The organism is Streptomyces sp. NPDC041200, from assembly GCF_055591805.1.
In genome coordinates, this window is the sequence record NZ_JBVIZF010000037.1 from 1 (window position 1) to 55,884 (window position 55,884).

Annotated in this window: 49 protein-coding genes (1 of these 49 only partly in view); 24 read left to right on the forward strand and 25 right to left on the reverse strand. The window is 73.5% G+C overall.

All coding sequences use genetic code 11. The features are described 5' to 3' along the window. Positions 1–192: 192 nt before the first annotated feature. Positions 193–564 carry an L-rhamnose mutarotase gene (locus tag ACZ6CL_RS37280; protein ID WP_468944557.1) on the reverse strand — a complete coding sequence of 124 codons (372 nt, stop codon included), beginning with the start codon at positions 562–564 and terminating at the stop codon, positions 193–195. A gap of 214 nt (positions 565–778) precedes the next feature. On the opposite strand from ACZ6CL_RS37280, the gene aroQ reads away from it, so the two are divergent. Further along, positions 779–1,252 (forward strand): type II 3-dehydroquinate dehydratase, encoded by a 474-nt coding sequence (gene aroQ, locus ACZ6CL_RS37285; RefSeq protein WP_468944559.1) that lies wholly within the window; start codon positions 779–781, stop codon positions 1,250–1,252. 52 nt (positions 1,253–1,304) lie between these two features. Here the strand turns inward: aroQ and ACZ6CL_RS37290 are convergent, their stop codons facing one another. Beyond that, entirely contained in the window at positions 1,305–2,093 is a 789-nt protein-coding gene (locus ACZ6CL_RS37290) for a DeoR/GlpR family DNA-binding transcription regulator (RefSeq protein ID WP_468944562.1), read from the reverse strand. 149 nt (positions 2,094–2,242) lie between these two features. Between ACZ6CL_RS37290 and ACZ6CL_RS37295 the strand changes: the two genes are divergently transcribed. The 3 genes from ACZ6CL_RS37295 (at position 2,243) to ACZ6CL_RS37305 (ending at position 4,840) form a co-directional block, all read left to right on the forward strand. Further along, positions 2,243–3,136 carry an SIS domain-containing protein gene (locus ACZ6CL_RS37295; protein WP_468944565.1) on the forward strand — a complete coding sequence of 298 codons (894 nt, stop codon included), beginning with the start codon at positions 2,243–2,245 and terminating at the stop codon, positions 3,134–3,136. 30 nt (positions 3,137–3,166) lie between these two features. Beyond that, complete coding sequence (locus ACZ6CL_RS37300; RefSeq protein ID WP_468944567.1) at positions 3,167–4,009, forward strand: class II fructose-bisphosphate aldolase; 843 nt, start codon at positions 3,167–3,169, stop codon at positions 4,007–4,009. Between the two features lie 111 nt (positions 4,010–4,120). Then, positions 4,121–4,840: a glycoside hydrolase family 75 protein gene (locus tag ACZ6CL_RS37305; RefSeq protein WP_468944569.1), complete on the forward strand. Its 720-nt coding sequence runs from the start codon at positions 4,121–4,123 to the stop codon at positions 4,838–4,840. 68 nt (positions 4,841–4,908) lie between these two features. Here the strand turns inward: ACZ6CL_RS37305 and ACZ6CL_RS37310 are convergent, their stop codons facing one another. Next, positions 4,909–5,367, reverse strand: coding sequence for a GNAT family N-acetyltransferase (locus tag ACZ6CL_RS37310; protein WP_468944571.1), 459 nt, complete (start codon positions 5,365–5,367; stop codon positions 4,909–4,911). Positions 5,368–5,493: 126 nt separating this feature from the next. Here ACZ6CL_RS37310 and ACZ6CL_RS37315 point away from each other — a divergent pair, with 126 nt between their 5' ends. Continuing rightward, on the forward strand, positions 5,494–5,901 hold the full coding sequence (locus ACZ6CL_RS37315) for an STAS domain-containing protein (RefSeq protein ID WP_468944573.1): 408 nt from the start codon (positions 5,494–5,496) through the stop codon (positions 5,899–5,901). Here ACZ6CL_RS37315 and ACZ6CL_RS37320 read toward each other — a convergent pair. The 4 genes from ACZ6CL_RS37320 to ACZ6CL_RS37335 form a co-directional block, all read right to left on the reverse strand. Continuing rightward, positions 5,815–6,801 carry a sigma-70 family RNA polymerase sigma factor gene (locus tag ACZ6CL_RS37320; RefSeq protein WP_468944575.1) on the reverse strand — a complete coding sequence of 329 codons (987 nt, stop codon included), beginning with the start codon at positions 6,799–6,801 and terminating at the stop codon, positions 5,815–5,817. The two genes, ACZ6CL_RS37315 and ACZ6CL_RS37320, sit on opposite strands and share 87 nt — an antisense overlap. A 98-nt stretch (positions 6,802–6,899) precedes the next feature. Continuing rightward, entirely contained in the window at positions 6,900–7,139 is a 240-nt protein-coding gene (locus ACZ6CL_RS37325; RefSeq protein ID WP_468944577.1) for a DUF6296 family protein, read from the reverse strand. An 85-nt stretch (positions 7,140–7,224) separates the two neighbouring features. Next, positions 7,225–11,667: a cation-translocating P-type ATPase gene (locus ACZ6CL_RS37330; protein ID WP_468944579.1), complete on the reverse strand. Its 4,443-nt coding sequence runs from the start codon at positions 11,665–11,667 to the stop codon at positions 7,225–7,227. Between the two features lie 103 nt (positions 11,668–11,770). After that, positions 11,771–12,049, reverse strand: coding sequence for a hypothetical protein (locus ACZ6CL_RS37335; protein ID WP_468944582.1), 279 nt, complete (start codon positions 12,047–12,049; stop codon positions 11,771–11,773). Positions 12,050–12,068: 19 nt separating this feature from the next. On the opposite strand from ACZ6CL_RS37335, the gene ACZ6CL_RS37340 reads away from it, so the two are divergent. Then, positions 12,069–12,362: a hypothetical protein gene (locus tag ACZ6CL_RS37340; RefSeq protein ID WP_468944584.1), complete on the forward strand. Its 294-nt coding sequence runs from the start codon at positions 12,069–12,071 to the stop codon at positions 12,360–12,362. Positions 12,363–12,880: 518 nt separating this feature from the next. Beyond that, positions 12,881–13,480 carry a helix-turn-helix transcriptional regulator gene (locus ACZ6CL_RS37345; protein ID WP_450874764.1) on the forward strand — a complete coding sequence of 200 codons (600 nt, stop codon included), beginning with the start codon at positions 12,881–12,883 and terminating at the stop codon, positions 13,478–13,480. 86 nt (positions 13,481–13,566) lie between these two features. Here ACZ6CL_RS37345 and ACZ6CL_RS37350 read toward each other — a convergent pair whose 3' ends face one another. After that, the gene (locus ACZ6CL_RS37350; RefSeq protein WP_468944587.1) at positions 13,567–14,355 is read right to left on the reverse strand and encodes an Fpg/Nei family DNA glycosylase; all 789 of its coding nucleotides are present in this window, start codon (positions 14,353–14,355) and stop codon (positions 13,567–13,569) included. A 106-nt stretch (positions 14,356–14,461) separates the two neighbouring features. Between ACZ6CL_RS37350 and ACZ6CL_RS37355 the strand changes: the two genes are divergently transcribed. Beyond that, positions 14,462–15,616 carry a PP2C family protein-serine/threonine phosphatase gene (locus ACZ6CL_RS37355; protein ID WP_468944590.1) on the forward strand — a complete coding sequence of 385 codons (1,155 nt, stop codon included), beginning with the start codon at positions 14,462–14,464 and terminating at the stop codon, positions 15,614–15,616. Between the two features lie 27 nt (positions 15,617–15,643). Here the strand turns inward: ACZ6CL_RS37355 and ACZ6CL_RS37360 are convergent, their stop codons facing one another. After that, on the reverse strand, positions 15,644–16,378 hold the full coding sequence (locus ACZ6CL_RS37360) for a Mut7-C RNAse domain-containing protein (RefSeq protein WP_468944592.1): 735 nt from the start codon (positions 16,376–16,378) through the stop codon (positions 15,644–15,646). A 104-nt stretch (positions 16,379–16,482) separates the two neighbouring features. Then, complete coding sequence (locus ACZ6CL_RS37365) at positions 16,483–17,331, reverse strand: ribonuclease BN (RefSeq protein WP_468944595.1); 849 nt, start codon at positions 17,329–17,331, stop codon at positions 16,483–16,485. A 186-nt stretch (positions 17,332–17,517) separates the two neighbouring features. Here ACZ6CL_RS37365 and ACZ6CL_RS37370 point away from each other — a divergent pair, with 186 nt between their 5' ends. Continuing rightward, complete coding sequence (locus ACZ6CL_RS37370) at positions 17,518–17,640, forward strand: hypothetical protein (RefSeq protein WP_468944597.1); 123 nt, start codon at positions 17,518–17,520, stop codon at positions 17,638–17,640. 21 nt (positions 17,641–17,661) lie between these two features. After that, positions 17,662–20,988 carry a SpoIIE family protein phosphatase gene (locus ACZ6CL_RS37375; RefSeq protein ID WP_468944599.1) on the forward strand — a complete coding sequence of 1,109 codons (3,327 nt, stop codon included), beginning with the start codon at positions 17,662–17,664 and terminating at the stop codon, positions 20,986–20,988. On the opposite strand, the gene ACZ6CL_RS37380 is transcribed toward ACZ6CL_RS37375, so the two are convergent. The 6 genes from ACZ6CL_RS37380 to ACZ6CL_RS37405 form a co-directional block, all read right to left on the reverse strand. Continuing rightward, the gene (locus tag ACZ6CL_RS37380) at positions 20,977–21,825 is read right to left on the reverse strand and encodes a MauE/DoxX family redox-associated membrane protein (RefSeq protein ID WP_468944602.1); all 849 of its coding nucleotides are present in this window, start codon (positions 21,823–21,825) and stop codon (positions 20,977–20,979) included. The two genes, ACZ6CL_RS37375 and ACZ6CL_RS37380, sit on opposite strands and share 12 nt — an antisense overlap. Then, positions 21,822–22,475, reverse strand: coding sequence for a cell wall protein (locus ACZ6CL_RS37385; protein WP_468944604.1), 654 nt, complete (start codon positions 22,473–22,475; stop codon positions 21,822–21,824). The genes ACZ6CL_RS37380 and ACZ6CL_RS37385 overlap by 4 nt, the downstream gene beginning before the upstream one ends. 10 nt (positions 22,476–22,485) lie before the next feature. Beyond that, positions 22,486–22,908 carry a septal ring lytic transglycosylase RlpA family protein gene (locus ACZ6CL_RS37390; RefSeq protein WP_468944607.1) on the reverse strand — a complete coding sequence of 141 codons (423 nt, stop codon included), beginning with the start codon at positions 22,906–22,908 and terminating at the stop codon, positions 22,486–22,488. A 122-nt stretch (positions 22,909–23,030) separates the two neighbouring features. Then, a complete protein-coding gene (locus tag ACZ6CL_RS37395) occupies positions 23,031–24,188 on the reverse strand; it encodes an acetyl-CoA C-acetyltransferase (RefSeq protein ID WP_468944609.1) in 1,158 nt (385 codons plus the stop codon). A 27-nt stretch (positions 24,189–24,215) separates the two neighbouring features. Beyond that, positions 24,216–24,842, reverse strand: coding sequence for a TetR/AcrR family transcriptional regulator (locus ACZ6CL_RS37400; RefSeq protein WP_468944612.1), 627 nt, complete (start codon positions 24,840–24,842; stop codon positions 24,216–24,218). Positions 24,843–24,887: 45 nt separating this feature from the next. Further along, positions 24,888–25,673 (reverse strand): SDR family oxidoreductase, encoded by a 786-nt coding sequence (locus ACZ6CL_RS37405; protein WP_468944666.1) that lies wholly within the window; start codon positions 25,671–25,673, stop codon positions 24,888–24,890. 54 nt (positions 25,674–25,727) lie between these two features. Here ACZ6CL_RS37405 and ACZ6CL_RS37410 point away from each other — a divergent pair, with 54 nt between their 5' ends. The 3 genes from ACZ6CL_RS37410 to ACZ6CL_RS37420 all read left to right on the forward strand — a co-directional run bounded on the left by ACZ6CL_RS37410 (position 25,728) and on the right by ACZ6CL_RS37420 (position 29,067). Next, a complete protein-coding gene (locus tag ACZ6CL_RS37410) occupies positions 25,728–26,888 on the forward strand; it encodes an acyl-CoA dehydrogenase family protein (RefSeq protein ID WP_468944613.1) in 1,161 nt (386 codons plus the stop codon). A gap of 79 nt (positions 26,889–26,967) precedes the next feature. Next, complete coding sequence (locus ACZ6CL_RS37415) at positions 26,968–27,948, forward strand: acyl-CoA dehydrogenase family protein (RefSeq protein WP_468944615.1); 981 nt, start codon at positions 26,968–26,970, stop codon at positions 27,946–27,948. 114 nt (positions 27,949–28,062) lie between these two features. Continuing rightward, positions 28,063–29,067, forward strand: coding sequence for a LacI family DNA-binding transcriptional regulator (locus ACZ6CL_RS37420; RefSeq protein ID WP_468944618.1), 1,005 nt, complete (start codon positions 28,063–28,065; stop codon positions 29,065–29,067). A gap of 9 nt (positions 29,068–29,076) precedes the next feature. Here the strand turns inward: ACZ6CL_RS37420 and ACZ6CL_RS37425 are convergent, their stop codons facing one another. Further along, on the reverse strand, positions 29,077–29,817 hold the full coding sequence (locus ACZ6CL_RS37425) for a PaaX family transcriptional regulator C-terminal domain-containing protein (RefSeq protein ID WP_468944620.1): 741 nt from the start codon (positions 29,815–29,817) through the stop codon (positions 29,077–29,079). Positions 29,818–29,963: 146 nt separating this feature from the next. Between ACZ6CL_RS37425 and ACZ6CL_RS37430 the strand changes: the two genes are divergently transcribed. Both ACZ6CL_RS37430 and ACZ6CL_RS37435 read left to right on the forward strand, forming a co-directional pair. After that, entirely contained in the window at positions 29,964–31,619 is a 1,656-nt protein-coding gene (locus ACZ6CL_RS37430) for an acyl-CoA dehydrogenase family protein (protein WP_468944621.1), read from the forward strand. 952 nt (positions 31,620–32,571) lie between these two features. After that, positions 32,572–33,342 (forward strand): bestrophin-like domain, encoded by a 771-nt coding sequence (locus tag ACZ6CL_RS37435; protein ID WP_468944623.1) that lies wholly within the window; start codon positions 32,572–32,574, stop codon positions 33,340–33,342. Between the two features lie 14 nt (positions 33,343–33,356). Here the strand turns inward: ACZ6CL_RS37435 and ACZ6CL_RS37440 are convergent, their stop codons facing one another. After that, positions 33,357–34,208, reverse strand: a complete 852-nt coding sequence (locus ACZ6CL_RS37440; protein ID WP_468944626.1) for a metallophosphoesterase family protein — start codon at positions 34,206–34,208, stop codon at positions 33,357–33,359. Between the two features lie 107 nt (positions 34,209–34,315). Here ACZ6CL_RS37440 and ACZ6CL_RS37445 point away from each other — a divergent pair, with 107 nt between their 5' ends. Both ACZ6CL_RS37445 and ACZ6CL_RS37450 read left to right on the forward strand, forming a co-directional pair. Beyond that, positions 34,316–34,777 (forward strand): universal stress protein, encoded by a 462-nt coding sequence (locus tag ACZ6CL_RS37445; RefSeq protein WP_468944628.1) that lies wholly within the window; start codon positions 34,316–34,318, stop codon positions 34,775–34,777. A gap of 111 nt (positions 34,778–34,888) precedes the next feature. Beyond that, positions 34,889–35,125, forward strand: a complete 237-nt coding sequence (locus ACZ6CL_RS37450) for a dodecin (protein ID WP_385441288.1) — start codon at positions 34,889–34,891, stop codon at positions 35,123–35,125. 7 nt (positions 35,126–35,132) lie between these two features. Here ACZ6CL_RS37450 and ACZ6CL_RS37455 read toward each other — a convergent pair whose 3' ends face one another. The 5 genes from ACZ6CL_RS37455 to ACZ6CL_RS37475 all read right to left on the reverse strand — a co-directional run bounded on the left by ACZ6CL_RS37455 (position 35,133) and on the right by ACZ6CL_RS37475 (position 41,775). Beyond that, positions 35,133–36,200 (reverse strand): phosphatidylinositol-specific phospholipase C domain-containing protein, encoded by a 1,068-nt coding sequence (locus ACZ6CL_RS37455; RefSeq protein ID WP_468944631.1) that lies wholly within the window; start codon positions 36,198–36,200, stop codon positions 35,133–35,135. 112 nt (positions 36,201–36,312) lie between these two features. Continuing rightward, the gene (locus ACZ6CL_RS37460; RefSeq protein WP_468944633.1) at positions 36,313–38,145 is read right to left on the reverse strand and encodes a transketolase; all 1,833 of its coding nucleotides are present in this window, start codon (positions 38,143–38,145) and stop codon (positions 36,313–36,315) included. Positions 38,146–38,204: 59 nt separating this feature from the next. Continuing rightward, complete coding sequence (locus tag ACZ6CL_RS37465) at positions 38,205–39,518, reverse strand: NAD(P)/FAD-dependent oxidoreductase (protein ID WP_468944636.1); 1,314 nt, start codon at positions 39,516–39,518, stop codon at positions 38,205–38,207. A gap of 114 nt (positions 39,519–39,632) precedes the next feature. Then, complete coding sequence (locus ACZ6CL_RS37470; RefSeq protein WP_468944638.1) at positions 39,633–40,829, reverse strand: FAD-dependent monooxygenase; 1,197 nt, start codon at positions 40,827–40,829, stop codon at positions 39,633–39,635. Positions 40,830–40,908: 79 nt separating this feature from the next. Continuing rightward, the gene (locus tag ACZ6CL_RS37475) at positions 40,909–41,775 is read right to left on the reverse strand and encodes an Fpg/Nei family DNA glycosylase (protein WP_468944640.1); all 867 of its coding nucleotides are present in this window, start codon (positions 41,773–41,775) and stop codon (positions 40,909–40,911) included. 148 nt (positions 41,776–41,923) lie between these two features. On the opposite strand from ACZ6CL_RS37475, the gene ACZ6CL_RS37480 reads away from it, so the two are divergent. From ACZ6CL_RS37480 to gntA, 6 genes are all read left to right on the forward strand, one after another. Then, positions 41,924–43,207, forward strand: coding sequence for a catalase family protein (locus ACZ6CL_RS37480; protein WP_468944642.1), 1,284 nt, complete (start codon positions 41,924–41,926; stop codon positions 43,205–43,207). 85 nt (positions 43,208–43,292) lie between these two features. Then, entirely contained in the window at positions 43,293–44,372 is a 1,080-nt protein-coding gene (locus ACZ6CL_RS37485) for a LacI family DNA-binding transcriptional regulator (RefSeq protein ID WP_468944643.1), read from the forward strand. 158 nt (positions 44,373–44,530) lie between these two features. Beyond that, on the forward strand, positions 44,531–45,976 hold the full coding sequence (locus tag ACZ6CL_RS37490; RefSeq protein WP_468944645.1) for a lipase maturation factor family protein: 1,446 nt from the start codon (positions 44,531–44,533) through the stop codon (positions 45,974–45,976). Between the two features lie 164 nt (positions 45,977–46,140). Further along, positions 46,141–50,790 (forward strand): HAD-IC family P-type ATPase, encoded by a 4,650-nt coding sequence (locus tag ACZ6CL_RS37495; protein ID WP_468944648.1) that lies wholly within the window; start codon positions 46,141–46,143, stop codon positions 50,788–50,790. Between the two features lie 170 nt (positions 50,791–50,960). After that, positions 50,961–51,089: a hypothetical protein gene (locus tag ACZ6CL_RS37500; RefSeq protein WP_385441270.1), complete on the forward strand. Its 129-nt coding sequence runs from the start codon at positions 50,961–50,963 to the stop codon at positions 51,087–51,089. A gap of 221 nt (positions 51,090–51,310) precedes the next feature. Beyond that, positions 51,311–52,054: a guanitoxin biosynthesis heme-dependent pre-guanitoxin N-hydroxylase GntA gene (gene gntA / locus ACZ6CL_RS37505; RefSeq protein WP_468944651.1), complete on the forward strand. Its 744-nt coding sequence runs from the start codon at positions 51,311–51,313 to the stop codon at positions 52,052–52,054. Positions 52,055–52,147: 93 nt separating this feature from the next. Here the strand turns inward: gntA and ACZ6CL_RS37510 are convergent, their stop codons facing one another. Then, positions 52,148–53,176: a cation diffusion facilitator family transporter gene (locus ACZ6CL_RS37510; protein ID WP_468944654.1), complete on the reverse strand. Its 1,029-nt coding sequence runs from the start codon at positions 53,174–53,176 to the stop codon at positions 52,148–52,150. 306 nt (positions 53,177–53,482) lie between these two features. On the opposite strand from ACZ6CL_RS37510, the gene ACZ6CL_RS37515 reads away from it, so the two are divergent. Next, a complete protein-coding gene (locus ACZ6CL_RS37515; protein WP_385441263.1) occupies positions 53,483–53,725 on the forward strand; it encodes a hypothetical protein in 243 nt (80 codons plus the stop codon). 69 nt (positions 53,726–53,794) lie between these two features. Here the strand turns inward: ACZ6CL_RS37515 and cobN are convergent, their stop codons facing one another. Then, positions 53,795–55,884, reverse strand: partial view of a cobaltochelatase subunit CobN gene (gene cobN / locus ACZ6CL_RS37520; RefSeq protein ID WP_468944657.1) — the 3' portion only. 1,540 nt of this gene lie beyond the right edge of the window; the window shows 2,090 of its 3,630 coding nt (coding positions 1,541–3,630); its start codon lies beyond the right edge, outside the window; its stop codon occupies positions 53,795–53,797.

The following is a 55,884-nucleotide window of genomic DNA, read 5'->3' on the forward strand; positions in this document are numbered from 1 at the left end:
TGTGGGCCCAACCCTTCCCCCCGGGGGGGGGGCGGGGGGTGTGGGTGGATTTCTTTTTCCCTTTCCCACACCCCCCGCGCAGGGCCACCACCGAGTACGGAAGGCGTTTACTCCGTTCTCACCATGACTCACAGTGTGATGAATGGCTGCGCCGAACGATCCGGAGCGATAGGGTCCGCCGTTTCCGCGCCCTCAGCCCTCGTCACCCCCGGCAGCCTGAGCCGACTGAGCCGCCTGGGCACGCAGCTCCCACACCTCGCCCAGGGCCATCTGCGCCGACCCCTCGACCGGGGAACCCGCCGTGGTCTCGAAGTGATCGACGTACGCGCCGATGAACTCCTGCCAGCGGTGGTTGACCGGGTCCTCGTCCAGCGCCGCCATCGCGGCGGCGAAGTCCTCGCAGTCCACGAGGTGGAAGAGATGGCGTCCGCTGCGCCAGATCCGCCAGTTGGTGATCCCGGCCCGCCCCAGCGACTCCAGCAGATCCGCCGGAACCGTGGCGTGCTCCCGCTCGTAGCCCGGTTCCTGGCCCTCCTTGAGGACCGAGTGCAGCGCCACGCGCATCGGCGTCTCCCTTCATCCACAGTGGTCATGGTCCATGGGCATGTGCCCGGAGCCACTCTGCCCCCTCCGGCCCCGGCCGCCAACGGTCCGGCGGTCGCCTCGTGGCCCGCCGGGAGCCGTCAGCGGTGGTGGCGATCTACGATGCCTCGCGGAGCGGCGCGACCGTCGGACTCCCCGTATCCGCTGATGACGACCACGGAAGGACCCCAACGCCATGGCCAACACCCCCGTGCGCGACCGTTCCACGATCATGGTTCTCAATGGGCCGAACCTGAACCTGCTCGGCCGCCGCCAGCCGGAGATCTACGGCACCGACAGCCTGGCCGACATCGAGAAACTGGTCGCGGAGACGGCCGCCCCGCACGGGCTCACCACCGACTGCCGCCAGAGCAACCACGAGGGGCAGCTGATCGACTGGATCCACGAGGCCCGGGAGCGGCACGCGGCCGTCGTCATCAACCCGGCCGGTTACTCCCACACCTCCGTGGCCCTGCGCGACGCGCTGGCGACCTGCGACGACATGCCGATCCTGGAGGTGCACATCTCCAACATCCACCAGCGCGAGGCGTTCCGGCACCACTCCTATGTCTCCGCGCTCGCCAGCGGTGTGATCGCCGGATGCGGCATCCAGGGCTATGCCTTCGCGGTGGAGCGGGTGGCCACGCTGCTCGCGGCCATGAAGAAGTAGCCCCGGACCCGTCGGACCCTGTCGGACCCGTCGGTGAGACCCGTCAGACCCCTCAGGCCCTGATGACGCGGACACCGGCCTCGGTGTACGGGGCGATCGCCTCCTCGGTGGCGCCGGTGTCCGTGACCAGCACCCCGATCTCGTCGAGCGCGCAGATCCGGGCGAACGCCCGGCGGCCCAGCTTGGAGCTGTCGGCCGCGACGACCACCCGGGCTGCGCGCTGGGCCATGAGGTGGTTGATGCTGGCCTCGCCCTCGTGGTGGGCGGCCGCGCCGCCCTCGGGGTCCAGCGCGTCCACGCCGAGGATGGCCAGATCGAGGGAGACCGCGGCCAGCACCCCGGTGGCCAGCGGTCCCATCAGCTCGAACGACTGGGGGCGGGCCACCCCGCCGGTGAGCACGATCTTGATGTGCGGGCGCACCGCCAGCTCATGGGCGATGTTCAGGGCATTCGTCACGACGGTGACGGCCGGACCGCCGCCCTCGGAGCCGGACAGTTCGCCACGGGTGGCGATGGCGCGGGCGACTTCGGTGGTGGTGGTCCCGCCGTTGAGGCCGACGATCGCGCCGGGCTCGACCATGCGGGCCACGGCGGCGGCGATCCGCTGCTTCTCCGAGGCGCGCCGGGCGGTCTTGTAGCGCAGCGGAAGGTCGTACGACATGTTGTGCGCGACCGCGCCGCCGCGGGTGCGGGTGAGCATCTGCTGCTGCGCGAGTTCGTCCAGATCCCGCCGGATGGTGGCGGCGGACACCGCCAGCTCGGCTGCGGCCTCGTCGACCTCGACCTTGCCGTCCCTGGCCAGCAGTTCCAGCAGGGCGTTCCACCGCTCGGGCCGTTTCACGCCGTCTCCTCGACCCCCGTCGTACCGTCGCGGTTCACCCTACCCGGTTGTCCGCACTCTGGACTTCTCTGCAATATCATGCGCATTATCGGGCCGTAGGAAGCATCTTCGAGCATCGCCATCCACCGGAAGCCGAGCTGGGGAGCCCCATGAGCCACACCGAGACCGAGATCGCGAGCCAGCCCGGCTGCTGGCGCCGCGCCATCGAACTGGCCCGGGATCCGGACGGCCCGGTGCGCGAGGCGCTGCCCCGGGCCGGTGAGCGGGTGGCCGTCGTCGGCTGCGGCACCTCGTGGTTCATCGCCCAGGCGTACGCGGCGCTGCGCGAGGCCAGGGGGGAGGGCGAGACGGACGCGTTCCCGGCGTCGGAGATGCCGACCGGGCGCGCCTACGACCGGGTGCTCGCGCTGTCCCGGTCGGGCACCACGACCGAGGTGCTGTCTCTGCTCGGCCGGCTACGGGGCGGGGTGCGCACCAGCGTCATCACCGCGGTCCCCGGCTCCCCGGTCACCGGCCTGGCGGACGCGGCGGTCGTGCTGGACTTCGCGGATGAGCGGTCGGTGGTGCAGACCCGCTGGGCGACCAGTGAACTAGCCCTGCTCCGCGCTCACTTGGGGCATCATCTGGACGGTCTCGTCGAGGACGGCGAGGCGGCGCTCGCCGCTCCGCTGCCCGACGGGCTCGCGGAGGCGGGCCAGTTCACGTTCCTCGGGCGCGGCTGGACGTACGGCGTCGCGCAGGAGGCCGCGCTCAAGATGCGCGAGGCCGCGGGCGCGTGGACCGAGGCGTATCCGGTGATGGAGTACCGGCACGGGCCGATCAGTGTCACCGGGCCGCGCAGCGTGGTGTGGTGGCTCGGCGAGGGACCGTCCGGACTGGCGGATAAGGAGGTCACCGGGGTCGGTGGCCGTCTCGTCGGATACGGCCGCGATCCGCTGGCCGAACTGGTGCTGGCGCAGCGGCTCGCGGTGGCGATCGCGGCGGCGCGCGGCCTCGACCCCGACCGGCCCCGGAACCTCACCCGCTCGGTGATCCTCGGTTGAGCGGGCGGGGCGAGGAAGGGGAGGCGGGCCATGCCGCTGGTGGCCACCGCTGAGATCGTCGGGCCCGCCGTGCGGGACGGGCTCGGCGCGGGGGCGTTCAATGTGATCCAGATCGAGCACGCCCAGGCGATCGTGGCCGGGGCGGAGGCGGCCGGGGCTCCGGTCATCCTGCAGATCAGCGAGAACGCGGTGCGGTATCACGGCGCCCTGGCCGCGATCGGCCGGGCCACGGTCGAGGTCGCCCGCGCCGCGCGGGTTCCGGTCGCGGTGCATCTGGACCATGCCACCGAACCCGGACTGGTGCGGGAGGCGCTCGGGCTGGGCTTCGGCTCGGTGATGTTCGACGCCTCGGCGCGCGACTACGACGGCAATGTGGCCGCCACCGCGGCGGTGGCCGCCGACTGCCATGCGGCCGGGGTGTGGGTCGAGGCGGAGCTGGGCGAGGTGGGCGGCAAGGACGGGGTGCACGCGCCCGGGGCCAGGACCGATCCGGCCGAGGCCACCGCGTATGTCGCGGCGACGGGCGTGGACGCGCTCGCGGTCGCGGTGGGCACCTCGCACGCCATGGTGGTCAAGGAGGCGGTGCTGGACCTAGACCTGGTCGCGGCGCTGCGCGCGGCCGTGCCCGTACCGCTGGTGCTGCACGGCTCGTCGGGGGTGCCCGAGCCGGATCTGACCCGTGCGGTCGCGGCGGGTCTGACGAAGGTGAACATCGCCACCCACCTCAACGTGGCCTACACCCGGGCGATCCGCGACCACCTCGCCGACCATCCCGAGGTGGTCGACCCGCGCCGCTATGTCGCGGCGGCGCGTGACGCGGTGGCGCGCGAGGTGACCCGCCTGCTGGCCCTGGTCCGGGCCGTACCGCGCTGACACCGGGCGGCATATGGGGCACGTGTGCCTGTGCGCGCTGTTGACATGACCTTATCAAGTCACCCACGATGCGGGGGAGGTTAGGAAAGGTTCCTAACAGAGGAGTGTCCCATGCGCACACGACTCGCGTTCGTCCTGGCCGGTGCCGGGCTGCTGGCCGGATCCCTCACCGCCGGAGCCCAGGCCACCACCCGGGACCCCGCACCGGCGCCCGCGTCCACGCCGGGCTCCGGCTCGGTCAAGGAAGGCTCCGTCACGGCGGCGCAGTTACTCGACAAGGTCAAGAGCTGTTCGCAGATATCCAGCGGCAAGTACCGCACCGACGACGAGACGTCGGCCACCGTGCCGGTCTGTGACGCCGGTGGCGCGGTCTTCTGGAAAGCGGACATGGACATCGACTGCGACGGCCAGGTGACCTCGAAGTGCAACGAGGACACCGACCCGTGGTTCCAGGACGACACGGCCTTCCACCAGTCGAACGGAAAGCCCCTGATCGCCGACAAGCTGCCCTATGTGGTGGTGCCCAGCAAGAGTTCCACCTGGGACTACAGCAAGTCCGGCATCAAGGGCGGCGGTGTGGTCGCCATCGTCTACAACAACAAGGTCGAGTACGCGGTGGTCGGCGACACCGGCCCGACGAAGATCATCGGCGAGGCGTCGTACGCGGCGGCCGCCGCGCTCGGCATCGACCCGGACCCGGAGACGGGCGGCGCGGAGTCGGGCGTGACGTACATCCTCTTCAAGAACTCCTCGGTGTCCCCCATCGAGAACCACGACAAGGCCGTCTCGGTCGGCGACGGGCTCGCCAAGCAGTTCGTGCAGAACAACTGACGTCCCGTCCGCGGCCAGCCCGGCCGTCGGTCCTGCCCCTTGGCCCGGCGGCCCGGCGGCCCCGGGCGTTACGGCACGGCCTCCAGCAGCGGCAGCATCCGGCCCGGGATGGAGCCCGAGGGCGCGGCACCGATCCGCCGCGCCCCCATGGCCAGGTAGAACGGCTCGGCATGCGGATCAGCGTCGATGGTCAGCCGGGCGAAGCCGAGGCGGCCCGCCGTCTCCAGCACGTTCCGGTACAGCAGCCGCCCCACGCCACGGCCGATCGCGGGCGGGTCGACGAACAGCATTCCCACCCAGCCCTGCGGGGCGGTGCCCTCCAGCGTGGAGAATCCCAGCACCCGCCCGTCCTCCTCGGCGACCGCGGTCCGGCGGGCCGCCAACTCGCCTTCGCTCATCGTCAGTTCCTCCCGGCAGGCGGCCAGGAACTCCTCGTCGTACCCCCAGTGGCCCTTCGACCGCAGCGCCAGGTCGGTCAGCGCCCCGGCCTCCTCCTCGCGCCCGGCTCTCAGCCGTGGTGTCGTCATGCGCCGATCCTGACATCCGGTCCCCCGCGCGGACAGTGCCGGTGAGGCGATGACTTTTCCCGGTCCGGGGGGTCCCTTCTGATGAGCGCGCGTGCCACCGCGCGCCCCCACAACAGGAGGTGGACGTTGGCCGGTCCCGAGCCCGAGAACCCGACCACGCTTCCCCCGGCCATCCTGGTCCTCGGCAGGCCGCCGCGGACCCGGGCCGAGGTGGAGCGGCTGTGCGAACGGCTGCGCGAGCTGGCGCGCCGCAGCGCCCCCGGCCCCGTCACCGTGGACGTGGGCGCGGCGCACCCGCCGGACCTGGCCCTGGTCGAGACCCTGGCCCGGCTGCGGCTGACCGCCCGCCGCCTGGGGCGGGGGATGCGGCTGCGGAACGCGGACGGGGAACTGGCCGGGGTGCTCGCCCGGACGGGGCTGGACGAGCTGCTGACCGCGCCCTCGGCGTTACGGGAGCCGGGCGGGGAGGCCGAACAGGGGGAACAGCCGCTCGGTGTCCAGGAAGGAGTTGAGCCCGGTGATCCGCCCGGCTGATATCTCCAGGACCTGGAGCGCCCAGGGCTCATGGGCGCCGCCCGGTCCGCTCGGCCGGTACTGCCCGAAGGCGGGGGCTCCGTTCGCCACGGTAGGGACCAGCCGGGAGCCGCGGCAGCCGATGCCGTGGCCCAGCAGCCAGGCGCGGATGTCGTCGTGGCCGCGCAGCCACAGGTCGTAGGGCGGCATGGACAAGGTGGCGTCCTCGTGCAGGAGCGAGGTGAGGGAGTCCAGGTCGTAGCGCTCGAAGGCGTCCACATAGCGGGCGAGCAGCACACGCTGCTCCTCGTCCAGCGGCTGGACCGGGTCGGTGTCGCTGATCTCGGTCGCGGCGAGGGTGGCCCGGGCGCGCTGCAGCGCGCTGTTGACCGAGGCGACCGTGGTGCCCAGCAGCTCGGCGACCTCGGCGGCCTTCCAGGCCAGCACCTCCCGCAGGATGAGCACCGCGCGCTGGCGCGGCGCCAGGTGCTGGAGGGCGGCCACGAACGCCAGCCGCACCGCGTCCCGCTGGGCGGCGACCTCGGCCGGGTCCCCGGCGGCGGCCAGCACCTGCCCGTCGGGCACCGGCCCGATCCAGGTGACCTCCGGCTGCGTGGTGAGGGCGGCGGGGGTCGCGGAGGAGACGGAGGTGAGGTCCATCGGGCGGGCCCGGCGCTTGCTCCCGTTCAGCATGTCCAGACAGACGTTGGTGGCGATGCGGTACAGCCAGGAGCGCAGCGCCGACCGGCCCTCGAAGCGGTCCAGGCCCCGCCAGGCGCGGACCATCGTCTCCTGGACGGCGTCCTCCGCCTCGAACGCCGAGCCCAGCATCCGGTAGCAGTAACCGGTGAGCTGGACCCGGTACGGCTCCAGCTCCAGCTCGGCACCGGCCGTGCCGTCCACTGCCGCGACATCACTCATCGGCCCACCTCGATCGGTCTGCGGAGACCGCTCTGCGGGCTCCCCTGGGAGGAAAGCTAGCGCGCTCCACTGACAAAGCCCCTGACCTGCGAATCCGCTCAGGCCACCGGCCGGGCCCGGACCGTCGAGGCATGCACCTGGTGCCCGCCGCTGGCGAGCATCCGCACCTCGGCGCGGTCGCTGATCTCGGCCCGTACGATGCCGGTGTCGTCCGCGTAGACGGGGTGTCCGCCGGGACCGCTGGAGTCCGTGCGGTGAACCATCACGATGTCCTCGGCGTCGGGCGCCGGGGCGACCGGATCGGCAAAGATCAGCTCATATCTCTCGCGTCGCGGCATCAGGTGCTCCTCCCGCACGGACCCGCCCCTCATTCCCAAACCGGGACAATCAACACTATCGAACGGATCCGCCACCGCAAGAGGGTCACGGACCCGACTCCCCGGCGACCGCGCTGCGGGCCAGTGGGGTCATGACCGAGCCGACGACGGTGGCCGCCGCGATGGAGCCGAGGGTGATGCCCCAGGCGAGCGGGCCGAGCGGGGTGCAGTCGAAGAACTGGCTCACGCCCGGCGTCTGGATGATGCCCGCGAGGACCGCGGCCGAGCCGATTCCGGCGATCAGCACATGCCGGTCCAGGCCCCCGGTGGCCAGGGTCTGGGCCAGCTGCGTACCGACCAGGGCGACGAGCGCCACCGTGCTGGCCCGGCGTTTGCGGCCGGTGAGCCGCGCGCCCGTCCACGCCACGCCCGCACCGGCGGCCGTGATGATGCCGCGCAGCATCATCTCCCGGTTCAGCGCGGTGCCCAGGGAGCGGCTGGGGCCTTCCTTGAGCAGCCGCTCACCGGTGTGCCCGGTCGGTTCGCGCACCGCGATGGCGAGCGCCGGAGCGAGGTCGGTCAGCAGGTTGACGAGCATGATCTGCCGGGCGGTGAGCGGGGTGCTGCCCGTGATCGCGGAGGCGAGCACGCTGAAGGTGACCTCGCCGAGGTTGCCGCCGATGAGGATGGCGAGCGCGGCCCGGACCGAGGCCCACATCGCCCGCCCCTCCATCAGGGCCGACACGATCGTCTCCAGGCGGTCGTCGCTCACGACGAGGTCCGCGGCGGCGGTCGCGGCGGGGGTGCCGCGCCGCCCCAGGGCGATCCCGATGTCCGCGAGCCGGATCGCGGGGGCGTCGTTGGCGCCGTCCCCGGTCATCGCCACCACCCGGCCGAGGCGCTGGTATGCCTGCACGATGCGGACCTTGTGGTGCGGACTGCACCGGGCGATGACGTCCACCGTGGGGAGGAGTTCGTCCAGCTCCGCGTCCTTCATCTCGTCCAGATCCGGCCCGGTGCACACCTTCAGTTCGGTGGCCTCGATGACGGTGGCCGCGATGGACTCGGCGGTGGCCGGGTGGTCGCCGGTGAGCATCACGGTGTGCACGCCCGCCTCGCGCAGCCGCGCGGTCGCGGGGGCGGCGCTGGTGCGCACCGGGTCGGCCAGCGCGATGAACCCGCGGAAGACCAGGTCCCGCACCGACTCGTCGGTGAGCTGCTCCCCCGACCGCATGGGGCGTTCCGCCACGGCCAGGACCCGGCGCCCGGCACCGGCCAGCTCCTCGGCGGCCGCGGTCAGTTCGGCGACGCCGTCGGCGTCCAGGGCGGCGCTCGCCGCCGTACCGGACGGCTGCCGCCGGACGCAGCGCTCCAGCACGCTCTCCGGGGCGCCCTTCACGCTCAGCAGGGTGCCGCGCACGGTGGACCCGGCGGTGGCGTGATAGGCCCGCGAGGGCTCGAAGGGCAGCGCGGCGGTGCGCCGCCAGCGCGGTGCGCCCCGGCGCACGGCGACCCCGGCGCGGCGCGCCCCGGCCATGACCGCGCGATCGGTCTGGTGGGCCATGGGCTCGGCCTGACGGGCGGGCGGGGTGGCCCGCAGCGCGGCGGCGAGCACCTCCTTGCACGAGGGGTCGAGCCGGTCGGCGGAGAGCGGGCCGCCGCCGTCGCTGACCGCCGCGAGTTCGAGGGTGCCCTCGGTGAGGGTGCCGGTCTTGTCGAAGCACAGCACGTCGGCGCGGCCGAGCGCCTCGATGGTGCGCGGGTTGCGGACCAGGGCGCCGAGGTCGGCCAGCCGCCGGGCGGCGGCGAGCTGTGCCGCGTTGACGAGGAACGGAAGGCCTTCGGGTACGGACGCCACGGCGAGGTTGACCGCCGAGGCCAGGTTCTCGGTCAGCGGGAGGCCGTGCAGCAGCCCGGCGCCGGATACGGCGGCGGCCGATCCGACCGCGATGGGCACGCTGGAGCGGGTGAGCGCGGTGAGCCGCGCCTCGACGCCGGTCACGGGCGCGGCGCGGCGGGCGGTGGCCAGGCTGCGGCCGACCTCGGTGGACGGCCCGGTGGCCACGACGACGGCCTGCGCCCGCCCGGCGGAGATGGTGGTGCCCTCGTAGAGCATCGAGCGGCGCTGGGTGATGTGCGCGGCGACCACCGGCGCCGGGTTCTTGGACACCGGCAGGGATTCGCCGGTCAGCGAGGACTCGTCGACTTCCAGACCGTCGGCCTCCAGCACCCGGCAGTCGGCCGGAACCACGTCCTCCGGGCCCAGCGTGATGATGTCCCCGAGGACCAGGTCCCCGGCGGTGACCAGGCGTTCCGTACCGCCGCGGCGCACCCGGGCGCCGACCGCGGAGCGGGCGAACAGCTCCGCGAGCGCCCGCTCGGTCCTGACCCGCTGGAAGCCGCCGACGAGCGCCGAGGTGGCGGTGATGGCCACCACGAGCGCGGCGTCCGTACGCGACCCCACGGCGGCGGCGAGCGCGGCACCGGCGGCGAGGACCGGGGTGAGCGGGTTGGCCAGCTCCTCGATGAACGCCGCCGGGAGGCTGGTGCCGGTCGGCTCTCCGGTGCGAGTGGGGGCCTTGCCCGCCCGGGTGGCGACCTGCTCCGGGGTCAGCCCCTGATCGAGGTCGGCCGACAGCCGCTCCAGCACCCGGGGCACGGGCATCAGATGCCAGGGGGTGGTGGACACCGGGGGCACCAGCGGGCGGGAGAGCAGCTGCCGGGCGCGCCAGTTGCCGAGGCCGAACGCGATGGCCCCGGCGCTGGTCCCGGCCGCCGCGCCGCGCGCGGTGGCCTGGTCGCGCGGGGCCTTGAGGGCGGCGACCGCGCCGATGCCGCTGCCGCCCGCCGACAGCAGGACGCTCTCCCGGTCCACCTGGGCGGCCACGCCGACAGCGTCCACGATGATTCCGGCCGACTCCAGATCAGCGCCGACGAGCAGATGCGCGCCCCACGCGGGCGGCTCGCCCTCGTGGTGGATCCCGACGCCGCAGTCGGACGCGCCGAGGGCCCGGCGGTTCCCGGACAGCAGCATGACGACCGCGCCATCGGCCTGGAGGGCGCGTACGGAGGCCACCAGGCGGCGGCCGGACGGTACGACCGTGTCGGCGAAGGTGAAGGCCGTCGGATGCGGCCGGTCGGTGGCCAGGACGATGCGCGCGCCCGCCCGGCGGGCGGCCGCCGCCACCGCCTCGGCGCCCGGGATCGCCTGGGCGGCGAGCCCGGCGACCGCCTGGAGCCGGTTTCCCCGGGCCAGGCCGAGGGCCCGCTCGCTGCCCTTGCGGCGCAGTCTGGCCGCGGCCTGCTGGCCGGTACGGCCGGTCAGTTCCAGCTGGTCGAGCGGGCCCAGCACCCATCCGTTGTCGCTCCGGGTCCGCAGGGGCTCGTCCGGGTCGAAGAGGTCGAAGAGCCGCATCGCGACCTGCTCGGCATCGGCGCCGCCGAGGAGTTCCAGGTCGATGGGCTCGTACCGGTCGCCGCGCAGCGCCGCCTCGTCGAGCACGACGGTGTCGACCTGGCCGAGCCGCCGCAGGGAGCTGCGGTCCATGGCCAGGACGCCGCGCAGGGCCAGGAACCGGCCGAGGCTGGTGGCGAACCCCTCCCGTCCGGCGCCGGGCGCCTTCGGTATGGACGAGAACGCGACGGCCAGCCCGCGGCGCGGTCCGGCGAAGGGCACGGTCAGCGCGCCGACCGCCGCTCCCGCGGCCATGGACCGCTCCGCGAACCGCTCCATGCTGTCCTTGGGGGTGGGTCCCGGCCGCTCCACCACGATGGGTTCGGCGGCCACGTCCTGGGGTCCGTGCACCAGATGCGGCTCCATCGCCGCCCAGGCCTCGCCCTCGGCCCTGGCCTCCCGCCACAGGCCCATGCGCTGGGCGAGGTCGAGGACGAGCCCGCCGCCGCTGGTGGCCACGCCCTGGGTGAGCGCGCTCAGCACCGGCAGGGTCGCCTCGGTGGGCTGACCGCGGGTGATGGCCAGGGCCAGGCGGCGCAGCCGGGGGTGGTTCTGGATGGCGGACACGGACGCGCTCACCTCGGTCGGGAGCTTGAGCCACGGGGCCAGCCGCAGGGCGGTGGCGACGCTCAGGCCCAGCACGTCCGCGGCGACCACGGCGAGGGACTGGGCCTCCCGCGGCCCGCCCGAGGGGTGGCGTGGTTCCGGGGCCCACTCGTCGAACTCCTCGTTGGGCAGGGCGGGGCCGCGGGTCTCCGCGCGCTCGATCAGGGCGACCAGTTCCACCTCGCGAGGGGGCGGTTTCGTGACGGCGACGACGACCCGCTCGGAGGGCGCGTTCACCCGTGCCCACAGCACGCCCGGATGCTTTTCGAGGGCCGCCTCCACCCGGCCCGCCACCTGTTCCCCGCCGATGCCGTGCACACCGTGCACCTCGATGTAGTAGCGGCCCGGGTACGACCACACTCCGCGGCCGGGCGGGTGGACCAGCCGGTTGACCGCCCCGGCGGCGTCCCGTACCCGCGCGACCACTCCATGGGTGAGGGGCTCCAGCATCGGGGGTTTCATCAAGTGCAGCCCAGGCAGCGTCGTCATCGGCGAGACCTCCGGTGTGTCGGCGTCCGCGGCACGGTTTCCGCGTGAAGCGGCCTGTCCGGTTGATTCCGATTACCCTGAAATAAGCAGAAGATTCCGGATGTCAATCATGTGTGGACGTGAGACCAGTGACCACTCCCACCAGCTCCCGCAAGCGCAGCACTTCAGCGACGGCACGGTCGTCGGCGCGCAGCGCCGGAAAGTCGGGCCGGAGCCAGGCCACATCGAGGAGCAAGACCCCGTCGAAGACCGCGGCCGCTTCCAAGTCCGCGCAGCCGGGGAAGACGAAGGCGGCGAAGAGCACGCAGAGGTCGAAGACGGCCAAGGCGGCGAAGTCCGCGAAGCCCACCCCCCAGAAGGGTGACCACCGGATCACCGTCACGGTCCCCAGCCTCGGTCATGTGGCACATGCGACGCGGCTCGACCGCGCCGCGAGCGCGACCCATCTCGACCGGGTCGACGGCGAGCGCCTCGGCCGTGCGGCGAAGGGCGCCGCGAACGTGGCCCTGATGCCGATCGCGGCGGCCCGCCGGGTACTGCCCGCCAAGGGCGGGCTCCCGCTGTACGCGGGGCTCGGAGTGCTGGGCGCCGCCGAGATCATCGAATGGCCGGTCGCCCTGGGCGTGGGCGTCGGCTACGCGGTGCTGCGGCGCGGCGGGGTCATGGCGCCGCCATCCGAGACCCGCAAGGCCTGAACGCGGCGGACCCCGGTCCCGCTCCCGTGCACCTCGCGGGGGCGGGACCCGGCGTGCCGGGTGACCCGAACCAGGCGATCCGTCCTGAAATCGCCGATGCCCGCATCGAGCGGAATGGGACAGACTAGGGATTCACCGAGACTTCGGGATGCGCGAGCGATGCCCACTTTCCCCGATCAGCGGCACCTTTGACCGTTTCATCAGGTCATACGGGCAAGGATCGGGCAGAAGTTGACCACAAACGGGCAGTGGCAAGCAATCGAAACGTTGGTATATACCATGTAGCGCATCTAACACCCGTCACTGAAGCCGTCGCGCCCTCCCGTTGCAGCGCCGGTCCGGTGGCTGGTTGCAGGGCCGCGACCTCAGCCTTTTCCGGTTTCCGCACGACCACGCCGTTGTTGAGACAACAGAAAGCGGTGCTCTCCATGGCTCACCCCCACACCACTCAGGCCGCCCGCCGCGTGCCCACACAGGCAGCATCGGGCTTAGCCCATGACCGGAACCGGGCCCGTGCCGTGACCGGACGCCACGCCACCGGCATGGCCACCCTCGCGCTTGACCTCCAAGTCCTCGCCGGAGACGAGGACTTCTTCCGGCACTTCGGCGGAACCTCGGCCGAGCTGTGCGGACGCAACCTCTTCGAACTGCTCCACCCCAGCGCCCCCGCCGTCCTGCGGGAACACTTCCTGCGGCTGCACGACGGCCGTCGCACCCGCTTCACCGAGCGCGTGGTCGGCTACCGCTCGGGAGGCCGGGTGTTCTCCGGCGAGTTGACCGGTACGGCCGTCCAGGGCCCGTCCGACGCGCTGTCGGCCATCGTCGTCCTGGTCAAGCCGGATGACGAGAAGGCCGAGGACGACGCCACCGCCCAGCGCCGCAATCTGCTGTCGCCGCTGGAGGCGCAGATACTCGAGGGCGTGGCCACCGGCGCCTCGACCGTGCAGATGGCCGCCAAGCTCTACCTCAGCCGCCAGGGCGTCGAGTACCACGTGGGGTCGATGCTGCGGAAGATGAAGGCGCCCAACCGCGCGGCCCTGGTCTCGCGCGCGTACGCGGCGGGCATGCTGACCGTCGGCACCTGGCCCGCCCGGGTCCGCCCGGACTTCGTCAAGTGACTCCGCCCCTTCGGAAATTGATTCCGCCAGAAGTGATTCCGTTCCTGACATGACACCGCACCAGTCGACGTTGCCGGGGCGCCGGGTCAGGGGCGTTCCTGCTGGCAGTGCGGGCACCAGGTGCTGGTCCGGCCGGCGATCTTCCCGCGGCGCAGCGGGCGGCCGCAGCGCGGGCAGTGCGGGTCCGGGTCGTCGCGGTGACCGGTGAGCCAGGACGGCCGGGGCGGCACCTGTCCCGCCCGCACCGAGGTGCGCAGCACCCCGCGCAGCGCGGTGTGCAGCCGCCGCCGCTCGTCAGGGCCCAGGTCGCCCGTCCGGCTCTTCGGATGGACCCGCGCCCGCCACAGGATCTCGTCGCCGAGCAGATTGCCGAGCCCGGCGACGACGGACTGGTCGGTCAGCGTGGCCTTGACCCGTCCGCGCCGTCCTTCCAGCAGGGTGTCCAGCTCGGCCCGGCCCAGCGAGAGCGCGTCCGGGCCCTGCTCGCCGAGGACGCGGCCGACATCGGCGTCCGTGGCGGCGAGCCACAGGCCGCGCAGCTTGCGCTGGTCGTGGTAGCGGAGCTGATGGCCGTCGTCGAGGGCGAGGACGACGCGGCCGAACCGCTCGGGCGGATCGTCCCCGGAGCGGCACACCAGGCCCCCGGTCATGCCGAAGTGCAGGATGAGCGTGGCGCCCTCGGTCGGGGCGATCAGCCACTTTCCGTGGCGCCGCGGAGCGGCGAACCGGCGGCCCTCCAGCTCTCGCTTCAACCGCCCTGCAGTGACCCCGCGCAACACCCCCGGATCGGCCACCTCGACGCGCTCGATCCGGCGCCCCTGCGCACAGGAGGCCAGCGTGCGACGGAAGCCCTCGACGTCGGGCAGCTCGGGCATAGCGCCAGATTACGCCGGACCGTGGAGGGCGGCTCGGGGAGAAGACCGGGGAGAAGAAAAGTGAGGATAACCAAAACTTTGCACGAGTCGGATAAAGTACCTGAATATGCGATTCATCCGCTCCGAGCCGGGAGCGAGCGGTCGCAATCAGACGCTCTTCGCGATCGCGCGGTGCCTGCCCTTCGTGGTCATGGCGGTGGTCGTCACCATCGAGTTGACGCCCGCGCATGTGCTCTACACCGGCCCCCTCCTCACCCCGGCCCCGGCGCTGGCCGCGGTGACCATGGGCCCGGTCGGCACCGGTGGCGTGGTGGCGCTGGCGGCGGCGATCAGCGCGCTCACCGCCACCCACAACCACGCCTGGGGCACCCAGCAGGTGTACGCGAACCTGCTGGCGCTCCTCGTGGTGTCCGTGGCGAGCGTGGCGAGCAGCGCCATCCGGGAGCGCAGAGGCCGGGAGCTGAGCCAGGTCCGCCGGATCGCCGAGGTCTCCCAGAACGTGGTGCTGCGGCCGCTGCCCGCCCGCATGGGCGGGGTGCGCACCGCCAGCGTGTACATGGCGGCCGAGCGCGGGGCGCAGATCGGCGGCGATCTGTACGAGGCGGTGGGCACCCGCTACGGAGTGCGGCTGATCGTCGGCGACGTACGCGGCAAGGGGCTGGCCGCGGTGCGGTCCGCCGCGGCGGTCCTGGGCGCCTTCCGGGAGGCCGTGCACTACGAACACGATCTGATCGAGGTGATGGAGCGGTGCGCGGCCGCGCTGGGGCGCGAATACGACCTGCTGGACCGCTCCCGGCTCCAGGACTGGGACGAGCGGGCCGAGCAGTTCGTCACCGTCCTGCTCGCCCAAGTGGTGCCCGACACCTCCCAGATCCAGCTGATCAACCGCGGCCATCCCCCGCCGCTCGTGCTGCACGACCGCAAGGCGCGGACGCTGGGCCCAGTGCGCCCGCTGCCGCCGCTCGGCCTGGACGAGTTCCTGACCCCGCCCCCGATCGGCGTCGAGACCTTCCCGTTCGTCACCGGCGACCGGCTGCTGCTGCACACCGATGGTGTGCTGGAGGCGCGTAACCACCGCAACGAGTTCTTCCCGCTGCCGCAGGCCATGGAGACGGCGGAGGGCGCCACCCCGACCGAATACCTGGACCGGCTGCGCCACGCCCTGGTCCACCACGCCGAGGGGCGGCTGGCGGATGACGCGGCGATGATCCTCGTCGAGCGGGCGACGGGGGCCGAGCCGGGGTGGCGCCCGGCCTCCTGAGAGGGCCGTGTTGACCGGCCTGGCTGGCTACGGCACCGGGGCGCCGAACTCCTCCATCGCGGCCGCCACGATCGCCTCCAGCCGGGCGTGGTGGGCGCCGCGCCAGTAGACACGCTCGCAGGCGGCGCAGCGGGCGAACACCTCGTACGCGCTCCGCGTGCCGTGCTCCAGCCGCTCGCGGACCGTGTCCTTGTCGGCATCCTCCAGGGGGCCGTTGCACGCCGTGCAGCGGGTCCACGGGGCGAGGGGCGGGGTGAAGCGGCCCAGGACGTCGCGCAGTTGCTCCTCGGGACGGTCGCTGTAGACATACGCCCCGGCCCACAGCTCACGCCGCCGCAGCAGCCCCCGGTCACGCGAGAGGAGCACCCGGCGCTGGGCCGCGGAGCGGGCGGCGAGCGCGGGGTCGCCGATGTCCTCGCTCTCGTACGCCGCGTCGACGCCCAGGAGCCTGAGGCGGCGCGCGAGGGTGCCCAGATGGACGTCGAGCAGGAAGCGCAGCGGCGCGCCCGCGATCCGCTGCGGCCGGACGACCGGGCGCACCTCCACGGACTCCCCCGCGCCGGGCACGTGCGAGACGGCGGCCTCCCGGCCGTCGACGAGCAGCCGCCCGACCTCGGTGAGCGGGACCCCGAACGACTCGACGACATGGCCGAGGGTGGACGCGCCGTCGGTGATGACGGCCGTGCGGGCCCGGCGCCGTTCGGGGGCGGCGAAAAGCCGCAGTTCAGGGGCGAGGCTGAGCTGGATCTCCGGTCCGTTCACACCGCCAGCATGCCAGGCGTGACCGGCCCCGGGCGACGGCGTTTCACCCGGTCGGACACCCCGGTCGGACACCCCGACCAGGCACCCCCATCAGGCACCCCCGGTCAGGCGCCGTCGGAGCGCTCCAGGCGGCGTCGCGTGCGGCGCCAGGTCACCAGCCGCAGATACTCCTCGTGCAGCAGCCGTCCGACGAGCGCGCCGCCGAACACCACGAAGCCGACGCCGACCAGCCAGGACTGCACGACGAGCACGGTGCCGACCGGGCCGTAGGACACCGCGCTGGAGGCGATCAGCGGCGAGAACACCAGCCGCGAGAAGACCCGCAGCCCCAGCAGCCCGACGCCCGTGGACAGCGCGCCCGGCAGCAGGGCGCCCCAGCTGATCCGCCCGCCGAGCAGCAGCCGCTGCGACCACCAGAAGAAGAGCACCGTGCCGACGACGGTGACGACCAGCCGGAGGGGCCCGGAGCCGAGGTGGGAGGAGAGCAGGAGGTAGCCGATGAGCACGGTGAGCCAGACCAGATGGCGCCACACGGTGTGCCAGCGGCCGGGAGGCAGCTCCCACACCTTCTCGTAGCCGGTCTGCACCACCCCGCAGAAGGTCAGCCCGAAGAGGGCCAGCGTGGCCAGACCGAACGCGGTGGTGGTCTCCAGCGACCGCCTCGGCGGGGCGAACAGGTCCAGGACCTCGTCCCGTGAGGTGGCGGACACCCCGAGCCCCTCGGCCAGCCACTGGGCGAAGCCGTGCCGGTTCACCGGATCGGCCGCGGCGACCACGATCAGCAGCGGCACGAGGGTGAGGAAGCCGAGCGCGGCGAACCCCAACGCCCGGTGCATCAGCTCGAATTCGCTGCCCCGGCGCCACCCCCGCCCGGCCGGGGACCGGTGGAACCTGCGGTGCAGCCGCCGGAGCCGCGAGCGGTGGCGCGGGGGGTCGGGGGACTGCTCGGACATACCACTCCCACTCCCCACCCCCGGTTCATGCGATATGCCCCAGTAAGGATCTACGCAGCGCGATATACCCCGGTACGTCGCGCATCGTCCAGCGTACTCAGTGCGGATGCCCGTGCAACCCACGGTGTCCGCGGCCCCTCGCCCGGTGGCGGCACTGTGCCAGAATGTGAGAGGGAAGCTGACTCGATGAACGGGCCCGGGAACCAGCACACAGCGGCCGGAGAGCTGTTCGCCGAGGGCGGTGCGCTCGGCAGGGTGATGAGCGGAATCGACTGGTCGGCGACGCCCCTCGGCGCCACTGCCGCCTAGCCTCCACGGCTGGTCGAGGCGTTGCGGATCGTACTGTTCACCGAGCAGCCGATGGCCGTGTTCTGGGGCCCCGACTATCTGATGCTCTACAACGAGGCGTATACGGACATCATCGGCTCCAAGCATCCGGGGGCGCTGGGCCGGTCCGGCCGGGACGTCTTCCCCGAGAACTGGGAGCTGTCCGCCGCTCCGCTCTTCGAGACCGTGTGGGAGAGCCGCAAGCCCTCCCTGGTCACCGACCGGGCGTTCGTCCTCCAGCGGCGCGGTTTCCTGGAGCAGTCCTACTTCGACGTGTCCTTCCAGCCGCTGCTGCTGGAGGACGGCGCGGTGGGCGGGGTGCTGTGCGTCGTCACCGAGACCACGGCGCGGGTGCTCAGCGAGCGCCGGCTGCGACTGCTGGCGGGGCTCGGCGCCCGGACGGCCGGGCTGCACACCCCGCAGAGCGTCGCCCGGACGGTCGCGGAGATGCTGGACATCCACCGGGACGACGTCCCGTTCACCGCCTTCTACCTGGTGCCCGGGCCCGGCAGGCTCCAGCTCGCCGCGTCCGCCGCCGTCCCGGCGGAGGCCGCCCGGGCGGTCCGGGAGCTGCGGCTGGACCGGGTCGAGGAGGCGGCGAGCCTGGAGACCCGGCTGGCGGCCGTGGTGGGCGACGCGGCACCGGCCCGGCTGCCGGGCGCGCTGTTCTCGATACCCGACCAGGAGGCGCTGGCCCATCCGCTGGTGCGGTCGGGCGCGGTGGAGGGCGTGCTGGTGATGGGCGTCAATCCGCGACTGCCCGCCACCGCCCCCTACCAGGACTTCTTCGAGGTGCTGGCGGCCACCGTCGGGGCGGCCCTGTCGGCGGCCCACGCCCAGCAGGAGCAGCGGCGGCGGGCGGAGTCGCTGGCCGAGCTGGACCGCGCTAAAACGGTGTTCTTCTCGAACATCAGCCATGAGTTCCGCACTCCGCTCACCCTGATCCTCGGCCCGGTCCAGCAGGCGCTGGCCGACGAGGACCGGGCCGGGCGGCGGTCCCAGCTGGAGCTGGCCGAGCGCAGCGCGCTGCGGCTGCTGAAGCTGGTCAACACCCTGCTGGACGTCTCCCGGGTGGAGGCAGGAGGGCTCAAGGGCACCTTCGAACCGGTGGACCTGTCCCAGACCACCGCGGAGCTGGCGGCGATCTTCCGCTCCTCCTTCGACATGGCCGGGCTGACCCTGGAGGTGGACTGCCCGCCACTGCCCGAGCCGGTGCATGTCGACCGGGAGATGTGGGAGAAGATCGTCCTCAATCTGGTCAGCAACGCGCTGAAGTTCACCTTCACCGGCGGGGCCACGGTACGGATGGCCACCGCGGGCCGCCACGCCCGGCTCACCGTGAGCGACACCGGCACCGGCATCCCGCCGGAGGAGCTGCCCCACCTCTTCGAGCGCTTCCACCGGGTGCGCGGGGCGCGGTCCCGGTCGTACGAGGGCAGTGGCATCGGGCTGGCGCTGGTCAAGGACCTGGTCGAGCTGCACTCGGGCACCATCTCGGTGACCAGCGTCCCGGCCGGGGGCACCGAGTTCACGGTGGAGATACCGTTCGGCACCGCGCATCTGGAGGGCGTACGGAGCGGGGCGCCGTCCGTACGGGGCACGACGGGCGAGGCCGAGCGCGCCGCCGCCTATACCCAGGAGGCGGCCCACTGGCTCGACACCTCCCCGCCGCCCGAGCCGCTGGCGGCGGAGGTCCCCGCGACAACCCCGGAGGTCCCGTCCGAGGCGCCGCGTGCGGAGGCCGGGGCGCCCGAAGAGCCGCACGCCCCCGGTCCGCCGGAGCCCGCCCCGGCCCGGCGGCCCCGGCTGCTGGTCGCGGACGACAACGCCGACGTGCGGTCCTATCTCGGCGATCTCCTCGGCCGCGACCACGACGTCCTCCTCGCGGCCGACGGCCGTACCGCGCTGGACACCGCCCTGGCGCACCCCATCGATCTGGTGCTGACCGATGTGATGATGCCGCGTCTGGACGGGTTCGGGCTGGTGCGGGCGCTGCGCGCCGACCCCCGGACCACCCGGCTGCCGATCATCATGCTGACCGCGCGCGCCGGGGAGGAGTCCACGGTGCGGGGGCTGGGCGCGGGCGCCGACGACTATCTCGCCAAGCCCTTCTCGGCGCGTCAGCTCCTCGCCCGGGTCGGCGCCAACCTGGAACTGTCACAGCTGCGCGAACGGGTGCTCAGCGACAGCCGCCGCCAGACGGACATGCTCACCTCGCTGTCCCAGGCGAGCCTGCAGCTGTCGGACACCCTCGATCCGCCGCAGGTCCTGGACACCGCCCGGGAGCTGCTCGTCCCGGCCCTGGCCGACGAGATACGGATCCGCCTCGCCGACCCCCGCGCCGAGCGGCCCGTGTACGCCGCCGGGGAACCGGTGGCGCCGGACGACCGCCTGGACCGGGCCCTCGCCGAGACCCTGCTCGCGGGCGCCACCCCCGGGCCGCCCGCCACCGGCGGCACCCTGCTCTCCGTACCCCTGCTCGCGCACGGCCGGATGCTGGGCGCGCTGGCCGTCGCCCGCCGCGAGGGCGCGTACACCATGGCCGACCGGCAGTATCTGCAGGGCGTGGCCGGGCGGCTGGCCCTCGCCTACGACAACGCGGCCCGCTTCCGCAACGAGCGCCATCTCGCGATGACGCTCCAGCGCGCCCTGCTGCCGCAGCACCTCCCCCAGATGCCGGGGCTGCACACCGCCTCCTACTACGAGGCGAGCGCCAGCGGCGCCGAGATCGGCGGCGACTGGTACGACGTCATCGCGCTGCCCGACGGCGAGATGGGGCTGACCATCGGCGATGTGATGGGCCATGACGTGGACGCCGCCACCGTGATGGGACGGCTGCGCTCCACCCTGCGCGGCTTCGCCCTGGACCGCGCCTCCCCCAGTGTGCTGCTCGGCAAGCTGGACGCCTATCTGCGCTCCCTGGACGTCGACCACTTCGCGACGTGCCTGTACGCGGTGTACGAACCGCGCACCCGGCGGCTGCGGTACGCGGCCAGCGGCCATCTGCCGCCGCTGCTGGTGGCGGACGGCACGACGAGCTTCCTGGAGGTCTGCCCGAACGCCCCGCTGGGCCTCGCGCACGACCCCCCGGTCGGCCACGAGACGCGGCTGCCGCCCGGCGCGGGGCTGCTGCTGTTCACCGACGGGCTGGTGGAGAACAGCCATCTGCCCCTCGACGACGGCCTGGCGGCGCTGCGGCGCGCCTGCGACGGGCTCACGCCACCCCTTCTCGCCGACCCGCAGGCCATCATCGACCGGGCGCTGGGGCTGCTGGACATCCCGGGCCGGGTGGACGACGACACGGCGCTGCTGGCCGCGTCAACTCCGTAGCGACTCGCCCGTATCGGCGTCGAGGACGCTCACCCGCACCGCGGGCTCCCGTACCGCGTCCCGGCTCGCTCCCGCGTCCAGCGCGAAGAGCACCACCACCGGTCGCGCGGTGCCGCCGCGCGCGTGGATCCCGGCGTACTGGAGGATGCGCCAGCCGCCGTCGTCCCAGTGGTCCAGCAGCGCGGAGCGCACCAGGGGCGAGGTGCTCTGCCAGGCGAGGGAGTGTTCCAGCAGCTCGACCGTCGCGGCCACCGGCACCCGTGCCCCGGACGGCGTCCCGGCCAGCGGGTGTCCGGTGAGACGGAGCCGCAGCCTGCGCCACGGCATCCGCCACCGGCGATCGGCGGACAGGGCCACCAGCCCGGCCACCGCCACGAGGGCGCAGCACCCGGTGGCGGCCGGGTGGCGCGGGGCCGTGGCCCACCAGGGATGGCGGGCCAGCGCCACCGCGATCCCGCCCGCCACCACCACGGCGGCGCGGGCGAAGGCCCTGACCCCCACCGGCCCGCCGTCCCGCGCCGTACAGCCGCACGAGGTGCCGGTCGCGGTCGCCCGGGCGTATCCGAGATAGCCGAGGAAACCGGCGCCGAGCGCGGCGACGGCCGCACCCGTGGCCACCGATGGCGGCAGCGCCAACAGCGCTGCGGCCAGGAGGAGTTCGAGGGTGCCCAGCGCGCGCAGGGCGAGCGCCGCGCGGCCGCCACCGCGCAGCAGCCGGGCCAGCGCGGTCCGGCGCGCCAGCCGGGCCGTCCCGTGGCCGAACACCTTGCCCGCACCGGCCGCCCCCAGCACCCCGGCGAGCAGCGGCGCGGCGAGGTCGAGGGCGGCAGCGCTCATCGGCGGTGCCCCGCCCCCGGCCCGACCGCCACCCGGACGATGTCCACGGAGTCGTCGGACGGCCGCCAGGCGCCCAGGACTTGGGCGCCCTGCCCGATCCGCAGCCCGGAGAGGTCGGCGGTGGGCGCGGCACCGGAGTACGAGGCGCTGGAGGTCTGTGGGATGAGATTGCCGACGATCTCGTGGGCTCCGTGCGCGAGGTGCAGCCGGGTCTTCTCGATGCCGCGGATGGTGGTGTGGAGGTTCACGATGTTCACCCACACCGCGTCGGCGGCGATCGTGCCGTCGGGCATCGGGACGCCGCGAGCGTAGAGGCCGTCGCCGGTCTCGATCGACGCGGCGGTGGTGGCGCGTACCTTCCAGACGCTGGTGGCGTTGGTGAGCCGGACCCGGGCGTAGTCGCCATGGGAGCCCGCCACGGCCAGCACCGCGCCGTCGATGGAGGTGATCCGCCCCTCCACGAACGCGCCCGCGGGGACCGCCGGGTCCAGGGGACGGCGCAGCGGCGCGGCGAAGACGGCGTCGGCGTCCACGGCCCCCAGCGCGGTCGCCCCGATGACACCCGTCCCGACGACGGTGGCGCCGCGCAGCGCGGCGGCGGTGAGGAAGCGGCGGCGGTCGAGGCGGTCGGAGATGCGGTGTGCGCTCATGGCCGCGGGCTCACTCGTAGAGGGAGACCGGCAGGGTGCCGGTGCTGAGGCTGCCGATGACGGAGAAGGCGGCGGGGGTCAGATCGATGACGCGGTTGCTGCGGCACACGCCGTCGCAGCAGCTGGACTCGCCGCAAAAGCTCTTGGTGCGCGGGCCGCAATCGCTGACGGTGACACAGACGGAGACGCCGGAGCACAGATGGCGCACCTTGATGGCCGACCCGCAGCCGCGCCGCGGCAGATTCTCGCCGCACAGATCCGGCCGGGTGATGTCCCAGCACGCCTTGGACGCGTTGGGCCAGGCGGCCTGCAGAGCACTGGACTTGCACGTACCACAGGCCCCACCGCCCGCGGCGGCACACGGCCCCCAGGCGTTGCCACAACAGAACCAGGTGGCTTCGCCGTTCCCGAGGCTGGTAGATCCACACGCCATGCGCCCATCATGCGCGGGCCCCCGACGCCCCGCCACGCAGAAGCGGCCGTTCCGGCGGCGGGGTGGCGCGGGGCGCGGCTGGTCCGGGGTGCTGGCCCGGGGCATAGCGAGGGGCGGCGGCGTCAGAGGCGTTCTACGATCGTGACGTTCGCCTGGCCGCCGCCCTCGCACATCGTCTGCAGCCCGTAGCGGCCCCCCGTGCGCTCCAGTTCGTGCAGCAGCGTCGTCATCAGCTTCGCGCCGGTCGCACCCAGCGGGTGGCCCAGGGCGATCGCGCCGCCGTTGGCGTTGACCCGCTCCGGGTCGGCGCCGCTCTCGCGCAGCCAGGCCAGCACCACCGGTGCGAACGCCTCGTTGATCTCCACCAGGTCGATGTCGGCCATGGTCATGCCGGTCTTCTTCAGCGCGTACGCGGTGGCCGGGATCGGCGCGGACAGCATGCGGATCGGGTCCTCGCCGCGCACCGACAGATGGTGGATGCGGGCGCGCGGGGTCAAGCCGTGCTCCCGGACGGCCCGTTCGGAGGCGATCAGCAGCGCGGCGGCGCCGTCGGAGACCTGGGAGGAGAGCGCGGCGGTGAGACGGCCGCCCTCCATGAGCGGGGCGAGCGCGGCCATCTTTTCCAGGCTGGTGTCGCGGCGCGGCCCCTCGTCCACGCGGACGTCCCCGTACGGGGCCACCTCGCGGTCGAAGCGGCCCTCGTCGATGGCGTGGAGCGCGCGCCGGTGGGAGCGGAGCGCGAACTCCTCCATCTCCAGGCGGCTGATCCCCCACTTCTCGGCGATCATCTCGGCCCCGTAGAACTGGTTGACCGGCCGGTCGCCGTACCGCGCGCGCCAGCCCTCCGAGCCCGCGAAGGGCCCCTCGCTCAGCCCCAGCGGCTCGGCCGCCTGGCGGCTGGCGAAGGCGATCGGCACCTGCGACATGTTCTGCACGCCGCCCGCGACCACCAGGTCCTGGGTGCCGGAGAGCACCGCCTGCGCCGCGAAGTGCAGGGCCTGCTGGGAGGAGCCGCACTGCCGGTCGACGGTCACGCCCGGCACCTCCTCGGGCAGCCCGGCGGCCAGCCAGCTGGTGCGGGCGATGTCCCCGGACTGCGGGCCCACGGTGTCCAGGCAGCCGAAGACCACGTCCTCGACGGCGGCCGGATCGGCGCCCGAGCGCTCGATCAGCGCGCGCAGCACGTGCGCGCCGAGGTCGGCCGGGTGGACGGACGCCAGCCCGCCCTTGCGCCGTCCGACGGGGGTCCGTACCGCTTCGACGATGAATGCCTCGGCCATGGCCAGCTCCTCACGGGTCCATACGGGTCAGGGTCGTCGGGGGGTGATGCCGTCGAGGACCATAGACACGTACTGGCGGGCGATCTCCTCGGGGCTGTGCTGTCCGCCGGGCCGGTACCAGGACGCGGCGACCCAGACGGTGTCGCGCAGGAAGCGGTAGGCGAGCCGGGTGTCGAGGTCGGCGCGGAACACCCCGTCGGCCACGCCGCGCTCCAGCGTGCCCAGCCAGGCCTGTTCGAACCTGCGCTGCGAGTCGGTGAGGTAGCCGAACCGGGGCAGGGCGGCGAGCTGTCGGGACTCCTTCTGGTAGATCGCGACGGCGGCCCGGTGCCGGTCGATCTCCCGGAAGGACTCGGTGACGAGGGCCTCGATGGTCTCCCGGGGGCCGAGCCCGGCCCGCAGCACGTCCTCGTACCCCGCCCACAGCTCGTCGAGGAAGGTGGAGAGGATCTCGTCGACCATCGACTCCTTGGAGTCGAAGTGGTAGTACAGGCTGCCCGCGAGCATCCCCGCCTCGTCCGCGATCCGGCGGACCGTGGTCGCGTTGTAGCCCTGGGCGGCGAACACCTCGGCCGCCGTCGCGAGCAGTTCGCGGCGCCGCTCGGGGGACGGGCTCACGGTGGTCTTCTTGCTGTTCCCGCTGATTTTCGGCACGTTCCCATTCTCGCCTCACGGCTGCGGCACTCATCGGTCCCGGGCTCATGGGTGGCGGCTGCTGACGGCGACCGACTCGCCCGTCATGTACGAGGAGTAGCCGCTGGCCAGGAAGACGATGACGTTGGCGACCTCCCACGGCTCGGCGTACCGGCCGAACGCCTCGCGCTCGGTCAGCTCGGCCAGCAGCTCGGGCGTGGTGACCTTCGCCAGGTGGGGGTGCATGGCGAGGCTCGGCGCGACGGCGTTGACCCGCACCCCGTACGCGGCGGCCTCGACGGCGGCGCAGCGGGTGAGCGCCATGACCCCGGCCTTGGCGGCGGCGTAGTGGGTCTGCCCGGCCTGGGCGCGCCAGCCGACGACCGAGGCGTTGTTGACGATGACGCCGCCGGAGCCGCGGGCCTTCATGCGGCGCAGGGCGGCGCGGGTGCAGCGGAAGGTGCCGCCCAGGGTGACTTCGATGACGCTGTGCCACTGGTCGTCGGTCATCTCGGTGAGTTCGGCGGTGCCGCCGAGACCGGCGTTGTTGACCAGGACGTCCAGCTGTCCGTGGCGTTCCTCGGCGAGGTCGAAGAGCGCCGCCACCTCGTCCTCGTCGGTGACGTCGCAGGTCAGCCCGGCGACGCGGTCAGCTCCGAACTCCTTGGCGAGGGCGGTGGCCGTCTCGCCCAGGCGGCGTGCGTGGGCGTCGCCGATGACGATCCGGGCGCCCTCCTCCAGGAACCGGCGGGCCGTGGCGCCGCCGATTCCAGCGCCCGCCGCGGCCGTGATGACGGCCGTGCGGCCGGTGAGCAGGCCGTGGCCGGGGACGTACGACGGCTTGTTGTCCATCACAACGCCACGGTAACCTACCAAACACTTGTTAGGGAAGGAGCTCGGGGCCCGATGGATCTCGACCTGACCGCGCGGCAGGAGGCGTTCCGGGCCGAGGCCCGGCGGTGGCTCGCGGCCCATGTGCCGGTCGCCTCGCTGCCGTCCCTGGAGACCGCCGAGGGGTTCGCCGCCCACCGCGCCTGGGAGCGGACTTTGGCGTCCGGCCGCTGGTCGGCGGTGACCTGGCCCGAGGAGTACGGCGGGCGGGGCGCGTCGGTGCTGGAGTGGCTGCTGTTCGAGGACGAGTACTACGCGGCGGGCGCCCCCGGCCGGGTGAGCCAGAACGGCGTCAGCTTGCTGGCCCCCACCCTCTTCGACCACGGCACCGCCGACCAGCGCGCCCGGATCCTGCCGCCGATGGCGAGCGGGGAGGTGATCTGGGCGCAGGCCTGGTCCGAGCCGGAGGCGGGCTCCGACCTCGCCTCGCTGCGCTCCACCGCCCGGCGCGCGGACGGCGGCTGGCTGCTGTCCGGCCAGAAGACCTGGTCCTCCCGGGCCGCCTTCGCCGACCGGGCCTTCGGGCTGTTCCGCAGCCACCGGGAGCCCGGCGCCCCACCGCACCGCGGGCTGACGTATCTGATGTTCCCGCTGGACGCGCCGGGCGTGACCGTGCGTCCCATCGGCCGCCTCGACGGGAAGCCCGCCTTCGCCGAACTCTTCCTGGACGAGGTGTTCGTGCCCGACGAGGACGTCATCGGCGAACCGGGCCAGGGCTGGCGGGTCGCGATGAGCACCGCGGGCAACGAGCGCGGCCTGACCCTGCGCGGCCCCGGCCGGTTCACGGCCGCCGCCCGCCGTCTGGCCGCCCTGTGGCGGACACGTACCGCCGCCGGGGAGGAGACGGCGGCGGCGCTGCGGGACCGGGTGGCCGACGCGGTGATCCGCGCCCGCGCGTACGAACTCTTCGCCTACGCGGGCGCCTCGCGTCTGGCCGCCGGAGGCACGCTCGGAGCCGAGTCGAGCCTCAACAAGGTCTTCTGGTCGGAGCTGGACCTCGGCCTCCACGAAACCGCCCTGGACCTGCTGGGCCCGGACGGCGAACTGTCGGAGGACGGCGGCTGGGCGGAGGGCTATGTCTTCGCGCTGGCGGGACCGATCTACGCCGGAACGAACGAGATCCAGCGGGACATCGTGGCGGAGCGGCTGCTCGGCCTGCCGAAGAGCAGGCGGTGAGCAGGCATTGAACAGGCGATGTGCTGGCGATGAGCGGCCCTGACGGATACGGCGAGACCACGACGGAAGGCGACCGCGCATGAGGTTCCTGCTGGACGAGGCGCAGAGCGAGTTCGGCCGCACCCTCGACCGGATGCTCGGCGCCGCGGACACCCCTGGCGCCGTGCGGGCGTGGGCGCGCGGGGAGCACGGGCCCGGGCGGGCGCTGTGGGGGCGGCTCGCCGAGGCCGGGGTGACCGCGCTCGCCGTGCCGGAGGCGTACGAGGGCGTGGGGCCGCTGCCGGTGGAGCTGGCCGTCGCGTACGTCGAACTGGGGCGGCATGCCGTGCCGGGGCCGTGGACGGAGACGGCCGCGGCGGCGGTGCTGCTGACGGCGTGCCCCGCGGCCGGGGACTGGCTGCCCCGTATCGCCTCCGGGCAGGCCATGGTCACGGTGGCGATGGCCGAGGGCGGTCCGTACGCCCTGGACGCGGACGCCGCCGATGCCGTCCTCACCGTCCGCGGCGAGGAGTTGTGGCAGGCGCCGGGGCACGGCCCGGTGCGGACCTCCCTCGACCCCGCCCGGCGGCTCGCCCCGCCACTGCCCGGGGGCAAGCCGCTCGTCCGGGGCCCGGCCGTCGCCGGGGCCGCCGCCCGCGCCGCGGACTGGGCCGCCTTCGCGACGGCCGCGCAGTCCCTCGGCACCGGGCTCGCGCTGCTGGACCGGACCGTGGCGTATGTGCGGCAGCGGACCCAGTTCGGCCGCGCGATCGGCTCGTTCCAGGCGGTGCGGCACCAGTTGGCGGATGTGCTCATCGGGCTGGAGTTCGCCCGCCCGCTGCTCCACGGGGCCGCCGTCGCGCTCGCGGCGGGCGGGCCGGAGGCCGGGGCCGACGTGGCCGCCGCCAAGGTGGCGGCGGGCGAGGCGGCGTACGCGGCCGCGCGCACCGCGCTCCAGCTGCACGGCGCGATCGGCTACACGGACGAGTACGACCTGTCGCTGTGGATCCGCAAGGCCCGCGCCCTGCGGGGCGCCTGGGGCTCGCCCTCGGTCTGCCGCGCCCGCGTGCTCGCGCCCTGACGCTCGCGTCCTGCCCCTCGCGCCCTGACCTCGCGCCCTGACAACGGGGCACGCACCGGGCCATGCTGTTACCGACGAGCAGAGGCGGCGAAGCGAACAGCGAGGTATGCCCGGATGCACCGGCCCCGGCCCACCCTGGAGAGCGTGGCCCTGCACGCGGGAGTCTCACGCGCCACGGTCTCCCGTGTCGTCAACGGCTCGACCAGGGTCGCCGAGGACAGCCGGGCGGCGGTGCTGCGGGCCATCGAGGAGCTGGGGTACGTCCCCAACCAGGCGGCCCGCAGCCTGGTGACCCAGCGCACCGACTCGTTCGCGCTCGTCCTGCCCGAGGAGCCGGGCCGGGTCTTCTCGGACGACGAGTTCTTCCAGGGCGTGGTGCGCGGGGTCGGGCAGGAGCTGGAGGAGGCGGACAAGCAGCTCGTGCTGATGATGGCCCGCTCCCCCGCCGGACGGGACCGCGTCGAGCGCTTCGCCCTGGCCCGCCACGTGGACGGGGTCATGGTCGCCTCGATGCACGGCGCCGACCCGCTGCCCGCCGCGCTGGCCCGTATGGGCATTCCGGTGGTCTGCAACGAACGGCTGCTGGGGTCGGCGGCGCTGCCGTACGTGGGCGTCGACAACGCCGGGGGCGCGGCCCTCGCCGTACGGCATCTGCTCGACTCCGGCCGCACCCGCGTCGCCACGGTCGCGGGCCCGCAGGACATGGTGGCCGGGATCGACCGGCTGACCGGCTATACGGCGGCACTGCGCGAGGCGCGGCGGGAACCGCTGGTGGCGGCCGGGGACTTCACACAGGAGTCGGGCGCGGTCGCGATGCGGGAACTGCTGGCGCGGGAACCGGAGCTCGACGCCGTCTTCGTCGCCTCCGACCTCATGGGCCTCGGCGTGCTGCGGGCCCTGCGGCAGGCCGGGCGGCGGGTGCCGGAGGACGTGGCGGTGGTCGGCTTCGACGACGTACAGGCGGCGCGCTACGCGGACCCCCCGCTGACGACGGTGCGGCAGCCGATCACGGAGATCGGGCGGCGGCTGGCGCGTCAGCTGCTGCGGCTGGCGGCCGGGGAGGCGATCGAACCGGCCGTGGTGCTGAACGTGGAACTGGTGCCGCGCGGCTCGGCGTAGCCGGAGAGGTCAGCGGGCGGTGTACGGGCGCAGCTGCTCGCGGAACTCCCGCTCGAACGCGTCGTACCGCGCCCGCAGATCCGCGCCCGGCCACCCCTGCGGCAGCAGTTCCTCCGGCAGCACCGGATCGGTCAGCAGATGCCGCAGCACCGCCGCCGCCACCGTGAAGCGGTCGGCCGGACTGCGCGCCGTCTCCAGGGCGTCGGCGAGGCGGCGGGCCCGGTCGGCCCAGTCCGGCAGGGCCCAGAGCCGGGCCGCGAGCGCGGCCGGGTCGTCCTCCGGGGTGGCGGTGAAGCAGCCGCACTGCTCGGCGACCACGGGCGGGCGGGGGCGTACGAGGTTGGCGGGACGCAGCCAGGTGCCCTCGCGGAGTTCGGCGAGCCGCAGCGCGGCCATCGCCTGGCGGAGGGCGGCGCGCTCGGGTGCGGGGCGGCGGTCGGGGGTGACGACGGCGATCTCCCAGGTGCCGTCCCAGCGCCGGGTGCGGGGCGCGCGGCTGTCGTCCTGGCGGGCCTGGCGGGCGAGCAGCCGGTCGGTGAGCCGGTAGCCGCCGCCGTGCTGTTCGAGGTCACCGGCGGCCACCATCCGGGTGAGGGCGACCCGCACCGTCCCCTCGGCCGTGCCGAACAGCGCGCCGACGCGGACGAGCGCGCGGGCGGGCAGCTGCGGCGGATGGTGGCCCAGCAGGGTGCTGAGCACGATCGAGCGCGCCGTCAGGGGGCGCAGCGTGAGCGTTCCGGTGTCGTCCATGGCTGTGCGAAACCCTATCCGTGACCGCCCTCCGGGCTACCATTACAGTTTCCTATCACGCATACTGAAACTGTAAGAACCTCGATGAGAACCACAGAACCGCAGGACCCGGCACGGCACCGAGGCGACCCCAGGAGACGCTTGCCATGAGCGCGACGCACGAAGTCCTCAACCAGGCCCCGCCCCTCTCCGGCTTCAGCACGGCCGACGACCCCGCCCTGCTGGAGGCCCTGCGCCGGGACGGCGCCGAGTGGGCCGAGCCGCGGGTGCGGGAGCTGGGCGCGCGGGCCGGTTCCGCCGAGGTCCAGGACTGGGCCCGGATGGCGGAGGAACACCCTCCGGTGCTGCACACCCACGACCGCTACGGCCACCGGATCGACGAGGTCGAGTACCACCCCGCCTACCACCAGCTGATGACCACCGCCGTGGAGAGCGGCCAGCACGCGGCGGCCTGGGCCGAGACCCGCCCCGGGCGGCACCTGGCGCGCGCGGGCCTGTTCTACGCGTTCGCCCAGGCCGAGCCCGGCCACGGCTGCCCGATCTCCATGACGTACGCCGCGATCCCGGCGCTGCGCGCCGAACCGGAGCTGGCCGCCGCGTACGAACCGCTGCTGACCGCCCGCGCCTACGACCCCGGGCTGCGCGCGCCGCTCACCAAGCGCGGGCTGATCGCAGGCATGTCGATGACGGAGAAGCAGGGCGGTTCGGACGTCCGCGCCAACACCACGGAGGCCGTACTGGCGGCCGGGGACGACGGGACGTACCTGCTCACCGGCCACAAGTGGTTCACGTCCGCGCCGATGAGCGATGTGTTCCTGACGCTGGCGCAGACGCCCGAGGGGGTGACCTGCTTCCTGGTGCCGCGCGTCCTGCCGGACGGCACCCGCAACGCGCTCCATCTCCAGCGGCTCAAGAACAAGCTCGGCAACCGCTCCAACGCCTCCTCCGAGATCGAGTACGACCGCGCCGTGGCCTGGCGGGTCGGCGAACCGGGGCGCGGGGTGCGGACCATCGTCGAGATGGTCAACGTGACCCGGCTGGACTGTGTGATCGGCTCGGCGGCGAACATGCGCGCCGGGCTGCGGCAGGCGCTGCACCACTGCGAGCACCGCCGGGCCTTCGGCGCCGAGCTGATCGACCAGCCGCTGATGCGCAACGTCCTGGCGGATCTGGCGGTGGAGTCGGAGGCGGCCACCACGCTCGCGATGCGGCTGGCGACCGCCCTGGACCGCGCCGAGGCCGGGGACGGCGGCGAGGCGGCGCTGCGCCGCCTGGGGCTCGCGGTCAGTAAGTACTGGGTGTGCAAGCGCGGCGCCACGCACGCCGCCGAGGCTCTGGAGTGCCTGGGCGGGAACGGCTATGTGGAGGACTCCGGCATGCCGCGCCTGTACCGGGAGGCGCCGCTGTCGTCGATCTGGGAGGGCTCGGGGAACGTCGCCGCCCTCGACGTGCTGCGCGCACTCGGCCGGGAGACGGGCGCGCTGGACGCCTTCCTCGCCGAGGTGGACGCCGCCGCCGGGGCCGACGCACGGCTGGACGCGGCCGTGGCCAGGCTGCGCGCGCTGCTGCCGCAGCTCGGCGATCCGCAGCGGGCGCAGCTGCTGGCGCGCCGCCTCGCCGAGCAGATGACGCTGGTCCTGCAGGGCAGCCTGCTGGTGCGGTACAGCCACCCGGCGGTCGCCGACGCGTTCTGCGCCTCCCGGCTCGACGGCGACTGGGGGCATGCGTTCGGCACCCTGCCGCCGGGGACGGACACCGGCCCGATCCTGGACCGGGCCCGCCCCAAGGATCTGCGCGCGTAAACCTCTCTCACCGAAACCTCCACATCTTTTCCCCTATTCGGGCGAATAGTTGGGCACATGCGGCTGGCGGCGACGTGTTCGGCCGAACATCTCCTCGTGAATCGATGGCATCGCGCATGGCGGGCGGGGGTCCTCACCACGGTCCTGCTGCTCGCCTCGACGGGGGCGACAGCCTTAGCCGACGGGGAGGGTGACGGCCGGGAGGCCACCGCCGCCCCGCGGCGGACGACCGACGTCGGGGACCGGGCGGGGACGGGGGACGGGGGTGCGGAGCACGGGCCGCGTACGAGGCCGAGGGTGCGGGTGCGGGTCCAGATCGGCCCGGGGTTCTGTCCGTGCGTCAGGGCGTCGGTAGCGACGCGGCGGGGCTGGCTCAAGCTCCAGTACGGCTGGTGTCCCCGGCCGCCCAAGCCGACGCCTACACCCACGCCCACACCGAGCCCCACTCCCACGCCTACGCCCACACCGAGCCCGACTCCGACGCCTACGCCCACACCGAGCCCCACTCCGACACCGACACCCACGCCGACGCCTACGCCGACGCCGAGCCCCACGCCGTCCCCCGAGCCGACGCCCACGCCCAGCGCGCCGCCGTCGGCCACTCCGGCACCGAGCCCGACGCCGACGCGCGCCCCCGCGCCCACCCGGTCGGCGGCGCCCGCTCCCGCGCCCGCGCCGTCCGTGCCGCCGCTTCCAGTCGCTCCGCCGACCCGGCCGCCCGAGCCTCCGGCGCCGCCCCCCGAACCGGCTCCCGCGCCGAGCGAGTCCCGTCGCGTCGAGGTGCACGCGTATCAGAAGCCCGCGCGCCACGAACTCGACAGCGGAACCTCCTTGGTCACGTTCACCCTGCTCATCACCGCGCCCGCGGTTCTCGCGGCCGCCGCGCTCCGCCCCCGCTCGCGCGGCGGGCGCCGCGGCTGACGCGTCGGCCGATCCGTACCGGAGGTTACCCATGCCTGAATGGCTGATTCTGACTCTTCTGATGGCCGGGATCTGCGCGGCCGTCGTCGTCCTCGCGATCCTCAACGCCCGCCGCCTCGGCGACGACGACGATCCGAGCGAGACCCCCGATGTCCTCGACTACATGATCATGATGATCGGCGTGGTCTACGCGATCGTGCTGGGCCTGGCCATCGCCGGGGTCTGGGAGGCCCGCGGCGCCGCCCAGGACGGTGTGCGGACGGAGGCCCAGGCCCTGCACGAGGTGACCGAGCGGGTGAGCGTCTACCCCCAGCCGGTGCGCGACCGCATCCGCGATGACGTCGACGCGTACGTGCGCCATGTGGTGTCCCGGGAGTGGCAGGTGATGGTCGACCGGGGCGAGCTGACCGACCGGGGCACCGACCTGCTGGCCAAGCTGCGGCACGACGTCACCATGGCCACGCCGCAGACCGACCTCCAGTCGCAGGCGTACCAGCCGATCGTGGACCAGGTGGCCGCCGTCGACGACGCGCGGGGCGCCCGGCAGCAGAGCGCGGGGCCGACGATGCCCGAGGTGGTCTGGTTCGGGCTGCTGTTCGGCGCGGCGCTGGTGATCGGGCTGGTCTTCACCCTGCAGATCCGCCGCTCACCACGGGAGTTGATGCTGGCGGTGATGTTCACCGCCCTCATCATCTTCCTGCTCTACCTGGTGTGGGACTTCGACGAGCCCTTCGGACGGTCGGTGGGCGACGCGACGTCGCCCTTCACCGACCTGTTCCCCGGCGCGCGGGGAGGCGTCTGAGCCCGTTCCGGGGGTCAGGACACCGGCACCGGGAGCACCCGGCGCAGCGGGTCCTCGGGCACCCGGCCGTGGGCCTTCCACTCGCGTGGGTAGCCGACCGAGACCTCCTGGAACTTCACCCCGTCCTCGACCGTGGTCCGGGGGATGTGCAGATGGCCGTAGACGACGGTCTCGGCGCGGAACCGGACGTGCCAGTCGGCGGTCAGCTCGGTGCCGCACCACAGGGCGAAGTCGGGGTAGCGCAGCACGCGGGTGGGCAGCCGGGTCATCGGCCAGTGGTTGATGAGCACCGTCTTCAGCGCGGGATCGCAGGCGGCGAGCCGGGCCTCGGTCTCCGCGACCCGGGCGCGGCACCAGGCGTCGCGAGTGGGGTACGGGTCGGGGTGCAGGAAGTGCTCGTCGGTGCAGACGACGCCCTCGTCGTGGGCGTGGGCGAGAGCGGCCTCCTTGGTGTGGAGGCCGTCGAGCCGGAAGGTGTAGTCGTAGAGCAGGAACAGCGGGGCGATGGTGAGCGGCCCGCCGATGCCCTCCCAGACCGGGTACGGGTCCTCGGGCGTGACGATGCCCTTGCTCCGGCACAGCTCCACCAGCGCCTCGTAGCGCGCCACTCCGCGGGCCTCCAGCGGGTCCTTGGGGTGGGTCCACAGCTCATGGTTGCCCGGCGACCAGATGACCTTGGCGAAGCGCTCGCTCAGCAGGCCCAGTGCCCATTCGATGTCGGCGAAGACCTCGCCGACGTCCCCGGCCACGATCAGCCAGTCGTCCTCGGAGCCGGGCCGCAGCCGCTCGACGATCGCCCGGTTCTCCTCGTAGGCCACGTGCAGGTCACTGATGGCGAGTAGTTCGCCCCGGTGCGTGCCGCCCATTGTTTCTCCTGTCGTACGGTCGGCGGTCAGGTTGCGGTCGCGGCGTGGTCACGCCGCAGGACGGGCCGGATGATCACCGGTTCGCCTCTGCCGCTAGCCTCGCAGATGTGGTGGACAAACTTCCCGCGTCCTTCGAGCGCGGAACTGACGGTCCGAAGGTTATCGTGGCCGGTCTGGACGGCTCCGAGTCGTCCTGGCGTGCCGCCGCGTACGCCGCGGGGCTGGCCAGACGACAGAAGGCGCTGCTCGCCGTGGTGTACGTGCAGCCGGTGATGGCGGCCGGGGCGTCCCTGGGCGCCTCCGTGGCGGACACCACGGGCGAGGTGGCCGAGGAACTGCTGCGGGAGATGCGCGAGGCGACGGAGCGGCTGCGCGGGGTCTTCGAGGTGCGCTGGGAGTTCCACACCTTCCGCGGCGATCCGTACAACGGCCTGGTGACGGCGGCGGACGAGCTGAAGGCGGACGCGGTGGTGGTCGGCGCGTCCGAGCAGGCGGGGCACCGCATCGTCGGCTCGGTGGCGGTCCGGCTGGTCAAGGCGGGCCGCTGGCCGGTCACGGTGGTGCCGTAACGCTCCGGGCGGGACCGCGGGCTCCTCCGGCTCGCGGACCGGGGCGGGGTGAGGCACCGTGGGGAGAGGGGCGGTCCGACCGCCCCAGGACCAGTCCCCAAGGAGACTGCCATGTCCCACACCTACCGGGTGACGGAGATCGTCGGCTCGTCCACCGAGAGCGTCGACGACGCGATCCGCAGCGGTATCACCCGTGCCTCGAAGACGCTCAGAAATCTGGACTGGTTCGAGGTCGGCCAGGTCCGCGGGCATATCGAGAACGGCCGGATCGCGCACTACCAGGTGGGGCTGAAGCTCGGCTTCCGGCTGGAGGACACCGACTCCGGCTCCGGTGATCTGCCCGGCTGACCGCGCTTCAGCCACGGGGGACGACGGTGGACAGCACGGACGGCAGCGGATACCAGTCGGCGGTCGCGAAGCTGGCGTGCCGGGCGGCGAGGTCGTTCACCCGCGCCCGGGCCTGGGCCTCGGTGGGGCGGGTGCCGTCGATGGCGGGCGCCACGTTCTGCGCGTCCGTCATGGTCAGGATGTAGTGGCGGGTGTCGTACCAGGCGGTGTCGATGTTCCTGGTGACGTACGCGGAGGCGTCGCCGTCGAAGAACACGAACCACGGGCGGATCGCGGCATCCTGGTAGCGGGTGCGCGGGTCGCCGGGGGCTGCGGCGTGGACGGCGGGGAAGGCGGCCGCCTGGCGGAGCTTCCCGGCGGCGGCGAGATCGCGCAGATGGGTGGCGTACTCGCGGTCGGTCCACAGGGTGTCGAGCGGGTTGTTCTCCTCGACGGTGCCCGGGATCAGCTCGACGATGAACGTGCCCGCGAGCGCGGACCGGGACGGCCAGGCCCCGGCCTTCACCGCCGCGTCCAGGTCGGTGTGAGCGCCCACCACGTCCGCGGGGCGCAGCAGCGCGTCGCCGAGCGTGCGGGACAGGAGCGCGTCGAGGTCGTCGGGGCCGCGGCCGCTCTTGTCGTAGAAGCCGTCCTTCAGCTCCATCTTGATGACGATGGGACGGTGGCCGGGGTGGGCGTCGTGCCAGGCCTTCATGTCGGCGAGGCATCCGGCCAGGGTCTGGTTACGGGCCTTGGTGCGCAGCTGCGCGGGGGTGGCGGCGTTCTCGCAGTTGTTGTCGTTGCCGAGCGGGTTGTTGTGCGAGACCCGCCACCCGGCGCCGAACGCGTTGGTCCACACGTCGAGTTCGAGCAGGGAGGCGCCGGAGTCGAGCGCGTCGGCGAAGTACGGGTACTTCGCCTTCTCGTACGCGTTGTGCACACCCACCCCGGTGGTGGCGGCGTACGACGGCTCGGCCGCGGCGGCCGGGCTCGCGCCCTCCGCCGCCGTCAGACACAGTGCGGCGGCCGCCGCCGCGACCGCCACCGTCCGTGTGTGCCGCGCCCTGCCGGACACGGCTCCCCCCGCGCTGCCCATCTGCCCCCACCCCTGACGCCGCCGTCACAACTGGGCAGCAGCGTACGGGAGGTGCTGACGGGTGACGAGAGGAGCTTCGTCACATAGGGGTGTTCCGGGGTCGGTCAGGCGGTCAGGCGGCGACGAGTTCGCGGGCCGCCGCGGTGATGGCCTCGGCGTCGATTCCGGCCTGGCTGAGCTGCTCGGCCGGGGTGCCGGACACCGGCATGTTCCGTACGGCGAGCCGCACCATGCGCGGTGCCGGGCGGCCGTCGGCGAAGGCGCTCTGGACCGCGTCGCCCACACCTCCCTCGGGGTGGTGGTCCTCGACGGTGATCAGACGGCCCGTCACCTCGGCTGCGGTGCGCAGCGCCTCGGCGTCGACCGGCTTGAGCGAGTACAGGTCGATGACGCGGGCGGAGATGCCGTCCTGGGCGAGCCAGTCGGCGGCGGCGATGGCCTCGTGCACGGTGATCCCGGCCGCGACGAGGGTGACGCGGTCGCTCTCGGTGGCGCGCAGGATCTTGGAGCCGCCGATGGGGAAGCGCTCGGAGGACGGATAGATGACGGGCGTTCCGCCGCGCGAGGTGCGCAGATAGCGGATGCCCGACAGCTCGGCCATGGTGGCGGTCAGCTGGGCGGCCTGGTTCGCGTCGCACGGGTAGAGCACGGTGCTGCCGTGCACCGCCCTGATCGCCGCCAGATCCTCCAGCCCCATCTGCGACGGCCCGTCCTGGCCAATGGCGACCCCGGCGTGCGAGCCGACCAGGTTGAGGTCGGCACGGCTGACGGAGGCCATCCGGACGAAGTCGTAGGCGCGGGTGAGGAAGGCGGCGAAGGTGCAGGCGTACGGGGTCCAGCCGCGCGTCTGCATGCCGACCGCGGCGGCCACCATCTGCTGTTCGGCGATGTAGAACTCGAAGTAGCGCTCGGGGTGTTCCTTGTGGAAGTACTCCAGCCGGGTCGAGTCGCCCACCTCGCCGTCGAGCGCCACCACATCGCCACGGGCGGTGCCGACGGCGGCCAGCGCCTCGCCGAACGCGTCGCGGGTGGGGACGGTGTCGCCGGTGTTGAAGCGCGGCAGGCTCAGCGGGCCTTCCGACGTGGGCCGGGTGGGCTTCTCGGCGGGCGGGCCGAGCACCGGTACCGCCATGTTCCGTACGCCGCCGAGTTCGGCGATGGCTTCCTCGGGGTCCTTCAGCGGCTTGCCGTGCATGCCCTCGTGGTTCTCCACGGAGGCGACGCCGCGGCCCTTCTGGGTGCGGGCGATGATGGCGGTGGGGCGGCCGACGGTCGACGTGGCCTCGCCGTACGCGCGGTCGATCGCGGCGATGTCGTGCCCGTCGACCTCGATGGTGTGCCAGTCGAAGGCGCGGATGCGGCGGGCGTAGGCGTCCAGGTCCCACTGGTGGCGGGTGGGCCCGCGCTGGCCGAGCCGGTTGACGTCGATGATGGCGGTGAGGTTGTCGAGCCGTTCGTGGCCCGCGTGCTCGAACGCCTCCCACATCGAGCCCTCGGCCATCTCGCTGTCCCCGCACAGCACCCAGACCCGGCTGGAGACGTGGTCGAGCCGCTTTCCGGCCAGCGCCATGCCGACGCCGAAGGGCAGCCCCTGGCCGAGCGATCCGGTGGCCACGTCCACCCAGGGGAGTTCGGGGGTGGGGTGGCCCTCCAGGCGGCTGCCGAGCTTGCGGAAGGTCAGCAGTTCCTCGTCCTTGAGCGCCCCGGCCGCCTTGTAGACCGAGTACAGCAGCGGGGAGGCGTGGCCCTTGGAGAAGATCAGGTGGTCGTTGCCCGGGTGCTCCGGCTTTTCGAAGTCATAGCGCAGGTGGTTGCCCATGAGGACGGCCATCAGGTCCGCCGCCGACATCGACGACGTGGGGTGGCCGGACCCGGCGGCGGCCGAGGACCGCACGGAGTCCACCCGGAGCTGCTGCCCGAGCTCGCTGAGCTGTTCGTGTCGCATTGTTCTCCTTCCACGTGTTTCCGGCGACCCAGCGTCCGGCGGCTCAGCCTTCCGGCTGTTCAGCCGCCGCGGCCGAGCCGCGCGACCTCGGGTGACTCGGTGTCCAGCGGCACCGACCAGGACGGCACCAGGCCGAACTGCACCGCCTGCGGCGGCAGCGCCGCGTCCAGCAGCCAGTCGGCGGCCACCCGGACCCGGTTGCCGGGCATGGCCATCAGGTGGTAGCCGCGGGTGACCGCGTTGGCCGCGGGGCCGGCCAGCGGGATGTGCAGCGGATCCGCGGCCGCCTGTACTCCGCCGAGGTCGACCGTGAACCCGAGGTCGTGGTGTTTGTACGGGCGCGGGGTGCCGCGCCCGAGGGAGGCGAGGATGTTACGGGCCGCCACCTTGCCCTGGCGCTGCGCGTGCTGCGCGGTCATCGCCGTGAACTCGCCGGGCCGGGTCAGGTCCGGCACCGCGGCGGCGTCCCCGCAGGCCAGCACCTCCGGGTGGCCGGGCACGGCCAGATACTGGTCGACCCGCAACCGCCCCTTCTCGGTCGCCAGCCCGAGGTCCTCCACCAGCGGGTCGGGACGTACGCCGACGCACCAGATCAGCGACCGGGTGTCGACGAACTCGCCGTCGTCGAGCAGTACCCCGTCGGAGGTGGCCTCCTTGACCGAGGTACCCAGCCGGACGTCCACCCCGCGCCGCCGCAGCACCCGGTCCGCGGTACGGGAGAGCCGTTCGTCCAGCGAGGGCAGTACCCGGTCGGCTACATCGGCCAGGACCCAGCGGGGCGGCGGGTCGTGACGCAGCGCGGCGTTCCGGCGGGCGAGCGAATCGGTGAACAGCACGCCGTGGGCGGCCACTTCGGTGCCGGTGTATCCGGCGCCCACCACCACGAAGGTGCGGCGCGCGGCCCGCTCGCGGGGGTCGCGGGCGTTGGCCGCCATCTCGATCTGGCGGGTGACGTGGTCGCGCAGGTAGAGGGCTTCCGGCATGCCGCGGAAGCCGTGCGCGTGCTCGGCGACGCCGGGGATCGGCAGCAGTTTGTTGACGCTGCCGACCGCCAGGACGAGCCGGTCGTAGCCCATCTCGCCGCGTCCGCCCTCGGGGTCGGTCCAGGTGACCTTGCGGCCGGTGAGGTCGACGGAGTCGACGTTGCCCAGCACCAGCCGGACGTGCGGCAGGGTGCCGGTGAGGGACACCGACACCCGGCGCGGCTCCAGGACACCGGCGGCCACCTCCGGGAGCAGTGGCAGGTACAGAAAGTAGTCGTTGGGGTTGATCAGGACGATCTCCGCCGAGCGGCGCAGGGCGCGCGACAGCGTACGAGCGGCCTGGTAACCGGCGAAGCCGGCCCCCACGATCACGATGCGTACTGGGCTCACACGGACTCCCGGGCGTGACGAGGGCAGAGCGCTCCAAGTGCCCGTACAGGCCGAGGTCAAACCTAACGTGGCGGTCGGCCTCGGCCCGGTCGATAATGCGGCGGCCCGCTGCCGCTACGCGCGGACCCGCTCGTCCCAGTCGATGCGGTAGCCAGTGAGCCAGTCGTCGCCGCCCGTGGTGGCCGCCCGGTCGAGTCGTCGGGCCATCGTGGCGTCCCGCAGGGCCCGCTTGACCGGGCCGGGGGCGTTGCGGCGGGCCAGGCCCGCGCTGTTCGCGGCCACCCTCTCGACCCGTTCGCGGCGCAGCCCCTCGTACGCGGCGAACGCCGATCGCGGGCCGGGGAGATCGCGCAGGCACTTGGCGAGCACCACACCGTCCTCGATGGCCAGCGAGGCGCCCTGGGCGGCGTTGGGCGCGCAGGCGTGTGCCGCGTCCCCCACGATGACCATGCCCTCCTCGGACCAGACGGGGGTGGAGATGAGGTCGTACGCGGCGCTGGCGACGATGTTCTCGCCGGTGGCGCGGACGATGTCGGCGGCCGGGGTCTGGTCCTCGGAGAACAGTTCCGTCAGCCGATCGCGCCACTGTCCGGGGGTGACGGCGGCCAGCTCCGCCTTGGACAGTTCGGCGGCCGGGGCGTTGCTGAACCACCACACCTCGCCGTCGGGTGCGGCGGTGCAGCCGAAGAACGCCTGCTTGCCGAAGACCATCGTGTAGGTGTCCTGGGCGGGCGGCGCGGCGGCGTCGCGGGTGTAGCCGCACACCGTGTGCTGGCCGGTGTAGCGGGGCCGGGGCGCGCCCGCGTCGATGGTGCGGCGGATGAGGGAGTGGATGCCGTCGGCGCCGATGAGGACGTCGCCCATGGCCCGCCCGCCGTCCGCGAAGGAGCCCACGATGGTGCCGTCCGGGCCGGTCTGGGCGGCCAGCAGCCGCTTGCCGTACTCGATGCGCACACCGCGGCGCACGGCCTCCTCGCGCAGCACCCGGGCCAGCGTGGCGCGCCGGATGGTGACCGCCCCGAGGCCACCGTCCTGCGCACCGGCCATCGGCTTGTCGCCGAGCCGTTTGCCGGTGTTGCTGATGAACTCGACGCGGGTGGCCGGGAAGGCGCGCTCCAGGACCGGTTCCTGGGCGTCGATGGTGCCCAGCGCCTCCAGCCCGTTGTTCGCGACGACGAGGAACGCACCGCCCGTGTCGGTGGCGTCCGGGGGGTACGCCTCGTAGACGACCGCGTCGATGCCCGCCTTGTGCAGGGCCATCGCGGTGACCGTACCGGCGATGCCGCCACCGATGATCAGGGCCTTGGTCATGGTGCTCCGTGACAGAGGGTCGGTAGAAGGTGACAGCACCATAGGGCCCGGGCGCGGGTCACGGGGCCGGTTCGCCCGACTATTTGAGCAGCCGGGACATCCGGCGGTCGGCGAGCGGTTTGCCGCCTGTCTGGCAGGTGGGGCAGTACTGGAGCGAGGAGTCCTTGAAGGACACCTCGCGGACGGTGTCGCCGCACACCGGGCAGGGTTCACCGGTGCGCCCGTGCACCCGCATCCCGCTGCGCTTCTCCGCCTTGAGGTCCCCGGCCGCAAGCCCCCGGGAGCGTTCGACGGCGTCGCGCAGGGTGGCGCCCATCACCTCGTACAGGACGGCGATCTCCTCCTCGGTGAGATCCGAGGCGAGCCGGTAGGGCGACATCCGGGCGGCGTGCAGGATCTCGTCGGAGTAGGCGTTCCCGATCCCGGCGATGACGCCCTGGTCGCGGAGCACCCCCTTGATCCGGTGGCGTACGCCGCGCAGCAGCCAGGCGAACGCCTCCAGGGTGAAGGAGTCGGCGAGCGGGTCGGGGCCGAGGCGGGCGATGCCCGGCACCTCGCCGGGGTCGCTCACGCAGTACACGGCAAGTCCCTTGCGGGAGCCCGCCTCGGTGAGGTCGAAACCGGAGCGCTCCGGTCCGGAGAGCAGCAGCCGCAGCGCCAGCGGGCCCCGGCCGGGGCGTGGCGGGGTCTCGGGCAGTCCGTCCTTCCAGCGCAGCCAGCCCGCCCGGGCGAGGTGGATCACCAGATGGGGGCCGTCGGTGGCCAGGTCGAGGAACTTGCCGTGGCGGCCTGCCGCCGTGACGGTGCGGCCTTCGAGGGCGGTCAGCGGCGGGTCGTACGTTTTCAGCACGCTCACCGCGACGGGCAGGACGCGGGCGATCTCCCGGCCCACCGCGCGGTCGGCCAGGATTCCGGCGAGGGCCTCCACCTCGGGCAGCTCCGGCATGCCACCAGTGTGCCGCAGCACCGGCCGGGGCGCGCCGGGTCGTCCGCGCCCCACCCCCGTACCACTCCGGGCTGCGGGGTGCGGCCCCCTCCCCTACTGTCGCTCTTGTCCCTCTGCGTCCCTTTGCGCCCTTGTACGGAGAGTCCCCATGCCCGACACCGGACAGCGTGAGCGGTCCGTACCGCACTATGAGCCGTACGAGGCTCATGAGGCGTACGAGGGAGGCAGCCCCGAGGCCGAACGGCTGCTCTTCGAGAAGCTGGCGCGCGAGCTGATGAGCGTCCAGCGGGCGCACCAGCGGGCGTCGGGTGCCACCCAGTTGCTGCGCACGTTCCACGCGAAGGCGGCACTCGGCGTGGAGAACGCGCGGCTGCGCTTCCACGACGGCCTCCCGCCCGAGCTGTGCGTGGGCTACGCCCGGCCGGGCGCCGAGTACTCCGCCGTGGTGCGGCTGTCGAACGAGAGCGGCACCGAGCGCCACGACGCCACGCCCGATCTGCGCGGGATGGCGGTGCGGGTCCAGGTCCGCCCCGGGGAGAGCCACGATCTGCTGGCCACCAGCTTTCCGGTGTCCCACGCCGCGGACGCCCGCGAGTTCGTCGCCTTCGCCAAGGCCACGGTGGGCGCGGACACCACCGTCGAGCGGGCGTTCGGGCTCTTCGTCAGGCTGCCGCTGGCCGTCGGCTGGGTAGCCGCCGACCGGATGCGCCGCAATGTGCGAACGGCCACCCGCCACGCGGTCGGCTCGCTGGCCCGGGAGACCTTCTGGAGCCGGGGCGCGATCCTGTGGGGCGCGGCCGGGCCCGTGCGCTACCAGCTGCGCCCGGCCCCCGGCGGCACCCCCTCGCCCTTCCCCGACAGCTCCGACCCGGACTACCTCCGCCATGAGCTGACGATGCGGCTGGCCACCGGCGATGTGTGCTTCGAGCTGTGTGTGCAGCGCTACGCGGACCAGCGCCGTACCCCGGTCGAGGACGGCTCGGTGGAGTGGCGGGAGAGCGACGCCCCGGTCGTCCCGGTGGCGCTGCTGACCGTACCCCGCCAGGATCTGGACACCCCCGGGGCCCGGTCGGCGGCCCGCCGGGTGGAGCAGCTCGCGTTCAACCCGTGGCACACCACGGCGGAGTTCCGGCCGCTGGGCAACCTCAACCGGGCCCGTAAGGCGGCGTACGAGGCGGCCGCCGCGCACCGGCTCGGGCTGTGTTCCAGCACCGCGCCGCGGGCGCCGCGCGGCACGGTCCTGGCCGCGCCGGTGCGGGCCGGGGCGCGGCTGGCCTTCGGCCTGGTCGACCGCTATGTGCCGTGGCACCGGCTGCCGGTGCCGCCGGGGCTGCCCGACCTGGCCGCGCTGCGCCAAACGCTCCGGTTCCGTCTCATGGACGGCGACGGCGACGGCGCGGCCCGCGAAACCGCGCCGCCGCCCGCTTCCTGAACGCCACCACGACCCGGCTGAACCGGTTTACCGCCGCGATATCGTGTGGCGGTTCACACTGGCCGGACATGGGGGAGCGCGATTCGTGAACAGCGACGCCAGCGGGGTCGGCGAGGTCAGCGGGCTCGGGGCGGGCCGGGGAAGGCGCGTCACCATACGGGACGTGGCCGCGCGCGCCGGGGTCTCCAAGGGCGCGGTGTCCCTCGCCTTCAACGACCGGCCCGGCGTCTCCCCTGCCACCCGGGACCGCATCTTCGCGGCCGCCCGCGAACTGGGCTGGGCACCCCATCTCTCCGCCCGCTCGCTGGCCGGTTCCCGGGTGGACACGGTCGGTCTCGCCATCGCCCGCCCGGCCCGGATGCTGGGTCTCGAGCCCTGGTTCATGGAGTTCGTCTCGGGCATCGAGAGCGTGCTGGCCGAGCGGTCCTGCTCGCTGCTGCTGCGGCTGGTGCGGGATGTGGAGGAGGAGATCGCGGTCCAGGAGGCGTGGTGGCGCGGGCGGCAGGTGGGCGGCTCGATCCTGGTCGACCTGCGCGACGGCGATCCACGGGTCCCCGCGCTCCGGCGGCTCGGGCTGCCCGCCGTCGCCGCTGGACACCCGTCCCTGGCGGGCGGGTTCACCTCGGTGTGGACGGACGACGCCACCGCGGTGGGCGAGGCGGTGCGCTATCTGGCGGCGCTCGGCCACCGCCGGATCGCCCGGGTCGGCGGCGTCCCCGCGCTCGGGCACAGCACCGTGCGCACGGCGGCCTTCGAGGCCACCTTGGGCGAGTTGGGGCTCGGGACCGGGCGCACGGTGGCCACGGACTTCTCCGGCGAGGAGGGGGCGCGGGCCACCCGCGCCCTGCTGGCCTCGGGCGACCGGCCGACGGCCATCATCTACGACAACGACATCATGGCGGTGGCCGGTCTGTCGGTGGCCGCCGAGATGGGGCTCGCGGTGCCCGCCGATGTGTCGCTGCTGGCATGGGACGACTCCCAGTTGTGCCGACTGACACATCCGACGCTGTCGGCGATGAGCCACGATGTGTTCGGCTTCGGCGCGGAGGTGGCGCGGCGGCTGTTCGACGTCCTGGACCGGGCCGAGCCCCGCGCCCACCAGGCCCCCACCCCGGCCCTCACGCCCCGGGCCAGCACGGCGCCGCCACCGGCCCGTGAAACCTGAACCGGTTCAGCGGGCCCGCGCGCCGTACCCGCCGGGCCGCCACTCCGCCGCCGCCCACTCCGCCCCGCCCCGAATGCCCCGCCGCGCTGCGGGAACCCGCCGGGGATGGTACGGATAGCCGCAGGCCGCGGCGGCGGCAGGCCCAGGGAGCAGCCCTTATGGAGTGGTTCACGTCATCCGGCTACTGGCTGGGGCGACTGGTCTTCCAGCGGGGGCTGGCCGCCGTCTACCTCCTCGCCTTCCTGACAGCGGCCACCCAGGGCCGGGCCCTGATCGGCGAACGGGGCCTCACCCCGGTGCCCCGGTTCACCGCGCGGGTGCCGTTCCGCCGCTCGCCCAGCCTCTTCCATCTGCACTACTCCGACCGCTTCTTCACCGTCTGCGCCTGGCTCGGCGCCGCGCTGGCCGCCGCCGTGCTGGCGGGGGCCGCCGACGACGTACCGCTGTGGGCCGCGATGGCGGCGTGGCTGGTGCTGTGGCTGCTGTATCTGTCGATCGTCAACGTGGGGCAGGTGTGGTACGGGTTCGGCTGGGAGTCGCTGCTGCTGGAGGCCGGGTTCCTGGCCGTGTTCCTGGGCAACGAGCGGACCGCGCCGCCCGTTCTGATCCTGTGGCTGCTGCGCTGGCTGCTGTTCCGGCTGGAGTTCGGCGCCGGGCTCATCAAGATCCGCGGGGACCGCTGCTGGCGCGATCTGACCTGTCTGTACTACCACCATGAGACCCAGCCGATGCCCAACCCGCTGAGCTGGTACTTCCACCATCTGCCGAAGCCGCTGCACCGGGTCGAGACGGCGGCCAACCACGTGGCCCAGCTGGTCGTCCCGCTGGCCCTGTTCACCCCGCAGCCCGTCGCGAGCGTGGCCGCGGGCATCATCGTGGTCACCCAGCTGTGGCTGGTGGCGTCCGGCAACTTCTCCTGGCTGAACTGGGTGACGATCCTGCTGGCCCTCGCCGCCGTCGACGGGCGGCTGGCCGCCGGGGTGCTGCCGCTGCCGACACCGCCCCCGCTCGCCGCTCCCCCGGTCTGGTACGAGGTCCTGGTGGCGGCGGCCTTCGTCCTCGTCGTGGTGCTCAGCTACTGGCCCGCCCGCAATCTCCTCTCGGGCCGCCAGCTGATGAACTACTCCTTCAACACGCTCCACCTGGTCAACACCTACGGGGCCTTCGGCAGCGTCAACCGCAGCCGTCAGGAGGTGGTGATCGAGGGCACCGACGAACCCGTGCTCACCCCGGACACCGTGTGGAAGGAGTACGAGTTCCGGGGCAAGCCGGGCGATGTGCGCAGGATGCCGCGTCAGTTCGCGCCGTACCACCTGCGGCTGGACTGGATGATGTGGTTCGCCGGGATCTCCTCGGCGTACGCCGGGTCGTGGTTCACCCCGCTCGTCGGCAAGCTGCTGGTGAACGACCGGGCCACGCTGAAGCTCCTGCGCTCCTCCCCCTTCCCGGACGCGCCGCCCACGCACGTCCGGGCCCGGCTGTACCTCTACCGCTTCACCACCCGGCGGGAGCGGCGCGCGGGGGGCGGGTGGTGGCACCGCACCCTGGTCGGCGAGTTCCTGCCGCCGGTCCGGCTGGAGCAGGTGGAACCGCCGGGCCGGTAACGACAGGGGGAACGAACGGCGTTACTCGGCCGCGCCGTTGGCGGGCAGCACCCGCCGCGCGGTCCACACCGTCCTCCTTCTGGCCGCCCCTTTTGTTAGCTTTACGCGGAATTAGGTAAACATACTGCCGTTGGGGACTTCCGGCGATCGAGGGAGCGCGGCCGGTGCTGCCATTTGCGATGCTGTCCGACCTCATCGCCCTGCCGGTCCGCAGCGTCAGCGGACTGCGGCTGCGCCTCGCGGACGCCGCCGAGGTCCTGCGGGACTCCGGTGAGCGGCGCGCCCGCCGCCGGATGTGGGCGCGGGAGGGCCGGGCGCACGTGGAGGTGCGCGGGCTCACCGGCCACGGGGAGGCGCACGACCGGCTGGCCAGGCAGCTGACCGCCGCCCTGCGCCGCCTGCGCGGCGTCAACTGGGCCGAGGTGAACGCGGCCGTGGGCCAGGTGCTCGTCGACTTCGACGAAGACCACCTCGACGCCGACGATGTGCTCCAGGTGATCGAGCACATCGAGAAGGCGCACGGGACCGGGGCGGACACCTTCCCGGCCGGACACCCGTGTCCGCCGTACGACACCGCCCCCGCCACGCTCGCCGTCACCGCCCTCGTCGCCGACTGCGTGGGCCTGGTGACGGCCACGGTCCGGCGGGTGACACTGCTGCCCGCACTCGCCCCCGCGCTGCGGGTGCCGGTGGTGATGGCCGAGATCCAGCCGCGGCTGCGCGGTCTGCTGGAGTCCCGGCTCGGCCCCGCCCACACCACCCTGCTGCTCGGCGTGTCGAACGCGGCGGTGCACGCGCTGACCAGCGGTGAGGGCCCGCTGGCCCTGGACGCGCTGCAGCGCCTCCTGCAACTCGCCGAGATCCGCGGGCGGCAGGCCGTGTGGCAGCTCCGCGAACCCGCTCTGGTGCCCGGCTCCGACGGGCTCCCGCCGCATGCGCGGCCCGCCGCTCCCCGCCCGGCGCCGCTGCCCGCCGGGCCGGTCGAGACGTGCGTCGACCGCACCTCCCTGGCGTCCCTCACGGGCGCGGGCGGGCTGCTGGCCTGGACGCGCGACCCCGGGCGGGCCGCCGAGGCGATCCTGGCCACCGTGCCGAGGGCCGCCGCCATGGGCCGGGAGGCGTTCGCCGCCCGGCTGGGCGAGGGGCTGGCCCGCGAGGGCGTGGTGCCCATGGACGGCGGCGCGCTGCGGCTGCTGGACCGGATCTCGGCGGTCCTGATCGACTCGGGGGTGCTGTGCACCCGGCGTCCGCGACTGCTGTCGGTGGCCACTGTGGGCGACCTGGACGAGGCCGGTGCGTGGAGTGCCGCGCAGTCCGTCCTGGACCGCCGCTCGCTGCCGGAACTCTCCGGCCCAGGGCCCTGGCCCCGTGGCTCCTGGCTGCTGGAGCGGCCCGACGACGTCCCCGCGGCGCATCCGTCGAGCCCGTCGGCGATGACCGTGGATCTGCGCGACCCGCGCGGCCTGCGGCAGGCGCGGGTCCGCATCGGCTGTGATCTGGACCCGCTGGCCGACGCCGTGGTGGCCGTCGCCCGCGCCGGCGTGGACCGTCTGGTGCTCACCGAGCACGCGAGCGCCGAGGAGATCGCCCCCTGGGCGGACGAGCTGCTCGCCCGCGACGCCGCGCTGCCCGACCGGGTGCGCGCGCTGCAGACCGAGGGCCACGGCGTGCTGCTGATCAGCGCCGAGGAGGACGAGGCGCTGGGCGCGGCCGACCTCGGCATCGGGGTGGTGCGGCGCGGCGAGGCGCGGGTGTGCTGGTCGGCCGATCTGATCTGCGGCCCCGGGCTCGCCCAGGCCTGGCGCGTGCTGCGGGCTCTGGAGGACGCGCGCGGGGTCAGCCACCGGTCGGCCCGGTTGTCGATGGGCGGTTCCACGCTCGGCGCGCTCATCGCCGCCGCGGGCACCCGGCCCACCGCGGTGGGGTTCGCCACCTCCCCGGTGTACAGCGCGGCCTTCCTGGCGGTGCTCGGGGGGATCGGCGCGGCGCGCCGGGTGCACCGCCGCCCGCTTCCGGCGGAGCGGGTCCGTGGCAACTGGCACATGCTGGGGGCGCGGGAGACGCTGAGCGTGACCCGCGCGTTCCAGGAGCACCGGGCGGAGCCATCGGCCCCCGGTATGTCGCCCGGTGCGTCACCCGGCGTGTCGCCCGGTGCGTCGCACGACGGGGCGGCCGAGGCGAGCCGTTCGGTCTGGGCGGCCGGGACGCGCCCGGTGCGCAAGGCCGCGGTGATGGTCATACGGGCCGGGGCCGCGGGCGCCGCCGCCTCCCCCGTCGGCGCGCTGACCCGGGACACCTCGGCGCTGGCCGGGGCGGTGCGCGAGGAGCTGCGCGATCCGCTCACCCCGGTGCTGGCCCTGGGCGCAGCGGCGTCCGCGGCGGTGGGATCCGGGGTGGACTCCCTCCTGGTGGCCGGTGTGATGGCGGGCAACGCGCTGATCAGCGGCGCCCAGCGGCTGCGGGCCGATCGCTCGCTGCGGGGTCTGCTGCTGAGCGAGCAGCGGCACGGCCGGCTCGTCGACTGGGCGCCCGCGATGTCCCTGGAAGAGGGGATGGCGGTGGACCGCGAGGCGTTCTTCACCGGGCTGGCCGAGGCCCCGGCGCGGCGCGTGGCCGCCGAGGAGCTGACGGTCGGCGACATCATCGCGCTGCGGCCCTCGGACGTCGTACCGGCCGACGCCCGACTGCTGGTGAGCGACCGGATGGAACTGGACGAGGCGGGGCTGACCGGCGAGTCGGGGCCGGTCGCCAAGGACCCCGCAGCCACGCCCGGCGCCGATCTGGCGGACCGCTCCTGCATGGTCTACCAGGGGTGCACCGTGCTGGCCGGGACCGGCTACGCGGTGGTCGTGGCCGCCGGGTCGCAGACCGAGGCCGGACGCGCGGCGTCCCTGGCCGGACGCGGCGAGTCTCCCCTCGGCATCGAGGGCAGACTCGCCGCGCTGACCAGGGTCGCGCTGCCCGCCACCGGGCTCGGCGGCGCCGCCGTCACCGTGCTGGGGCTGCTGCACGGGGCGCCGGTGCGCGAGGCGCTGGCCACCGGGGTGGCCGTCGCGGTGGCCGCCGTGCCCGAGGGGCTGCCGCTGGTGGCCACCGTGGCGCAGTCCGCCGCGGCGCGCCGTCTGTCGCACCGCGGGGTGCTGACCCGCTCGCCCCGGGTGCTGGAGGCGCTGGGCCGGGTGGACACGGTGTGCTTCGACAAGACCGGCACGCTGACCGAGGGGCGGCTGTCCGTGGCCCGGGTGGCGGCGTACGACCACGACCTGCCGATGGGCAGCCCGCTGGGTCACCGGCTGCTGCGCACCGCGGCCCGGGCGTGTCCCGGACCCGAGGGCGGCCGGGCACTGGCCCACGCCACCGACCAGGCCGTGGTCGACGCGGCGGCCGCGCACTGTGCGGGGGACGACGCCTGGCGGCCGGTGTCCGAGCTGCTCTTCGAGGCCAGCCGCGGCTTCTCGGCGTGTCTGGGCACGGAGTCCGGGCGGCCGCGGCTCGCCGTCAAGGGGGCGCCCGAGATCGTGCTCGCCCGGTGCGCCTCCGCCCTGGGCCCGGTGGCTGCGGGCGGCACCGTACCGCTGACCCCCGAGCGGCTGCGCTCCACCGAGCGGCTGCTGTACTCGCTGGCCTCCGACGGGCTGCGGGTCCTGGCGGTGGCCGAGTCCCGGCCCGATACGGCCAAGGCACCCGACACGCCGGGGGCGCCGCTGGCCGAGCTGGCCTGCGGACTGACCCTGCTCGGCTTCATCGCCATCGCCGACACCACGCGGCCGGGTGCCGCGGAGACCGTCAAGCGGCTGACCGACGCCGGGGTGAGCATCGCCATGATCACCGGCGACCATCCGACCACGGCCGCGGCCATCGCCCGTGAGCTGGGCATCCCCGGCTCCGGCCCGGTGCTCACCGGCACGGAGCTGGACACCCTGCCCGAGAAGGAGCGGGTCGAGCGGATCTCCCGGACGACCGTCTTCGCCCGGGTCTCCCCCGAGCACAAGGTCCGTATCGTCCAGGCGCTGCGGCAGGCCGGGCGGGTGGTGGCCATGACCGGGGACGGGGTCAACGACGCGGCCGCGATCCGCCTCGCGGACGTGGGCATCGGGCTCTCGGCGCACGGCTCGACCTCGGCCCGGGCCGCGGCGGACCTCGTCCTCACCGACCCGGACCCGACCCGGATCCTCGACGCGCTGCGGGAGGGCCGGGCGCTGTGGCGCAGCGTGCGGGACGCGGTCGCGATCCTGGTCGGCGGCAACGCGGGCGAGGTCGCCTTCACCGTGCTGGGCGCGGCGGTGGCGGGCCGGGCGCCGCTCGGCACCCGTCAGCTGCTGCTGGTCAACCTGCTCACCGACATGCTGCCCGCGCTCGCGGTCGCCCTGGCCCGGGCCCGGGAGGACACGGCCGGGGAGGACCCCCTCGCAAGCGGCCCCTCCCCCGCGCTGCTCGGCTCCGACCTGGGCCGGATCCTGGCCGTGCGCGGCACCGCCACCGCGCTGGGCGCGGCGGCGGCGTGGAGCTGCGGGCGGATGACGGGCCGGGCCCGGCGGGCGAGCACCATGGGGCTCGCGGCGCTGGTCGGCACCCAGCTGGGCCAGACCTTCATCACCGACTGGCACAGCCCGCTGGTGCTGGTCACCGGCGTGGCGTCGGCGGCCGCCCTGTTCGCCGTCATCGAGACGCCGGTGGTCAGCCACTTCTTCGGCTGTACGCCGCTGGGGCCGATGGCCTGGACGGTGGTGGGCGTGTGCTCGGCCGGTGCGACCCTGGGCGCCGCCGTCGCGCCCCGGCTGCTCTTCGAGCGACGGGTGCCGTTCACCGTCTAGCGGCTGCCTTGCCGAAAGGAAGCCCAGCCCACCGGGAGCTTGTCACTATTCACCCGAGTTCACCCGATATTTACCCCGTGTGCGCGACCTGCTTCCCCACCCGGGGCCATGCTACGGAATGGAAGCGGATGACTAGCTTCCACATCTGTTCCGTTCAGTGAGGTAAACCCATGGCCGAGATTCTGATGCCCGTCCTGACCAAGCTGGCCCGCATGGCCGTGGAAGCGCTGCTCGCACAGCTCGCGAAGTCGCTTCTGACCGTCGTGTTCAAGCCGTCGGCCGCCCCGGCCGCCGCCTGATACGACCGTTATCCGGCGACCGTTCGCCACGAACATCCCGCCGTGGGCGATTTCTTCTGCACGAAGCTCGCCACCAATTTCGTTGATCGGCCTCGGCCCGTCACAATCTCCAAGTGACCTTCCCCGTCCTCCTGCGGACTCGGTCCTTCCGGGTACCGCCGGTGAGGGGTGGGCGCTTTCGGATGCGTGAAGGAGATGACCTGCTGCGAGGAGGCACGTAGGTGGAAGAAAGGCTGGCCATGACGGTGGATGCGCGTGGTGACGTCGAGGAGTTCATCCTCGGGGAACGGTTCGCGTGCCTGGCGGGACGTTCCGCCTGGCGCCGGGGAGGCATCACTCACCGCCACTATGACCTGCTGGGGGGCGAGGATTCCGCCCGGCTGCTGGCGCTCGACCTGGCGGAGTTCGTGAGTTCGGCGGACTGGAGCGCCCGGACGTTCACCAGTTTCATCGCGACCTTCGAGCAACCGCGCGGGGTCGATGAGCTGCGGTTCGAAGAGCTTCTCTGGCAGCAGCTGCAACTGCTGCACGAACAGGACGCGGATTTCCATCACTGGGCGGAGGGTTATTCCTCCGATCCGCAGTCATCGGAGTTCGCGTTCAGCGTGGCCGGCCATCCCTTCTTCGTGATCGGCCTGCATGAGACCCACCGCCGGTTCGGCCGCAGGCCGCCCTTCCCGATGCTGGCCTTCAACTCCCATGAGCAGTTCGCCCAGATCAAGGGCGCCGGCATGTGGGACCGCCTCGCCGAGAAGATCCGCAAGCAGGACATCCAGCTGCAGGGGGACATCAACCCCAACCTGTACGAGTACGAGGAGCTGTCCGAGGCCCGCCGGTACTCGGGCCGCCCCAAGCCCCCGGACTGGCAGTGCCCCTTCGCCGCCCGGGCGGCCGAGCGGGAGCGCCTGGCGGAGCGGGAGCTGACCGTCTCGGCGGCCGCGTCCGTGACCGGCCACGCGGGCTGAGGCTCCGCGGGCCGAGGTCTGACGGGCGGCGGTGACGCCACGGGGCCCGGGTGCGGCATCCGCACCCGGGCCCCTCGCACGGCAGCGTCCTGATCAGTGGTCGTGCGCCGACGCCCGGTGGACCGGGCCATGGGCGGTCAGGCAGTGCTCGACGAGCGGTTCGTCCGCGCGCCGGTGCTCGTCGCCGTCCGCCCGGGGCCGGGGTGGCAGAGTGTCGAGGTGGTCCACCTGGAGCGTGGTGTGGGTGATGCCGTACTTCTCGCGCAGCACCACCTCCAGCCCCTCCCGCACCGCGTGGCAGTCACCCTCCTCCGCGACCAGGACATGGGCGGACAGCGAGACCTCGCCCGAGGTGATCTGCCAGACGTGCAGATCGTGCACCTCGGCCACCTCGGCGTGGGAGGCCAGCAGGCTCCCGATCTCGTCCGGCTCGACCCCGGCGGGAGCCGCCTCCAGCAGGACGCGCCCGGAGGCCCGCAGCAGCTCCACACCCGCCTTGATCATGAGGACGACCACGACGAGACCGGCGATCGCGTCGGCCCGGGCGAAGCCCGTGGTCACCACGACCAATCCGGCGATCGCGGTGGCGATGAAGGCGTAGAGGTCGTTCAGCACATGCTGGAAGGCGCCTTCGACGTTCAGCGAGGAACGGTTCGCCTTCGACATGCACCACGCCGCCACGAGGTTCACCACGATCCCGGCGAGCGCGACGGCCAGCACCAGGCCACCGGTCACCTCGGGCGGGTCGATCAACCGCTCCACCGATTCATAGCCGAGGTATGCGCCGAGCAGTAGCAGAGAAAGCCCATTGGCCTGCGCGGAAAGGATTTCCGAGCGCTTGAGCCCATAGGTATAGCCGCCGCGGGCCGGCCGGGCCGAAAGCCGGATCGCGATGAGTGCGAGGACGATCGAGGCGGCGTCGGTAAGCATGTGCGCCGCGTCGGAAAGCAGCGCCACCGAACTCGCGATGACCCCGAGCACGACCTCTACCAGCATAAATCCGGTGATCAGCGCGAGAGCGATGGACAGCCATCGCCGGTCGGCGTCCGCCGCCACTCCATGTGCGTGCCCGCCGTGCCCCTCGCCGTGCCCGTGCCCGTGACCGTGCGTATGGGCTCCCACCGGTTCCTCCTCGGCTCGCCTTATGGACAGCCGCAATTGAACAGCACTTCGGAGAATTCTCCAAAGGCTGCAATGGACACGGTTATCAGGTGGCATTGGCTTATGAATGCGGCAACGCTTTTCATTGCCAGGCACGGGGAAATGCGCAGCACACCGGGCTCCGGGCACCGAGCACCCGTGCGGGCGTCACCCGGGTGGGCGCTCACCGGTCGCTGATGTGTACGAGGCCACGCCGGTGCGGGTGAGGTCGGCGCGAAGGAGGTGACCCCGCGGGGCGCGGCGCGTTGGCCGAACATGACGACGACGATGCGACGCCGTTCTCTCTCGCAGCCGAGCAGAGCGCTGGACCGGAGCACCGAAGGCGGCGGAACGGTTCACCAGACGCTTCACCAGTCGAGCTGCGTACCGATCTACGCGGCGCTGGTCGAGCGGTGGTCGTCCGCGGGGCGGGCGGTGCCCGGGGCGTACGACCGCGAGTGGACCGAACTGGTCAACTGTCCGCCCTGGCCGGACCGGATCCGGGCGGCGGCCCGGCCATCCTCTGGCTGAGCCGCCGCCCGTCCGGTCGCTGAGTGCCCCGCGAGGAGCCCGTGTGGGGCCCGCGCGGGCCCCCGGGGATCAGTCGTCCCCGCCCTCCAGGCCGCCCTCGGTCTCCAGGAACAGGTCCCGGACCCGCTCCAGCACCTCCGGGTCCGGCTTCTCCCACAGACCGCGGCTCTCGGCCTCCAGCAGCCGCTCGGCCATGCCGTGCAGCGCCCAGGGGTTGGCGTCCTCCAGGAACGCGCGGTTCTCCGGGTCGAGCAGATACGTCTGGGCCAGCTTGTCGTACATCCAGTCGGCGACCACGCCCGTGGTGGCGTCGTAGCCGAAGAGGTAGTCGACGGTGGCGGCCAGCTCGAACGCGCCCTTGTAGCCGTGGCGGCGCATCGCCTCGATCCAGCGCGGGTTTACCACCCGGGCCCGGAAGACCCGCGAGGTCTCCTCGTGCAGCGTGCGGGTGCGCACCGTCTCGGGGCGGGTGGAGTCGCCGATGTACGCGGCCGGGGCGGTGCCCTTCAGGGAGCGCACGGTGGCGACCATGCCGCCGTGGTACTGGAAGTAGTCGTCCGAGTCGGCGATGTCGTGCTCGCGCGTGTCGGTGTTCTTCGCCGCGACCGCGATCCTGCGGTACGCGCTCTCCATCTCCTCGCGCGCCGGGCGGCCCTCGAGTCCGCGGCCGTACGCGTAGCCGCCCCACACCGTGTAGACCTCGGCGAGGTCGGCGTCGGTGCGCCAGTCTCGGCTGTCGATGAGCTGGAGCAGCCCCGCGCCGTACGTCCCCGGGCGGGAGCCGAAGATGCGGGTGGTGGCGCGGCGCTCGTCGCCGTGCTCGGCGAGGTCGGCGCGGGTGTGGGCGCGGACGTAGTTGATGTCGTCGGCCTCGTCCAGGGACGCGGCGAGCCGTACGGCGTCGTCCAGCAGCCCGACCACGTGCGGGAAGGCGTCGCGGAAGAAGCCGCTGATGCGCAGGGTGACGTCGACGCGCGGGCGGCCGAGCTGGTCTGCGGGCACGGGTTCGAGCCCGGTCACGCGCCGCGAGGCGTCGTCCCACACCGGGCGGATGCCCATCAGCGCCAGCGCCTCGGCCACGTCGTCGCCGGAGGTGCGCATCGCGCTCGTCCCCCACAGCGACAGGCCGACCGACCGCGGGTACTGGCCGTCGTTGTCGGCGCGGTAGCGCTCCAGCAGCGAGTCGGCGAGCGCCTGGCCGGTCTCCCAGGCCAGGCGGCTGGGCACGGCCTTGGGGTCGACGGAGTAGAAGTTACGACCCGTCGGCAGGACGTTGACCAGGCCACGCAGCGGCGAGCCGGACGGCCCTGCGGGCACGAAGCCGCCGTTCAGGGCGTGGACGGCGTGGTCGATCTCGTCGGTCGTGGCGGCGAGGCGCGGTACGACCTCACGGGCGGCGAACTCCAGGATCGCGGTGACGGCGGGGCGCTGCTCCTCGGGCAGGTCGAGGGCGGCCCGCTCAGCGGCCTCCGGGGCCCAGTCCGCGTCCTCCATCGCCTGGACGAGGGCGCGGGCGCGCTCCTCGGCCTCGTCCGCACCGGTGCGGGTGGCGGCCGACTCGTCCAGGCCGAGCGCCTCGCGCAGCCCGGGGAGCGCCGACGTACCGCCCCAGATCTGGCGGGCGCGGAGGATGGCCAGGACGAGGTTGACGCGTTCGGGGCCGGTGGGCGCGCCGCCGAGGACATGGAGACCGTCGCGGATCTGGGCGTCCTTGACCTCGCACAGCCAGCCGTCGACGTGCAGCAGGAAGTCGTCGAAGCCCTCGTCGTCGGGGCGCTCCTCCAAGCCGAGGTCGTGGTCGAGCCGGGCGGCCTGGATGAGGGTCCAGATCTGGGCGCGGATGGCGGGGAGCTTGGCCGGGTCCATCGCGGAGATGGCGGCGTACTCGTCCAGCAGCTGTTCCAGGCGCGCGATGTCGCCGTACGAGTCGGCGCGGGCCATCGGCGGCACGAGGTGGTCGACCAGGGTGGCGTGGACGCGGCGCTTGGCCTGGGTGCCCTCGCCGGGGTCGTTGACCAGGAACGGGTAGATCAGCGGCAGGTCGCCGAGCGCGGCGTCGGGGCCGCAGGCGGCGGACAGGGCGGCGTTCTTGCCCGGCAGCCACTCCAGGTTGCCGTGCTTGCCCAGGTGCACCATGGCGTCGGCGCCGAAGCCGCCGT

Excerpts from the sequence above, each read along its gene's own strand:
- ACZ6CL_RS37280 (WP_468944557.1), bottom strand. The coding sequence starts at position 564 with ATGCGCGTGGCGCTGCACTCGGTCCTCAAGGAGGGCCAGGAACCGGGC.
- aroQ (WP_468944559.1), top strand. The coding sequence starts at position 779 with ATGGCCAACACCCCCGTGCGCGACCGTTCCACGATCATGGTTCTCAAT.
- ACZ6CL_RS37295 (WP_468944565.1), top strand. The coding sequence starts at position 2,243 with ATGAGCCACACCGAGACCGAGATCGCGAGCCAGCCCGGCTGCTGGCGC.
- ACZ6CL_RS37300 (WP_468944567.1), top strand. The coding sequence starts at position 3,167 with ATGCCGCTGGTGGCCACCGCTGAGATCGTCGGGCCCGCCGTGCGGGAC.
- ACZ6CL_RS37305 (WP_468944569.1), top strand. The coding sequence starts at position 4,121 with ATGCGCACACGACTCGCGTTCGTCCTGGCCGGTGCCGGGCTGCTGGCC.
- ACZ6CL_RS37310 (WP_468944571.1), bottom strand. The coding sequence starts at position 5,367 with ATGACGACACCACGGCTGAGAGCCGGGCGCGAGGAGGAGGCCGGGGCG.
- ACZ6CL_RS37320 (WP_468944575.1), bottom strand. The coding sequence starts at position 6,801 with ATGAGTGATGTCGCGGCAGTGGACGGCACGGCCGGTGCCGAGCTGGAG.
- ACZ6CL_RS37325 (WP_468944577.1), bottom strand. The coding sequence starts at position 7,139 with ATGCCGCGACGCGAGAGATATGAGCTGATCTTTGCCGATCCGGTCGCC.
- ACZ6CL_RS37330 (WP_468944579.1), bottom strand. The coding sequence starts at position 11,667 with ATGACGACGCTGCCTGGGCTGCACTTGATGAAACCCCCGATGCTGGAG.
- ACZ6CL_RS37350 (WP_468944587.1), bottom strand. The coding sequence starts at position 14,355 with ATGCCCGAGCTGCCCGACGTCGAGGGCTTCCGTCGCACGCTGGCCTCC.
- ACZ6CL_RS37355 (WP_468944590.1), top strand. The coding sequence starts at position 14,462 with ATGCGATTCATCCGCTCCGAGCCGGGAGCGAGCGGTCGCAATCAGACG.
- ACZ6CL_RS37365 (WP_468944595.1), bottom strand. The coding sequence starts at position 17,331 with ATGTCCGAGCAGTCCCCCGACCCCCCGCGCCACCGCTCGCGGCTCCGG.
- ACZ6CL_RS37370 (WP_468944597.1), top strand. The coding sequence starts at position 17,518 with ATGAACGGGCCCGGGAACCAGCACACAGCGGCCGGAGAGCTGTTCGCC.
- ACZ6CL_RS37380 (WP_468944602.1), bottom strand. The coding sequence starts at position 21,825 with ATGAGCGCTGCCGCCCTCGACCTCGCCGCGCCGCTGCTCGCCGGGGTG.
- ACZ6CL_RS37385 (WP_468944604.1), bottom strand. The coding sequence starts at position 22,475 with ATGAGCGCACACCGCATCTCCGACCGCCTCGACCGCCGCCGCTTCCTC.
- ACZ6CL_RS37390 (WP_468944607.1), bottom strand. The coding sequence starts at position 22,908 with ATGGCGTGTGGATCTACCAGCCTCGGGAACGGCGAAGCCACCTGGTTC.
- ACZ6CL_RS37395 (WP_468944609.1), bottom strand. The coding sequence starts at position 24,188 with ATGGCCGAGGCATTCATCGTCGAAGCGGTACGGACCCCCGTCGGACGG.
- ACZ6CL_RS37405 (WP_468944666.1), bottom strand. The coding sequence starts at position 25,673 with ATGGACAACAAGCCGTCGTACGTCCCCGGCCACGGCCTGCTCACCGGC.
- ACZ6CL_RS37410 (WP_468944613.1), top strand. The coding sequence starts at position 25,728 with ATGGATCTCGACCTGACCGCGCGGCAGGAGGCGTTCCGGGCCGAGGCC.
- ACZ6CL_RS37415 (WP_468944615.1), top strand. The coding sequence starts at position 26,968 with ATGAGGTTCCTGCTGGACGAGGCGCAGAGCGAGTTCGGCCGCACCCTC.
- ACZ6CL_RS37420 (WP_468944618.1), top strand. The coding sequence starts at position 28,063 with ATGCACCGGCCCCGGCCCACCCTGGAGAGCGTGGCCCTGCACGCGGGA.
- ACZ6CL_RS37425 (WP_468944620.1), bottom strand. The coding sequence starts at position 29,817 with ATGGACGACACCGGAACGCTCACGCTGCGCCCCCTGACGGCGCGCTCG.
- ACZ6CL_RS37430 (WP_468944621.1), top strand. The coding sequence starts at position 29,964 with ATGAGCGCGACGCACGAAGTCCTCAACCAGGCCCCGCCCCTCTCCGGC.
- ACZ6CL_RS37435 (WP_468944623.1), top strand. The coding sequence starts at position 32,572 with ATGCCTGAATGGCTGATTCTGACTCTTCTGATGGCCGGGATCTGCGCG.
- ACZ6CL_RS37440 (WP_468944626.1), bottom strand. The coding sequence starts at position 34,208 with ATGGGCGGCACGCACCGGGGCGAACTACTCGCCATCAGTGACCTGCAC.
- ACZ6CL_RS37450 (WP_385441288.1), top strand. The coding sequence starts at position 34,889 with ATGTCCCACACCTACCGGGTGACGGAGATCGTCGGCTCGTCCACCGAG.
- ACZ6CL_RS37455 (WP_468944631.1), bottom strand. The coding sequence starts at position 36,200 with ATGGGCAGCGCGGGGGGAGCCGTGTCCGGCAGGGCGCGGCACACACGG.
- ACZ6CL_RS37460 (WP_468944633.1), bottom strand. The coding sequence starts at position 38,145 with ATGCGACACGAACAGCTCAGCGAGCTCGGGCAGCAGCTCCGGGTGGAC.
- ACZ6CL_RS37470 (WP_468944638.1), bottom strand. The coding sequence starts at position 40,829 with ATGACCAAGGCCCTGATCATCGGTGGCGGCATCGCCGGTACGGTCACC.
- ACZ6CL_RS37475 (WP_468944640.1), bottom strand. The coding sequence starts at position 41,775 with ATGCCGGAGCTGCCCGAGGTGGAGGCCCTCGCCGGAATCCTGGCCGAC.
- ACZ6CL_RS37480 (WP_468944642.1), top strand. The coding sequence starts at position 41,924 with ATGCCCGACACCGGACAGCGTGAGCGGTCCGTACCGCACTATGAGCCG.
- ACZ6CL_RS37490 (WP_468944645.1), top strand. The coding sequence starts at position 44,531 with ATGGAGTGGTTCACGTCATCCGGCTACTGGCTGGGGCGACTGGTCTTC.
- ACZ6CL_RS37500 (WP_385441270.1), top strand. The coding sequence starts at position 50,961 with ATGGCCGAGATTCTGATGCCCGTCCTGACCAAGCTGGCCCGCATGGCC.
- ACZ6CL_RS37515 (WP_385441263.1), top strand. The coding sequence starts at position 53,483 with ATGCGACGCCGTTCTCTCTCGCAGCCGAGCAGAGCGCTGGACCGGAGC.